This is a genomic window from Corynebacterium sp. HMSC076C10 (assembly GCF_001812455.1).
In the GTDB taxonomy this organism is placed as follows: Bacteria; Actinomycetota; Actinomycetes; order Mycobacteriales; family Mycobacteriaceae; genus Corynebacterium; species Corynebacterium jeikeium_D.
Genome location: NZ_KV809158.1, coordinates 42,702 through 83,745 on the forward strand (window position 1 = coordinate 42,702; position 41,044 = coordinate 83,745).

Sequence of the window (41,044 nt, forward strand, 5' to 3'; positions counted from 1 at the left end):
GCGGCACCTGCTCGCGCATGGCTTCATCGAGACCGGACCAGGTGGCCCAGTTCTCCAGCTTTCCCTGCTGCTCCAGCTCGTCGAGAGCGCCTTTCAGCCGCACTAGCGCCATGAGCGCCAGCTTGGGGTCGCTGGCTCCGGCAAGACCCCACAACAGATGTAGGGACTCCTCGTTGTACCACCCCAAATCTTCCAGGTCAGCGCGCGTCCGATCGTCGTTACGCAAGCCCAGCGCTGCGGGCCGCGGCACTGATTGGCGAGATGTGCGAGGTCGATTCATCACCATTGAAACTGGTCACCCAAAAAACAAATTAAAGACGAAAAAGGAAGGGGGCGGTACGGGGAAACTAGTAATCCAGAGTTGTGCGCAGCTCCCACTGCGTCACCTGACGCTGGAACTCGCGCCACTCGCGCCACTTATTGAGCAGGAAGAACTCGTAAACATGGTCACCGAGAGCATCGGCCACCAGATCGGAGCGTTCCATCTCCTGCAGCGCCACCTCCAGGGATGTCGGCAAATCGCGGTAGCCCATCGCACGTCGTTCCCGCTTGGTCAACTCGGAGATGTTGTCCTCTGCCTGCTCCGGAAGCTGGTAACCCTCCTTAATTCCCTTCAAACCGGCGGCCAAAATCACCGAGTAAGCAAGATACGGGTTACAGGCCGAGTCCAAGGAACGAATTTCCACCCGGCGCGAATGTGCCTTACCCGGTGAGTACATGGGCACACGCACGAGAGCCGAGCGGTTGGCCATGCCCCATGTCGCGGACGTCGGAGCCTCATCGCCAAATGCCGTGCGCTTGTAGGAGTTGACCCACTGATTGGTCACAGCGGAAATTTCGCTGGCGTGGGTCAGAATGCCGGCAATGAAACCCTTTGCGGTGTCCGAGAGCTGGTTTTCATCATCCGGGTCATGGAATGCATTGGTGTCCCCTTCAAAAAGGGAAATGTGCGTGTGCATGCCGTTGCCCGGCAAGTCCTGGAAAGGTTTCGGCATGAATGTCGCCTGCACACCATTTTTCATTGCAATCTGCTTAATGATGTAGCGGAAAGACATCACGTTATCCGCCATAGTCAGCGGGTCGGCGTAGCGCAGATCGATTTCCTGCTGGCCCGGCGCGTTTTCGTGATGGGAGAACTCCACAGGGATTCCCATGTCTTCCAACACCGTGATCGCTTCTTGGCGAAAGCGCGGTGCGCGGTCGTAGACCGCCTGGTCAAAGTAACCGCCATTGTCCGTTGGCACCGGCGGCTTTCCATCAGTAGCCAGGCTCTCTACTAGGAAAAACTCAATCTCCGGGTGGATGAACGCGTGGAAGCCCTCGTCGGCAAGCGCCTTAATTTGGCGGCGCAGCACCTGGCGTGGATCTGCCCACGACGGCTGACCGTCGGGCATGACGATGTCGCAGAACATGCGCGCGGACGTGATTGTGTCTTCTTTATGCAGACGCGGCATGACCTGAAACGTCGAAGGATCCGGTTGCGCGATAGTGTCAGCCTCGGAGACGCGGGAAAAGCCCTCCACCGCGGAGCCATCGAAACCAATGCCCTCTTCAAAGGAGCCCTCGAGCTCAGCCGGTGCGACGGCAACGGACTTCAGATACCCCAAAATGTCGGTAAACCACAGACGGATATAACGGATATCTTGCTCTTCGATTGCGCGGAGGACGAATTCCTGCTGACTGTTCATACTTTCCAACGTTACCCAGGTGCCCGGATTCGCGGTACACATTTTGACCATCCGGCGTGGCTAGCCAACTGCCGCACCCGTGCCATAACCGCTGCCCTCGTGGCCTCGAATTGCGGGTGACTATGGCATGCTCTATTGACATGAGCGGAAAAAAGATTCGTCTGAATAATCTGGCCGAATGGAAGGCTGAGTCTCGCCCCTGGGCAATGCTGACTTGCTACGACTACTCCACCGCGCGCGCTTTTTCCGCCGCCGGTGTCGAGCTACTGTTGGTCGGCGACTCTGCAGCAAACGTTGTCTACGGCTACGACACCACCACCGAGATCTCGCTGGAAGAAATGATCCCGCTTGCGCGCGGTGTCGTCCGGGGCGCTGGCAACGCACTTGTTGTTGCCGATCTACCCTTCGGCACTTACGAGGCCTCCGATGAGCAGGCCGTGCTGTCCGCCGCGAAGATGATGCGCGAAACCGGCGCACACATGATCAAGATCGAAGGTGGCGTTCGTATCGCTCCGCGCATCCGTGCGCTGGTCAACGCCGGCATTCCGGTCATGGCGCACATCGGTTTCACCCCGCAGTCCGTCAACGCGCTGTCCGGATTCAAGGTACAGGGGCGCGGTGCGGGGGCGGAACAGCTGCGTGCCGACGCCCATGCGGTAGCCGATGCTGGTGCCGCGGCCGTGGTCCTGGAGATGGTGCCTGCGGATCTGGCCACCGAGATTACCCGCGAGCTATCCATCCCGACCTGTGGCATTGGCGCTGGTAATCAGTGCGATGGCCAGGTTCTCGTCTGGCAGGATGCCTTTGCAGTTCCGGCCGATGGCCGCAGGCCGTCGTTTAGTTCGGTGTTCGAAGAGGTCGGTGAGATGCTGACCATGGGAGCGAAGCAGTATGTCGACCAGGTGCACTCCCGCGAGTTCCCTACTGAGGCGCAGAACTTCTCGGGTTAGCTCTTCGATTCAGGGGTAGAATTAGTGGTTATGGCATCTAAGTCTGGTTCTAAGTCCAAAACTCCAACTGCGGCGTTGGAGGTGGAATCTAAGTTCTCAGCTACCCCAGAAGTGGTAGCCCCATCGTTCGATTTCGTTCCACAGGTTGGCTCCACCACCACTGAGGTGCGAAATCTCTCCGCGATTTACCTGGACACGGCGGACCTGCGTCTGACCCGGTCCAAGCACACTCTGCGTCGCCGCACGGGCGGCCCCGATGAGGGGTGGCATCTGAAGGCGCCGGGTACCGGCGGTCGCCTCGAATATGGCGTTGGCCTGGAAGAGGGCTCTGTTAACGGTGAAGGCCGCGATGCCGACTACATCGTGCCTACCGAGTTGCTTGCCCCCGTGCGCGCAATTGTGCGCAATCACCCGCTGCAACCAATCGCGCAGGTAGACAATGAGCGCCACGTCACCACGGTGTTTGCCCTCGATGGCACGCCCATGGCGGAGTTTGCGGATGATCACGTCACGGCGACTTCCTTCCTCGATGGCGGCGAAACCACTACTTGGCGTGAGTGGGAGATTGAGCTGCTCGGGGATTGGGCAAATCACCCGGACGGTAAGGCCGTAATGGCAGCGATGTCCAAGGTCGCTGAGGTGGCTGGCGCCGTGCCGTCGGAAAGCCCTTCGAAGTTGGCGACGGCGTTGGGTGACTCCATCGACTCCGCTCCCCTGCCGCCGGTTCCAGCGAAGCTGCCGAAGGGTACTCCGGGGCGCACTGTGGTCGATGCGCTGGCCGCTAACGTGGCCAAGATGGTCGAGTACGACCCGAAGGTACGCCGCGATGAGTTTGACTCGGTGCATCAGATGCGCGTCGCTACTCGTGAGCTGCGCAGTCATATGCAGACCTTCCACGGCATTGTCGTGGGCGATAAGGTCGCTGAGTTGGAGAGCAACCTCAAGCAGCTGGCGGGTGTTCTCGGTGTGGCTCGTGACGCTGAGGTCGTCGCTATGCGCTGGGAGGAGCTGCTGGCCAATCGCGAAAGCGCCGCTTTGGGCGAGGAGCTGCGTGCGAATCTCGTCGAGGATGTCCAGAAGGACTACGAGCGCGCCCATCATCGCGTTATTCTCGCACTCAATTCCAGCGAGTACCTGCAACTTCTCGACGATCTCGATGAGTTCCTCGCCAATCCGCCAATTGCCGCAAATGCGGACGAGGCCGAGGCTGGGGAAAAGAAGTCTAAGAAGAAGGATGATTCGCTTGCCGACGGCGCGGAGAACGCAGCCGCAGAGGATTCTTCGGCAGCCGACTCCGAGGTCGCGGCTGAGCCTGATACTGCAGCAGCCGATGCAGCAGTTTCCACGACCTCAGACAAGGCCGCACCGGAGAAGGTAGCGGCACCGAAGGAACTCGACACCACTGCTGTGCTGCTCGATCACCTGCGCAGCGCGTTTTCGAAGTTCCGTCGTCGCCACAACCTGGTACTCGATGGCCGCGAGGATGCTGATCTGCCAGAGGCAGATTTGGACGAGCGTTACCACGATGTCCGCAAGGCTGCGAAGAAGCTCCGCTACAGCGCGGAAGCTGCTCAGAACGCGGACCTGCCGACCGAGAAGCTCTACGCTGCCTGCAAGAACCTGCAGTCGGTTCTCGGTGACTTCCAGGACACCTGTACTGCGCGTGACTTCGTGCTGGCTCGCGCTAAGCGTGCTTCCCGTTCGGGCAGGGACACGTTCGGATACGGCGTGCTTTACCAGATGGAGTACTACGACGGCCTAAAGGCCCTGGCTGAGTACGACGATGCCGTGGCAAAGGTTTTCAAGGCCTTCCGCAAGATGGAAAAGAAGATTAAGAAGGGCAAGAAGGCCTAAAGGCGTAGAGCCTTATTTTTCAGCTACGCCCCAGTCGTCATCTTCTTCATCCCAGTCGTCGGCCGCCTTGTTGCGCTCGGCGACTTTTTCCATGGCAGCGCGGGCTTCCTCTTCGGAATCGTAGGGGCCCATTCGGTCGTCCCAACCGGTTTTCTTCCCCTGAAACACCGTGCCCGTCGACGGCTGGTAGTACCACTTACTGCTGTTGTCGCTCACGATTTTTCTCCTCTTCCACATCGAGAACATGTCGAGTTATCAAGCGGTTCTGCCACCGCCAACTCCACACATAAGCAAACTTGCAGAGAGGCAACCATTTGCCTGCCATGTGCGCTGCGGCGACATAAAATCCCAGTATATAGGTTTGTCACTGTCCCCCGACCCGGGTATTATCGACGGAATTGTTCACCTTAGAACACAAGCGTTGAACGCGAACACTGCACACCAGCACTATGAGTCCGATCTCTGGAGAGGTTTCACCCATGCCCGCCGCACCCGCTGTCGTAAACGACGTCTTCGATGCCGTCGGTTCTAATGCTTCAGTTGCATACGCCCCGGGTTCCATCAACCTGTTGGGTGAGGACTGCGCGTCCTCCGGCGGCATGCTCCTAGCCACCGCCATTCCGGCCTATGCTGCGGTCGGTATCGAGGAAATCGACGAGCAGCAGCTCGTTGTCGTGTACAAGCGCGAAACTACCAAGATGGATTTCCCGGATAGCGTCCCCGCCGCTTTTTCTCAGGTGCCGACCGCTGTCGCGGCTGCCATCGTCGCATTGCAGCACTCGCTGCATCTCGTTCCGCGCAACAGCAACGGCCTGAAGGTCACCATTGCCTCCACTATCGCGCCAGGTCGCGGTTTTGGAGAGATTCCGGCAATTCAGTGTGCTCTCGCGCTGGCTCTCAATGCGCGTTTTGGCGACCGCGATGATGTACCCACCCGCACGCGTATTGCCACCGCTATCCACGAGACCATGGTGCAGATTAAGGGGCAATCGTGGCCGCTGTACCCCTACACCACGGCACTGCGCAGCCGCCCGGACAGCCTGCTATGCATCAACCACTCCGATGAGGCAGTCACGCAGACGGCTCTCCCTCAGTCGTTGGCACTGACCGTCGCTTACTCCCCCGATGTCACCGGCGGTTCGCCCGACGAGGAGCGCTACGAGTTCTTCCAGCAAGCCTGCGCCGCTTTTGGCGTGCCGACTCTCGCTAGCCTCCCCGACTCACAAGAGCGGGTCGCGGACTGGGTGCGTGCTCGTCACGAGGTGCATCCGGACGACGAAGACATCCCCACCATCGGCCGTGCCATTCAGTGGCTTGACGAAGCCGACGCATCCTCCGACCGCGCCCGCGCAGTCATCGGCCACATCCGTCACAGCGATATTCAAGCAGCCATCGCAGGGGTTTCGCGCGATGTCAGTGAGCGTGGCTCCGCGCCGTCGGCAAGCTCTGTGCTGGGGCAGATTTCCGAGCTGACCGACACCATCGATTGCGAGAAGATTGCCCGTTGTGCGCCGTGCCCGGGTGCATCGCTGGTGATGTGGTCCCACGTCGACGATGCCGATCGGATTGCCTCCGCGCTTAACGACGGCGGTTCCGAGACCATCCGTGTGGAGAACACTGCGGCCGGCGCGGTGGTCGAGTAATAAAGCTTGTGTGAACGAGTCGGCCTATGAGCCGGATTCTGTCCCTCGGCGCTCCTTTCGGAAAGCGCCGGGTGGCGATCATCCATCTCGGTCTGCCATTGCTGACAGCCTGAAGCAGCACACCCGCGAGTATCGGACGGGCAGCCCTCAAACACTCGCGCACGCGCACGACGAAGCATGCGCGATTTTGCCTTGCTCCTGGTGGGGTTTACCTAGCCGGTGCAATCACTTGCCCCGCTGGTGCGCTCTTACCGCACCTTTTCACCCTCACCGGATCTCCACAGCTTTACGTCAAAGACATCGGCTGTGCGCCCGGCGGTCTATTTTCTGTGGCACTATTCCCGCAGGTCACCCTGGGTTGCTGTTAGCAACCACCATGCCCAGTGGAGTCCGGACTTTCCTCGACAGCGGCCTGGACACACTCTGTAAAAGAGGCGTCCGGTTCCGTTAACTGCCGCGATCACCCGGCCGGCTCGCTCGAATGGTTAGTGTACCCGCCACAACCGCAATTCAAATAACCCGCCGTGCTCGGCTGCTAACCACGCAGGTAGCTGGTGTCGTTAATCAGCCGCACTGATGTCGGCCCATCTGCGTAGAACTCCGCGATGGAGAGGCTGGCCAGGTCCAAGTGCAGGCGAGTGAAGATTTCAAAGCCGCAGCCGAGCCCCTGGCGCAGCAGCGACTTGATTGGCGTGACATGGCTGACTACCAGCACATCCGAGGCACCGAATTGTTGAGCGATGCGCTCACGCGTGGCGCTCACTCGGCTATCGACCGTGCGGAAATCCTCCCCCTCCGGTGGCGCCACGGTCGGATCCGCAAGCCAGGAACTGTGCAGCTCAGGGGTGGCGTTGTGAGCCTCGGAGAAAGTCATGCCCTCCCACTGCCCAAAGTCGGTCTCGCGCAGATCCTCTTCAACGTGGATGTCCAGGCCGAGCGCTTTGGCTGCCGCCTCTGCGGTCTGCTGTGCACGACGCTGTGGAGAGGCCACAATCGCCGAGAAACTCATGTTGCCGCTATCGACCAACGCCGCCAGGTGACGTGCTGCCGCTTCCGCTTGCTGTCTGCCCACCTCTGTCAGGTCGGGGTTCGAACGGCTTCCCGAGTACTCCCGGCGAATCGACATTGGCGACTGCCCATGGCGCAGCAGCACCAACCGCGTGGGATCTGTAGTCGCACCCGTCCAGCCCGGCGCGCTATCGCGCTTGTCTGCAGCCTGGCTCATTTACGCGCCTTTCACCGCTCCCAGCGTTTCCGCACGCACAATCATCGCGCCACATTCAGGACAAAACGTCACTTCTTCCGGCGCAAGCGTGGTGAATTCATGCACGGTTCCTACATCGAGCTCCATGAAGCAGGAACCGCAGGTGCGTCCGTTTAAGCGGGCAACGGGGATGCCGTTAGCAAGCGCTAGACGACGGTACAGCTTGGCTGCCGAACCATCAATGAGTTTGTCAGCCTCTTCGATTCGGGTCTCAGCGATGGAAATGCGCGCAATGAGGTCAACCTCGGCGTCGTTAAGCCTTTGCTTGGCGGCGACGATGTCATCGTGCGCCTCGTCGGCGTCGTATTCGTGCTCAGCGTCGACCTGATAGGCCTCCTGCATGCGCTCGTACTGCTGGAGTTCCTGTTCAGCGCGTTCGCGGCGGCGCTTGGTGGAGCGCAGGTCGTGCTCGAGGTCACGGCGCGTGGATGCGTCTTCTGCGGCACCGAGCGACAGACGGTCAGCCTTTTCGCGGGCCTTCAGCTTGTTGATGTCCGATTCCAGCTTGGCAATATCGCGGCCGATATCGGAGGCGCTGAGCTTGGAGCGCGCTGCCTCACTGGCCTGACGGCTGTGCTTTTTGCGCAGCTCCTGCAACTCAGCACGCTCGGGCAGAACGTTCTGGCGGGCGGTGAGCCCATCCAACTGAGTTTGGTTTTCCGCCTTTTCCAACATCGCAACTTGGATTTGTGGACTAAGCCTCATGGTCTTCACTTCCTTGCCTGTGTCGACGATTTTGCCACTGTCCAGGGATCGGTGCGCACCTCAAGGACCTCGGTCGCGACCCCGAGCCTCTCGGCCAGCATGTCTGCGGCCTGGTAGCACCAGGGGAACTCGCTGGCCCAGTGAGCCGTGTCCACCACGCAGAAGTCCGCGGTCCGCAGTGTCTCATCGACAGGATGATGCCGCAGGTCAGAGGTAACGAACGCATCGACGCCCATCTTTGCCACAGTGTCCAGGAAAGAGTCACCTGAACCAGATGCGACGGCAACCGTGCGAATCATCCGCTCCGGATCGCCTGCGCCACGCACGCCCCATGCCGTTGCAGGCAGGCGCTCAGCCACACGGGCGACGAAGTCCTTAAATGGCATCGGCGTATCCAGCGTGCCCACTCGCCCAATGCCCACAGCCTGCTGTGGATCCAAGCCGGTGGCTTGATTGTCCACGATGTCGAAGGCCGGTTCCTCATACGGATGCGCTGCAACGAGAGCCTTGACAATCGCCGCGCGCACGGACCGTGGCGCGACCATCTCCAGGCGCACTTCCTCGACATACTCAATCTGCCCCTCGGCACCGATGAAGGGATTCGCCCCGCTCAGCGGGCGGAACTGGCCGCGGCCGTTAATGCGAAACGCACAGCTGTCGTAGTCGCCGATAGTGCCCGCGCCCGCCTCAAACATGGCTTGCGCGACCTTATCGACGTGATCTGCCGGAACCTTCACCGTCCAGGTATCCAAGCCGGGAGCCGGCTGCGGAGCCAGCGGCGCACCCGGTTCAACTCCGAGCACCGTGGCCAACTGGTCGTTGACACCCGGTCGGGCGCTGTCAGCGTTGGTGTGCGCTGCAAAAAGAGCTACACCTGCCCGGATCAGCTTATGAATAATCCGACCCTTCGGTGTATCCGCCGCCACGGAATTCACACCACGCAGAAGTAGCGGATGGTGCACAACGAGCATCTGAGCACCGGAGGCAATCGCGCGATCTGCAACCTCGTCAGTGCAGTCCAGCGCCAACGCGATACGACGCACCTCATCCTGCGGGTCACCGCAAATCAGGCCGACTTTATCCCAGCTCTCCGCCAGTGCCGGCGGGTAGGCCGCATCCATCGCCGCACGCACGTCGGCGACGGTCACCACCGTGTTATTACCCTCGGCACGGGTCTGCGCAGAGTCCGTCATACATCCATCCCTTCAACATGCATTTCTCTCCAGCTTCTCTTCCAGCGTAGTGAACTCTGCCCCGCCCCATCAGTTCTGCGACAGCAAATCCGCTACTTCCGCAATAAGCCGCCGCACACTCGTCTCGTCCCGCACAGCCAGCCGCCACCACGAACCGTCCAAACCGGCGAAGGTGTCGCAACGCCGCACGGCTACTCCGCGCGCAGCGAGCCGCTGTCTCAGGCGCTCGTGCTTGACGACGTCAACCTCCGCAGCGCCCGGACCATCATGCGTGCTCAGGGCAACCCCCGGGCGTGCCAGCACAAAGGGAGCCTTGGAATCCAACACCTGCCAGCCGGCGGCTACTAACAGCTGTGTCATAGCCTCGCGCTGCTGACCAATCTCAGCGCGGATTTGTGGCAACAGCTCTGCCTCGCGACGCGCGATTGCCGCCATAGAGGTAAGTTGCAGCGTGCCCAGTGGCCAGTGCGGACGCAGTCGCCCCAACTTCGCCAGGAGCTCAGGGGTTCCCAGCGCGTAACCACAGCGCAGGCCTGCGATTGCCCAGGTCTTAGTCATGCTGCGGAAAACGATGACATTATCGGGGATACTGTTCGCTTCCCCCGGCCTGCAATCAGCTAGCGAGCACCGCCGAATAATCTCACCATCGGCGACGTCCATAAATGCCTCATCCACGACCAAGATCCCACAACGGCTGGCGAGCCCCCGCAGGTCATCCGCTGAATGAGCAACACCGGTGGGGTTAGTCGGATTGCCGATGATGACCATCCGGCCGTCAAGCTGCTGGGAATGCGGGGAGGAGGCGTTCTCGTGGACGTCGGCAAGCGTAGGCGTGAGCGTGTACGGCGACGGTAGTACCAGCGAATCCACCCCGACTCCCGCGGCGCGGAACGCGGCTTCAGGTTCGGTGAACTGCGGCTGGACGATGGTGGCGGGCAAGCCCAGGTGCGGCAAGAGCGAAAAGCCCTCGGCGACGCCGTGGAGAAGCAGTACCTCGTCGGCGCTGCGATTGTGGTTGGTGGCAATGGCAGCGCGGACGTCGGCATCGAGCTGCGCAGACGGATACGCGGCAAGTTCTCCGAGGGACGTGGCCAGCGAGTCCTGCAGCCACTGCGGTGTGGTGCCGTGAACATTGACGGCAAAGTCCAGGTCAGCGCCATGGGCGGCCTGATCGCCGTGATAGCGCAGCGGGTCGTCTAACATGCCATCCAGCCTAATGACCTTTTAGGATGAACAATATGTCCACTGGCCATCGCCCCACTGTCCTTATTGATGTCGACGGCACCATCGCCGATTCTCTCCCCGCAATCGCACATGGATTCCGCCTTGCATTGAAGGCAATTGACCACCCATTTCCGCCCGAAAGCTTTATCAACACGATCCCCGGCCCGCCAATGGTGGAGACACTCGCATCCCTCGGACTTTCCGACGAACAAGTCGACCGAGCCTTCGCTGTGTACATGGAGCATCAACACGCCGGTGCTTGGCAGCGTGCCGAGATGTTCCCCGGCTGGCCGGAGCTCCTGCGCGATTGGCGGGCAGCAGGTGTCCAACTAGCCACTGCGACGTCCAAGGGCGACTACTTCGCCCGCAAGACCCTGGACAATTTCGGGCTTCTCGACGCCTTTGACTTCATCGGCGCCGCCAGCGACGACGGCTCACGACAGACAAAGACCGAGGTCATTGAGTACACGCTCAAGGAGTTGGGCATTGAAACCGATGAAGCAGTGCGCCCGCGTGGTTCGGTCGTAATGGTCGGCGATCGTATCCATGATTTTGAGGGCGCCGCACAGTTCGGTATCCCCGCCATCGCTGTTAAATGGGGCTACGGCTCAGAATCTGAGTGGGCATCGGCAGCGGCGGTGGCGTCCTCGCCTGAGGACCTGAATCGTGTTGTGCGGGAAATGTTGTATCTTTAAGACTCGTCAACGATTAGTGACAATCCTATTTTTATTTTCCGAGAAGTTTGGTTTTGCCTATTATGCTTATGAACTCGTCGCATCGTACTGAGTCCGTGTACGTCGTGTTTGTCTGCTCCGGAAATATCTGCCGCTCCCCCATGGCTGAAATCATCGTCCGTGACGCGGTTGAAGCCAATGCGCTTGCCGACGATGTCCTGCTCGCCTCCTGCGGAATCGGCGGCTGGCATGTCGGCGAACCCGCCGACGAGCGAGCACAAGCCGAGCTGGAAAATGCTGGCTACGATCCGAACCACACCGCGGCACAGCTGGGCGATGAGCACATGGATGCAACGCTTTTCATCGCCATGGATGAATCGCACATCAATGGTCTACTCCACGCTGGCGTGCCAAAAGAGAAGATTCGCCTGATGCGTTCCTTCGACCCGGCATCCCCGAAGGGGGCCGTCGTGGCCGATCCTTACTACGGAGGTCCGGAGGGATTCGTCCGCACTCGAAACGAAATTGAGGCCGCGACGCCGGGAATCATCGCATGGTTGCGTGAGACTCTGGCGCTGGCCTCTGAGCGTTAAGGTTTCAAAACAACCTTTTCTTTTGTTTTGCTGGCATTGCCCCGGTTTCGAAACGCCCAAATCTTATTCAAGATGAAGTTAGCGGGCGTACCCAAGATGACGCCGATGAGGTTTGCCCAGTAGAGGCGGTTCCTAAAGCCGGTGGAGTCGTCGAAAATATCCACCGGCAGTGCCAGTGGCGAGGTGGGGTTAGTCAGCAGCGTGATAACAACCAGGTTCACAATCAGTGCTGAGATACCTGCAAATAAAAACGGGAAGAACTGTCTAAACCAGTTCGGGCGATTGTCAGTTCGGAAAGTCCAGGACCGGTTGAGCTGGAAGTTCCAGATGTTAGCCACGACAAACGCCAGAGTTGCATAGACGTGGGAGTAACGGATATTCCACCGCGTTCCGAACAAGTTCATAAACACGTCGTGCTCATTGGTGCCCAGACTGAGGCCCAACTTGCGGGCAATAATCACGACAATCAGGTTGACAACCACACCTGTGCCGCCGACCAGACCGAACTTGATGAACTGGCGCGAGACTGTGCTGAAGCGGCGTGAAGGCGAAGATTTCGCTGTTTGCGTGCCCACCACGACACCTCTCTTTCCATCTATCCCCGGGTAGATTCCCCGTCAAATACGCTCAAATAACTTTACCCGAAGTTCACTCAATCTCCGCACCGCCAATCACCAGCCGCTCTAGTGCCATCCACACCACCGGGTAAGCTCAATGAATGTGTTTAAGAATGTGCGCCAGTTTCTGACCCCTGGATGGGTTCTCACTGCCATTGTCGCCATTGCGTTTTCCTATCTCGCATTTACTGTTCTGGCTCCGTGGCAGTTGGGTAAGAACACTGCGACGCAGCATCGCAATCAGCAGCTTGAGCACTCATTCGAGCTCGACCCCGTAGATGTCAATGAGCTAATGCCCAAGGGCAAAGGGTTCGTCGAGGGCAACGAATGGCGTCGCGTTACCGCCACCGGGTCCTTCCTGCCGGATACCCGCGTGCTATTGCGTAACCGTCCGGTCAATGGGGCCCCCGCCGTCCAGGTACTTGATGTCTTCGTCGCTAACAATGGCGAAAACTACCTGGTCAACCGCGGCTTTGTACGTCCGACAGACTCCAGCACCCCCAATGTTGAGCCAGCCCCGAAGGGCACCTTGACTATCTCGGCCTTTACCCGCCGAAACGAGATTCCCGCCGAGACCGCCCCAATCCCCGGCACCCCGCCGCAGGTCTACGGAATCAATACCAAGGAAGTGTCCGAGCTAGTCGACACCGAACTCAACCCCGATTGGCTTCAGCTCTCGGACAAATCTGATGCCGTCATCGAGGCCATTCCGCTGCCCGCTCTGGAGTCCGGCCCCTACCTCTCCTACGGCATTCAGTGGATTTTCTTCGGCGCTCTCGTGCCGCTGGCCGTCGTCTGGTTCATTCGTGCTGAAATCGTCGAGCGCAGACGAGACCGCGCGGAGCAAGAGGAGATGGCTAAGAACCTCCGCGATGCCGAAGCCGCGGAACCAGTAGATGACGCTGATGACTCTGAGGACGCAACACCCGAATCGGACGATGCCACCACTCCCACTCCTCCGCAGGCTAAGTCCGAAGAGGATCGCGCCGCCGAGCTGCACCGCCAGCGCATGGCGCAACGCTACGGCAACACTGGACACCGCGCCGCAGGTTACCGCGACAACCGATACGACGAGCGTTTCTAACTCTCAGCTCGCGCTTTCACGCGCCGGATACATCCGGCGATTACTGCTGCTCCGGCGCAGCTGAGCGCAACAATATTTTGTACTCGCTTGCTCAGCTCAGCCGCACGCCGAACATCTGCCACCGCAGGTCTCCGACCACTGCCAAGCACCGGGCGCATCTCCACTCCACTGGGATACACCGTCGCGCCGCCCAGCTGCAGCCCCAGCGCGCCTGCAGCGCTCGCCTCCACGACGCCTGCGTTCGGGCTTGGGTGGTTGCCGGCGTCTCGTCGCCACGCTGCCAATGCTTGACGACGATTCGGGCCTGCAACCACAGTTGCGACAGCTGTAAGTCTCGCGGGGAGGAACCCGGCGACGTCGTCAAGCCGTGCACTAGCCCACCCGAACTGGCGATAGCGAGCGTTGCGGTACCCCACCATCGCGTCGAGGGTATTGGCCGCTCGATGAGCGACCACACCAGGAGCGCCTGCGATGGCACCCCACATGAGCGTGCCGGTGACGGCGTCGGAGGTATTCTCGGCGAGCGATTCGACGGTGGCTCGGGCGATGCCATCAGCGTCGAGAGCTTTCGGATCACGCGAGCATAGCCACGGCACTAGCGCACGAGCGGCATCGATATCTCCGGCGGAAAGTCGGTCGGCCATACGTTCGCCCGTGCGGCGGAGGGTAGTGCCGCCGAGCGATGCCCACGTGGTGGCAGTCAGTGCGAGGGTCGGGGCGACTGTACTGACTGCGGCGGTAAGCACTACCGGTGCGGCCACTGCGATTGTGGTGAAAGCTACACCGCGCGCCTTGGAATCGGCATAAATTCGGCGCTCAAGTTTGCTGACGGCCTGCCCGTAGATTGCCACCGGATGGTGATTGGTGGGATCTGCGAAAATGCGGTCAAGCGCATATCCCGCAGCGATGGCTGCACCGCGTCGCCAGAGGCGTCGACTTCTGGCTTTTATACGCAATTTAATCGAACTGTCCCTGCAGAACGGCTACGACATCGAGCGGAGTGACATGTGCTGCCGGATGACGGTGCGAAGATGCAGCCATCAAGGTGTAATCACAGGTGTGCCGGATACCGAGTAGGTGCCCAAACTCGTGTGCAAGCGTGCTGCGAATTGCATCAGGATAGAGTGTGGAAGTAACGAAAACCGTCATTTCTTTACTAATTTCCGATGCAGAAGCCAAAACGTGCGAGTTCGGCTTAGGCACGTAGCGAACGCTCACGGTATCCGAATCAGCTTTGTCTTTGGTCACTTCCCGGAGCACGACCTTGCCACCGAGCTTTTCATTCCACTCTTGGGCAGCAGCGTCCAGCTGCGCGCGGTACGGAAAGTCTGGAGCAACAACGTAGTCCAGGGTGCCGTCGGCAAGGTAGGAAGGCATCTTGTCGGAGAGATGAAGAATCGATGGATCCTCCACCGGCTCGCCTGCATTTGCGGCTTTGACCATTGCCTTACAGGTGGCAGCGTCGATTACTGGTTTACCGTCTCCTCCAATTGCGTAGGCCTGTGGGCCCGCAAGTAGAGATCCGGCAACAATGATGGTTACTAGCGATTTGGTAAAACGCACAGACCGGGAGTTTAGCACAAACAAAAATCCGCCCGGTTTCTCCATTACGAGAATCCGGACGGATTATGACTGTGCGGCGAGAGGGTTTCGAACCCCCGACCGCTGGTGTGTAAAACCAGAGCTCTACCGCTGAGCTATCGCCGCGCTGCTGCGAAACTTTAACACACGGCAAACATAGATTGCCAATTTCGCACTACACACAGCGTTTATCCAGTTTATTTAAGCAGACTTTCTCAACGACGACAGCCCGCCTCACGGCAGCCCTACCCAGCAACAGCTCAGCTAGTGGCCAAATTTAGCTGATTAGCTAAAGCCAATCAGCTAGAACCGGCTAGCTAGAGCGCTGCACCAGGCAATTGCCCTGCCAATCCCCCAGACGAAGCGCCGAGGTGTTGGAGAAACCTGCCAGCTGTGCGGACTCGTCAATCACACCAGGATCAATGGCACCCGGCTGACCAGCACCCGGCGTGAGCAACCAAACGCGGCCTTCATCCTCCAAAGGGCGGGAAGCATCCACAAGACCATCGACCAAGTCGCCGTCTTCTTCACGCCACCACAGCAATACGACGTCGACAACCTCATCCGTGTCTTCGTCGAGCAGGTCTGCATCCAGGAAATTCTCGACCGACTCACTGATCGCTGAGTCACAGTCCGTATCCCAGCCAACCTCCTGGACTAGCTGACCTTCCTTGATGCCGAGCCTGCTCGCATATTCATGAGCAGCGCCTGTGGCGTTGACCACTTCCCTTTTCCTCCTCTAGAAAAAATATCCAGCTCGATTTTTCGAGCTATGTGGGGAAATTTTACCGCTCAAATACATTTTTCACAGCTGCAAAATAAGAATTTCCCCAAAAAGGTGCAGTTTTCGCAGTGTTCTTCGCAATGTTCGTCGTAAAGCCGACCGGATTGTTCGGTGAAAGCGTGTGCAAGAAACGGCTAGGGGCACAACAAACGATTCAGACGTAGAGTGGAGAAAAATAACCTTTGCCTTTCCTTCAGGGACTGAAAGGAGCTCACAATGTCCGATACCTCGTCGGGTACGCCACAAGCCCACTCTGATGAGTCAAACTTTGCCCTTATCCGTGATGGGGTCGCCTCCTATCTCACGGATGCAGATCCTGAAGAGACCAAGGAGTGGCTTGAGTCTCTCGACGGACTGTTAGAAGAGGCAGGTCCGGAGCGCGCACGTTTCCTCATGCTGCGCCTGCTGGAACGTGCCACGGCAAAGCGCGTGGCTCTACCGCCGCTGACCTCGACAGACCTCGTCAACACCATCCCAACTGAGATGGAGCCAGAATTCCCAGGCGATGAGGACATTGAGCGCCGCTACCGCAAGTGGATTCGCTGGAATGCGGCAATTATGGTCCATCGCGCACAGCGTCCGGGTATCGGCGTGGGCGGACATATCTCCACCTATGCGGGCGCCGCACCGCTTTACGAGGTCGGCTTTAACCACTTCTTCCGCGGCAAAAACCACCCAGGCGGCGGTGACCACGTCTTCTTCCAGGGCCACGCTTCGCCGGGTATGTACGCCCGCGCATTCCTAGAGGGGCGTCTGACCGAAGAGGACCTCGACGGTTTCCGTCAGGAAGTCTCCCTCGGCAAGAGCAAGGGCCTTCCCTCCTACCCGCACCCGCATGGCATGCCAGAATTCTGGGAGTTCCCGACGGTGTCCATGGGCCTTGGTCCGCTCAACGCCATCTACCAGGCACGCTTCAACCGCTACCTGCATGACCGCGGCATCAAGGACACCTCCCAGCAGCACGTTTGGGCCTTCCTCGGTGACGGCGAAATGGACGAGCCGGAATCTCGTGGCGCCATTCAGCATGCGGCGCTGAACAACCTGGATAACCTGACATTCGTCATTAACTGTAACCTGCAACGCCTCGACGGTCCGGTGCGCGGCAACACCAGCATCATCCAGGAGCTGGAGTCGTTCTTCCGCGGCGCTGGTTGGAATGTCATCAAGGTCGTTTGGGGCCGCGAGTGGGACGAGCTCTTCGCTAAGGACAAGGACGGCGCACTAGTCGACCTGATGAATAAGTTCTGCGATGGCGACTACCAGACGCTGAAGGCTAACAACGGCGCTTGGGTGCGCGAGCACTTCTTCGGCCGTGACCCGCGCACTGCCAAGCTGGTCGAGGACATGACCGACGAGGAGATTTGGAACCTCCGTCGCGGTGGCCACGACTACCGCAAGATTTACGCTGCCTACAAGAAAGCCTTGGAGACCAAGGATCAGCCGACCGTCATTCTGGCGCACACGGTTAAGGGTTATGGCCTCGGCCATAACTTCGAGGGCCGCAACGCGACCCACCAGATGAAGAAGCTGACGCTCGATGATCTGAAGCTTTTCCGCGATAACCAGCGCATTCCGATCTCCGACGAGGAGCTGGAGAAGGATCCCTACCTGCCGCCATACTACAACCCGGGCCCAGAGTCCGAGGAAGTGCAGTACATGCTGGAGCGCCGCAAGGAACTCGGCGGTTTCGTGCCGGAGCGTCGCACTAGCTACGAACCACTGACAACGCCAAAGCCGGAAACCCTGAAAAACCTCCTCAAGGGATCAGGTAAACAAAAGGTTGCCACCACTATGGCGACGGTGCGTGTTTTCAGGGACCTGATGCGCGATAAGGATCTCAAGGACCGCTTCGTGCCTATCATCCCTGATGAGGCCCGCACCTTCGGCATGGACTCCTGGTTCCCGACGCTGAAGATCTACAACCCGCACGGCCAGAACTACACTCCGGTCGACCATGAACTGATGCTGTCCTACAAGGAAGCGAAGGACGGTCAGATTCTGCACGAGGGCATTTCCGAGGCGGGCTCTGTGGGGTCGTTTACCGCTGTCGGCTCGGCGTACGCCACCCATGGCGTGGCCATGATTCCGCTCTACATCTTCTACTCGATGTTCGGTTTCCAGCGCACGGCTGACTCCATCTGGGCTGCCGGTGACCAAATGTCCCGCGGCTTCCTACTCGGCGCCACCGCCGGTCGCACGACGCTGACAGGTGAAGGCCTGCAGCACATGGACGGTCACTCCCAGCTGCTGGCAGCTACGAACCCGTCCGTGGTCTCCTACGACCCAGCATTCGGCTACGAGATTGCTTACATCGTCTGCGACGGTATCGACCGCATGTATGGTCCGGAGCGCGGCGAAGATGTCATCTACTACCTGACTATCTACAATGAGCCGACTTCGCAGCCGGCTGTCCCGGAAGACCTCGATGTCGAAGGGCTGCTTGGCGGTATCTACCGCTTCCGCAAGGCCGAGGGCGACAAGCACGTCAACCTGCTGGCTTCCGGCATTGGCATGCAGGAGGCGCTGCGCGCCGCGGACATCCTGGAAGACTACGGTGTGGCTTCCTCGATTTACTCGGTGACTTCGTGGAATGAGCTGGCTCGCGATGGACACGAGCGTGACACTGAGCGTCTGCACAACCCGGCTGAAGAGGTCGAGGACGCCTTCGTTACCCGCCAGCTGTCCGACACCGATGGGCCGTTCATCGCGGTGACTGATTTCCAGCGTGCGGTCCCGGAGCAGATTCGCAAGTGGGTTCCGGGGGACTACACCGTCCTCGGCACCGACGGCTACGGCTTCTCGGATACCCGTCCGGCCGCTCGCCGCTATTTCAACTCCGACGGCGAGTCAGTCGCTGTTGCGGCCCTGGCCGCACTGGCACGCGCTGGCAAGCTCGACAAGAGTGTCGCCCAGGAAGCAGCCGAAGAGCTGCAGATTACCGACCCAACCGCAACCACTCAGGACGCTGAATAATGACCTCTAGCCTTGGAGATCAGCTCAGCGCCCTACTGGGCACACAGGTCACCGGCGCCGGTGACGCTGACGATGCCTCACCCAATGCAGCGAACGCGGGCTCGAAGAAGGGTTCCGCCGACGCTGACCTGCCCGCAGGTCTTCACGGAGAGGTCGCGGCAATCGTCAAAAAGATGGCTAACGACGCGGTGGAGTCCTTAGAGCTCTCCACTCCGCTGACCGACTACGGCTTTGACCGCTTGAGCGTCGTAGAGTTGGCCGTCCGCTGTGAGGAAGAGCTGGGAGTTCGCATTGAGGACGAGGACATTTCCTCGTTTAAGACCCTTGGCGATGTAGTTGACTACATCGCCGCCCGGCGCGGGTAGAGCTGCAGCACGTTAGCTGCCTCTACCCCACCGAGGTCTGCGTTGCCAGCGGTCGAGTTGCCGCTGGCACTGTCGGGTCCGGCAGGGGTAGACGTCGTAAAGCACTCTTCGGGGGCGTAGCCTGCCGTCATCATGCGCATCGGCTCTAACACGCGATCCCACGGCCCGCCGATGGCCGCGTCGAGGGCGCCTGCGATGTCGCCGCCGCGTGCCATGATGGAACGCAGCGCATCCTCGTTGACCACGATGTTTCCGGCGGCATCGGTCTGTCCGGCGAAAGTCCCCAGCTGCGGGGTATGGCAGTAGCGCATGCCATCGATGGCGTAGCCGTCATCATCCACGGCTGGGTCTTGCGCCAGCTCGAAATAGAGGCGGGGCCACCTAGCCAGGTTGTCCACCAGTGTGGCGATGGTGTCAGCACTTGCAGTGAAAGGCACCTCGGCGCACAAAGTGGCATCCTGGTCGGTCGCACGCCAAATATCCCGGCCTGGCTTAGTGCCATCGGGCATGCTGAGTCGGGCCAGCGCCCACGTGATGTGTGGTTGCAGCGGCCCTGGCATGCTGTGAATCCACAGGACGCCTGAAAGTTGGGTGCGCATAGACGAAGGTCCTCGGAAAAGTTGCGGTCAATTGGTGTAAGACGAGATTCGTCTTCCCCTACGAACTCATCCAACGACACTTGCCACACTGCAGAAAAAGCACTGCGGTAAAACAACACTTCTGAGGTTTGCGTTGCACGTGTTTATGATTGTTATTTCCGAGACGGCTGCTGGCAACCCTCAAGTTGTCCTTAATCCCCCAGATGTGATTTAGCGCTGAGACGAAAAATCGGCGCCGCAAGCGACGCCGACTTAGCTCATATCCCCTTAATCTTTAGCGTGTTCTTCCAGTTCACGCCATAGTTCATCGTTGAAGTCAGTCCACAGCGGCTTAGCCCATTCGCCGAAGGCTCGATCGGTTAAAGCGATCGCCGCCCGCCCGGTTGGACGATGCAACCACAGGAATGTGCCCGCCTGCCCGAAGTGGCCTGCGACATCCTTGGGCATCGAAGCACCAAACCACAGCCCCTGCTTGGAATCGGGGTGTCCGAAAATCTCAAAGCCCAGACCCCAATCGGCCGGACGTTGCATACCATAGCCCGGCACGACACCATTCAGGCCCGGGAACTGCACGGTCAACGCTTCGGTCACGGTATCGGGATGCAGCAGAGTAGGGGCGAGAACCTCATCGACGAAGGCCATGAGATTAGCGACACTGCTGCGCGCGCCATGCCCTGCCGAGCCATCCAGCACGGAATCTGACATCCCCAGCGGCTCAAACACGGCCTGGCGCAGGTATTCACTAAACGGCATCTCTGCCTCCGCAGCGATGGCATCGGCGATGATGTCAAAGCCCGCGGAGGAGTAAATGCGCCGCTCCCCTGGTTCTTTTTCCAGCTCGCGGCTGGCAAAGCCCACCCCGCCGGCGTGTGCCAGAAGGTGACGCACAGTCGCGCCGTGACCGGGTGGCGTGAGCTCTTGGTCGAGCTCCACCGCGCCCTCTTCGACGGCCACAAGCATGCCCACAGCGGCCAGTAACTTGGTCACGCTAGCGAGCTCAAAAACGCGACCGCTATCACCGTGGGTGTGCCAACTGCCATCATCGGCACGCACGGCAGCCGCGACCGTGTCAACTGGCCACTGATCAACTTGCGCAAGAACAGAGGGCTTCCAAGAAGTCATGGCCTCAAGACTACGCAAGCGTGGCGGACTCGGACTTTTCGGCGGACTCGGACTTCTCAGCAGGCGCGTCTGCAGACTCGTCGTCCGACTCGTCGGCTGGCGACAGGTCGGCGTTGGCGCTGGCGTCCCACTCGTCCTTGTCCCAGATTCCCGCACGCTTTGCGACGACCAACGGGACCACAGCCTGACCGGTGACGTTCACCGCAGTGCGGCCCATATCCACGATCGGCTCGACAGCCAGCAGGAGGCCGACACCGGCGAGTGGCAGGCCAAGGGTCGACAGGGTCAGGGTCAGCATGACGGTAGCGCCGGTGGTGCCAGCAGTTGCAGCCGAACCGATGACGGAGACGAAAATGATGAGCAGGTAGTCCGTGAAGTCCAACGGCACACCGTAGAACTGCGAGACGAAGATAGCCGCGATAGCCGGGTAAATGGCGGCGCAACCATCCATCTTCGTGGTGGCGCCCAGCGGTACGGCGAAGGAGGCGTACTCATCCGGCACTGCCAGACGACGGGAGACAACGCGCTCAGTGACTGGCATGACGCCCATAGACGAACGGGTGAAGAAGCCGAGCGAGGTCACTGGCCAGACGCGACGGAAGAAGTCGATTGGGCTAATGCCATGAATCTTCAGCACGACTGGGTACACGACTGCAATGACCAGGAACAGGCCAACGTAAATAGCAATGGCGAACTTGCCCAGGCTGCCGAGCGCTTCCCAGCCATACTCAGCGACGGCGTGGCCGATGAGGGCTGCGGTACCAATCGGTGCCAGACGGATGACCCACCACAGGACCTTCTGCACGATGGTCAAAAGAGAGCCGGAAAACTCGATGAATGGCTCAGCCTTCGGGCCAACCTTCACTGCGGCGACACCGAAGACAATCGCGATGACCAGCAGCTGCAGGACGTTGAAGTTCAGCGATCCAGATACAGCACCGTCAGATTCGCTGATCTTCACGCCAAGGCCGAGGAAGTTCTGCGGGACAATGCTCTGCAGGAATCCCCACCAGGAGCCCACGGAACTCGGCTCTTGCGCTGCCGAGGCATCCACACCAGAGTTAACGCCCGGTTTGATGACCAAGCCCAGCACGATGGCGATGACCACCGATACAAAGGACGTAATGGCAAACCAAATCAGTGTCGAAACAGCCAGCTTGGCTGCACCTGCGACCTGACGCAGGTTGGCAATCGACACTACGACTGCGGTGACAACTAGTGGCGGGATGAGCAGCTTCAACAGCGTGACGTAGGTACTGCCGACCTCGTCGAGCGCTGTGCGCAGCGAGGAGTCATCGCCAGTACTGCGGGCCATGAAGCCCAAAATGAGACCAATAATCAGGCCATAGACAACTTGGGCACCGAAGCCGGTCGCCCATTTAAATTTATTCACTTTTCCTCCTGGAGTTTTATTTCTCTGAAAACACTTGTGCCGCGCCTTATGCCGTCTGACAAATGCGCGCGACGGGATCCGAGGCCGCTGAGCTCAGCCTCGAAGAGACAGGCGCAGCGAGGCGGAAGCCCCGAAGTGTTTAGCGACAGGAGGAAGTGGAGATTCGGCCGTAATCGAGCCAACGCCGCTTTGTGAGCATTTTCATGTTGGTCATTTCTATCTAGCAAGTCCGGTTAAGAGACAAACGATAAGACTGCCACGATTGATGTTGTGACACCAATTTCCAACACGGCCCCTCACCCGAATATTCCACATCGCTAATTCGATTTCTCAGCCTGCCTGCGCAACTGCAGTACCTTCAGCGAGCAGAGGAAGCCAATAGTCAACGCGCCGACAGCGGAATACAGCGCAAACTGCGTGGCATGTGCAAACGCATTTGTCAGCGGCACCAACACACCGTCGGGAGCACCCTGCGCACGCAGACCAATCAGCATCGAGCCAGCGGAATCCTTCAGCCCCTGCCCCATCTGCTCCAGGCCCGGCGACAGCTTCGCGATCTCACGATCCAGCCCAATCGTCAGCGCCATACCACCGAGCGCAGCACCGAGCGCCGAACCAATCTGCCGAATTGTCGACTGCGTTGCCGATGCCTGCCCCGACAGACGCACCGGAATATCGCCAAGCACCAACGAGGTCAGCTGCGCCGATGCCAGACCAAGACCCAGACCGTAGACAATCAATGCAAACACAACCAGCCACAGCGGCAGGTCAACGCGCTCTTCGGCCGCCAACTGCAGCGAACCAAAGACCTCGAGACCAAGGCCCACAATCACCACACCTGCCGGGGTAATCCGAGCTGCCAGATGACGCGCCATGGCACCTGCGAAGAACGCACCGAGAGCCATTGCTGCCAGGACCAGGCCGGTTGCGATCGTCGATAAGCCAATCGCCGACACCAAGTAGAGCGGCAGCACGAAGACCAGCGCGAACTCCCCCACAGCGACGAGCATCGCCGTCGTATTCCCCCAGCTGAATGTGGCGTAGGAGAACATCGACACATCCAACAGCGCGGGATCCGCGTTCCTCCGACGACGGTTTTCCCACAGCACGAAGGCGACAAGCACCACCGCACCAACTAAGAGCGTGACGACGGGTGCGGAGGGAAAAGCGAACCCTATCTTGGCGCCCTGGATGATGCCGAATACCACGGCACCAAAGCCGATTCCAGACAGCACCAGGCCAAGGACATCGAAGCCACCCGCGCCATTGGCATCACCCGCGGTGTTCGGCACCCAGCGCAGCGCAAGGACGAAAAGCACCACTGCGATGGGCACATTGACCCAGAAGATGGCTTCCCAACCAGCGAATTGAGTGAGCACGCCGCCTAGGAGCGGGCCGACTGCTGCCGCACCTGACATGACCGCGCCCCAAATGCCGAATGCGGTGGCACGATCTTTGTCACGGAACAGCGCGTTCACGCTGGACAGTGTTGACGGCAGGATGCAGGCGCCACCAATGCCCTGGATAACTCGGGCTATGACCAGTGGAGCCAAGGCGGTGGAAAGTGCCGCAACGATGGAACCGACCGTGAAGATGACCAAGCCGACGAGGAAAAGCGTTCGACGGCCGAAGCGGTCACCAGCACGGCCAGAGGTTAGCAGCAGCGCGGCAAAGACGACAGAGTAGATTGTGGTGATCCACTGCGCGCCGACGATGTCGAGGCCCAACTCCGAAATGATGGTCGGCAATGAAACACCAACGATGGTGCCGTCCAGGACAATCATGCCGAGGCCAACCGCGAGCACGAGCAAACCCCACCAGCGCTGTGGTGACACCGCAAACTCGGCGATTTGCTCCTCGCTGGCGATCGCCGTGGCGGTGGTGCCCTTCACTTTCGCTGTGACACCGGGTTGTGCGTCGGCTGAGACGTCGGCGCTGCTCAAGGAAGGTTTTGTACTCATATGATTAATGCTAGAAGCGTCCTAGGACTGATTCATCAACCGAAAGTCGTAACTTTGCGGAAGGTTCAGCTCCGTTGAGTACAGGGATTACCTTCGTCGGCACGGAAACACTTAGCTTCATTGACCCCACGCAATGGCAGCAGGACCCGCTGTCTATAGGGCTTTTATCACCGCACGGTGGCAGATTGCTATGATGCTATGAGGTTTTGGGCACTGGTTCATAGTGCTTAATTGTCACTTCACAGTGCCCAATCCTTGCCCCTATAGCTCAGTCGGTTAGAGCAGAGGACTCATAATCCTTTTGTCGCAGGTTCGAGCCCTGCTGGGGGCACTAAAAACTCCGGGCTCTACTCACGCCCACTTCCCCGACATCCGGTTGTAACAGCTGGCGCACAGGGAGATGTACTTCGGCGCTTCGAGTGCCTCAATTTCCACGGTTTCGCCGTCGAGGATAATGCTGCCGTCCGGATTCAACCGTGCAGTAAAGATGGCCTTCTGCCCACAAGTGCAGATTGTCTTAATTTCCTCAATGGTGTGGGCAACTTCGAGCAATCGCTGGGAGCCTGGAAAGGCATGGGTGCGAGAGTCGGTACGCAGGCCGTAGCAGAGCACCGGGGTACCGCGAAGGGTAATGCCCAGCAACTGATCGACCTGGTCAGGGGTAAGAAACTGTGCCTCATCGATGATAAGGCAATCGTGGCCGTCGGCAAGCGAGGAGAGGTCATCGCCGTCGTGGACGAGGTGCGCGCGTTCCGCGATTCCGATGCGGGAGTGCACGTCACCATCAGCCAAAGTATCCACGGCTGGCTTGGCGATCAACGGTCGCATATCGCGCTCGCGGTAGTTGTGGGCGACGCGGAGGACCTCGATGGATTTTCCGCTGTTCATGGTTCCGTAGCGGAAGTACAGTTTTGCCATAGCCATCGATTGTAGGGCATCGATTCGCGGGCTCTGACGGCTGTAAACTCGGGCCGCCAACACGGATTTGAATTCCCGACTATCCTATTTTTTATGCAGCCGATTCCTGACCTGAATGAGAATCCAACAGTTGTTGTATGTGGATCTATCCACCTAGATACCCTGGTACAGGTCGATAGCGTACCCGCAGAAGGTGGCACGCTCATCGTTGATGACGGCACTAATATGCTGGGCGGCAAGGGCGCCAACCAGGCCGTTGCTATCGCTTATAACGGTGTCCGTGCGATCATGGCCGGAACTGTTGGCGAGGACCGCGCAGCGGATTTCGTGGTCGAGGAACTCAACGCACACGGCGTAGATGTCCACTCCATTCAGACTTCCTGGGATTTGCCGACCGGCAGCGCTTTCGTCGCAACGAACCGCAAGGGTCGCCCGGTGATTTTTGTCCAGCGCGGTGCCGATGCGCTAACCGACCCCACCGATTTCGTCGACGAGTTCGCATCAGCGGATGTAGTGCTCGCGCAAGGCGAGCTACTACCGGAAGCAACTGAGGCCATCGCGTCCGTCGCATCCATGTACAGCGCGCGTCTAGTGCTGAACCTCAATCCGGTCGTAACCGTTACACCTGCGCTGATTGACCATGCAGATCCGCTGATCGTCAACATGAAGGGCGCCTGGGAAACAATCCGTCGCCTGGACATCGCCGAGGGCATCCGCGCTACCGACTACCGCGCACAGCTCGAGGCACTTCTGCAGTACTGCCCCAGTGTCGTCATGCTCCGGGGCGACCACGGCTGTCTCTTCGCACAGCACTCCGACGGTCTCGACGACGAGCCGACAATCTATGAGCACCCCGCGCTTAAGCTGCCAGAGGAGAAGATTGTCGACGGCACTGGCTCCGGTGATGCGTTCGTCGGCACGCTTACCGCGGAACTGGCTAAGGGCACCTCGCTTTACGACGCCGTCCCCCTGGCCACCGCAGCAGGTGCGGCAGCCGTACAGGCCGTCGGCGCATGCTCCGCTTTTGTGCGCCGCGAAAAACTGCTGGAGATGGTCGAGGCGGAGGATTTTCCCTCTGTGAAAGAGTACGAGGGTTAAGGGTCGTCAGCGGCCGGGTGTGCGAGCTGGCACCGATTAAGTCAGTGCCAGTCGGGACAGTGGAGCCAGTGGGAGAACCTACCCAGCATTGTCTAGCAGAACGGGCTCAAGCGCCAGCATCACCAAGTACCAACTCAACGCGTACCCGATGAGGAAGACATAGGTAGCAATCGCGTAGATTTTCGCCGGGAAAAAGAATATGGCCGCGGGCACGATGAGAAGCGCCAAAACTGCGAGCGCAGTCCGCGGCAGGTTTTTGACGGTCATGCTGGTGGCCGTTGCCAGGGTTCGGCGTAGCGACGACTGACCGTCGGAAAGCGAGCACAGCGAGTAGACCCAGGCGGTAATTCCCAGCAGTATTAGCGCCCCGGAGGTAACTCCTGCGGCGAAGATTAGGCCGACAGTGCCGAGGTCCGCGCGGGAAATAACGTAAAACTCATAGCCAATGGCTCCGGCGAGAACCACGGTGAATAGCCACCACACGGTTGGTGTGCGCCAATTGTCCAGCAGTGCGCGCAAGAAGCGCCGTACGGGCCTTGAGCCTTCGTCACGGACCATATCGCGAGCGACCACTACCCCAGCGCGAGTTGCGGCGCCTGCAGTGACTATCGGGATGGATGCGACGATCATCAGCAGGTTGATGATTACAAGGTCTGCTAACAGCGACCAGGCTGCGTAGAACTTTGTATCGGTGCTGAAAAATCTATCCACGGGTTCATATCCTAATAAAGGCTGATTAACAGACGAAAGCCTCAACCTACGCGGTTGAGGCTTTCGCTTTCGTAAAACACGGTGCTTGGCGCCCTATGCGCTAACGCTTAGGCGACTATCCCTTAACGGCACCCGCAGCAACACCCTCGATAATGTGCTTCTGGGTGGCGACGTAGAAGATCACAATCGGAATGATTGCGAGCACCAGCATTGCCATCATCGCGCCAAGGTCACGGTTACCGTTGGAACCAACGAAGCTCTGCACGACAACCGGGATGGTCTTGTACTTAGTGGACAGGCCGATGACCAGGTACGGCAGCAGGTAGTCGTTCCAAACCCACATTGCGTTCAGAATGGCGACTGTCACTGCAGTCGGCTTGAGCATGGGCAAAACGATGCGGAAGTAGTTCTGCATCGGAGATGCGCCATCAATCATCGCGGCTTCCTCGATGTCAATCGGGATGGACTTGATGAAGCCGGCAAACATGAATACCGACAGGCCGGAGCCAAAGCCCAAGTAGAGAACCACAATGCCGATTGGGTTGTTCAAATGCAGCATGTCGGCGATCTTGACGGTCGGGAACATCACCATCTGGAACGGGATGACCATCGAGAACACAAACAGGTAATACAGCAGCGAGGTCCACCACGTCTTCACTCGCGTGATGTAGTAAGCCGTCATCGCAGAGAAGAACACAATCGCAATAACCGAGAGGATCGTGATGACAAAGGACCACACGATCGCCCAGCCGAAGCCCTCCTTCATCAGGCCGACGGCGTAGTTTTCGAACCCGACCCACATGTCACCTAGTGGCAGCTGGAAGGGGTTATCTGAAATTGCGAACTTGGACTTGAACGAGTTGAAGATAATGAACGCGATTGGCCCCAAGAACACGACGGTCAAAAACACCAGAATCGCGTAGATGATGACCTTAGATACGCCTCCCACCTTGGCCTCGTCCTGCTTAGCGGGCTTGGCCTTGGGGAGCTTGGTGGCCGTTTCAGTGGTCATTGCAGCGTCGACAGACATTTATGCCTCCACTTCCTTGCTGCGAGTAGCACGCAGCTGCAGCATCGCGATCGCTACGACCACGACGACGAAAATTACTGCCTTGGCTTGACCAACGCCCTCCACACCAATTCGGTTGAACATGGTGTTGACGATGTTCAGAGCAACCATTTCTGTCTCTGAACCCGGCGCACCATTGGTCAGGGCCAAGTTTTGGTCGAAGAGTTTGAAAGTGTTCGACAGGGTCAAGAAGAGGCAAATGGTAATCGATGGCATGACCATCGGGATAGTAACGTGCCGCAGGATCTCCCAGCGTCCAGCGCCATCAATCTCCGCAGCTTCGATGAGCTCCGGCGGGACATTCTGCAGACCGGCAATATAGATAATCATCATGTAACCGACCAGCTGCCAGTTGATGAGGATGATCAGACCGGCGTAACCGAACTTCCAGTCGGACACAATCGTCGTACCGTACGATGCCAGCACGGCGTTAATCATCGACTGCCAGGTGTAACCGAGCACAATGCCACCGATAAGGTTCGGCATGAAGAAGACTGTGCGGAAGAAGTTCGTGCCCTTCAGCTTGCGCGTCAGAATCCATGCGATCCAGAACGCGAACAAGTTCACAGTAATGATGGAAACAACAACCACCATGAGAGTGAACCCGAAGGAAGCGACGAAGCCCTCGCGCTCACTAAAGGCCTTCTGGTAGTTCTCGATACCAACCCACTGCGCATTAGTGATGGTTGTGAAGTCAGTAAATGATAGGAAGAAACCGATAACGAACGGCACCAGGAACGCGATTGCAAAGGCAATCAGCGTGGGTAGCACGAAAATTGGGAAATACTTTTTCAATGTTGCTTGCATCTACAACACCGCTCCTAAAGCTAAAGGCGGAGCCCGGTGCCTCGAGACCGGTTTAACAGGTCACCGAGCCCCGAGCTCCGCCTTGCCATTGGATGAACTCATTCCGTCGGTTGTTCATGCGCGAGAAGCTTTCGCTTCACACTCACCGATGGAATGAATCACCATTGATTTGCTGGTATTTAATTGTTCGGAGATTCCGCATTCCAGCTGTCGGCGAAAGTCTCGACAACCTTGTCCCACGGCATCTTTCCGGAAGCGTACTGCGCCAGCGCTGCGCCAAAATCATCCTTGAACTGCTGAGACGGGAAGTACTGGAAGTCCCACGGGATGGTGGTCAGGTCCTCGTTCTCAATTGCTGCGGCCACCTCCTTGGCCAGCGGGTCATTCGGAGTGTCGGCTTCAGTGAAGTTCTGGAACGGAGCGATGAATCCGAGATCCTCGACGACGTACTTCTTGCCCTCATCGGTGTTGAACAGCCAATTGACGAAGTCCTTCGTTGCCTTTTGGGAAGCCTCCGAAGCCTTAGAGTTGACCGTCAGGTAGTTCTCAGTACCAACCGAGATGCCGGTCTTATCCTCGTCCTTCAGGCCCATGTACATAGGCATGAACTTAATCTTGTCCTGCTTGACCACGTTGCCGGAGACATCGTTGATCTGGGACCATGCCCAGTTGCCATTCTGAACCATAGCGGCCTTGCCCTGAGCGAATTCAGCCATCGAGTCGGACACAGCCTTCGACGGGGCCAGAGTTTTTTCGACAGTGGAGTTATTCAGGTACAGATCAAAGAGGTTCTTGAACTCCTTGTTGTACTTGAACTTCACATCAGCGGTTTCCTTGGTGCCGAGGTCCTCGAATTCATAATGAACCGGTCCGTTGGCCAAGTGTGTCTGCCAGCGCCAATCCTCACCGGATGCGAGCGAGGTGGAAGCGAAGGTGCCGGAAATCCCCAGCTTGTCCTTCTTGGCCTGCATGTCCTCAGCGACTTCCTTCAGCTTTCCGAAGGCCTTAATCTCGTCGATGCTCTTGGCCTTGGCATCGGGCAGCGCGAAGTACTTGTCCATGATCTCTTCGTTATAAATCAGGCCAAACCCCTCGACTGCAAACGGGACGCCGTATACCTTGCCGTCCTCGCCCTTCAGCGGCTCGATGCCCTCGTTGAGGTTTTGTGCGATCTCAGTGTCAGACATGTCAGCCATGTATTCCTGCCAAGTACGCAGGCCCGCCGGACCATTGACCTGGAACAGTGTTGGCGCGTCCTTTTTACCAATCTCGGCCTTCAGAGTTTGCTCATAGGAATTCGAAGCAGCGGTAACGACCTTGACCTGGACACCAGTCTTGTCAGTGTATGCCTTCGCAATCTTCTGATATGCGGCATCCTGCTCCGGCTTGAAGTTAAGGAAGTAGACACCACCATCTGCAACCGCATCATCACTCGAGCACGCAACCAAACCAGCGGTTGCCATCAGGCCTGCTGCACACAGAGCTGAAAGGCGCTTGAAGTTCTTCACTATATTTTCTCCCTTGAGAAGAAAGGCCACTTCAATGGCATCCTCCGAGTAATTCGGACGAATATTTGCCAGCAGCCGTGGCCTAATTGGATTATCCCGCCCTGCGGCTAGAAGTAGCCTTTCATGCGAACTTCGACGCCACCCACGCGGGTATTCGGTCTCACCAAAATCTTACTTGACCAAAACCAATTTAGGTTGACCTTCAGCCAGCTGTGAACAAATGCAAAGGAGAAAAATAGCAAAAGCTCTCGAAAGCACACCTAGACTTTGAGCTGTTTTCGAGCTGTTTTCGCTGAACAGAGCCGCCTACCGGCACCAAAGTAAGCACCTGGCCGCGACAATCACACGCAGACCCGACAACCACCCGACCACCAAAAGCACCCCTGTTTGGCCTGAATGTATATTTTTATAATATTCTGGCGGATCGTTTACTTGTCACTTTTGAAATAATCGTACGCTCGACAGTCTGCTTCTAGAGAGCTACTCGACCTCATCGCTCGCCGGAAGATATACGGACTCGTCGCGATGCCCGGGCAACACTCGGTCCACGTAGCTCTGCACCGCTTCTTGAAGCGGCACATCCGCACGGCGTTTTTCTGCCATGTACCAGCGATGCTCCAAGACCTCGTGGAAAACCTGCGCATCCTGCAGCCTTCCACGCAGCCCCTCGGGCACAGCCAGGATTGTGGCCTCGAAAACTTCACGCAGCCATCGGTGCGCAACCTGCTCTAGCGGAACCCCTTCAAGACCTTCCGCCAACCGAAAGGTCTGCATACTATTGAGCATCCGCCTCGCTTGCCGTTCTTGAACATCCAACCCCGTCAGTCGCATTAACTGCCGATGGTGATGCCCTGCGTCAACCACTCGTGGTCGGAACACAACGCGGCCACCATCACTGGTGACTTTCAGCTCGCCAACATCGAAACCGAGGTCGTTGAGCCTGCGAATCCGCTCATCGACAAGCCAAGGCTCCTCAACACCAATAGATTCTTCCCCCGTCAGCTCTTGCCACAGGTCCTCATAACGCTCAATAATGCGCCTACCCACCGCAATTACGTCCAACTCAGGATCGAGAAATCCGCCGGCCTGCAGATCCATGAGCTCTCCGATGATGTTGGTATGGGCAACGTCAACGTCGTAAAGCCTGCGGGAATCTGAGAGTGTGCCTTGCAAATCTCCCGTTTCCGCGTCGACAAGGTAGGCGGAGAAAGCGTCTGCGTCACGACGAAACAACGTGTTCGACAGTGACACGTCGCCCCAGTAAAAACCAAGGAGATGTAACCGAACTAGCAGGACTACCAGCGAGTCAATCAGGCGGACCACAGTTTCGCGGGTGACCTGTTGAGAAAAAACTGCACGATACGGCAGCGAATACTCGAGATGTTCTGTGACGAGTGCGGCAGTTAACGGTTCGCCATCTGGATCCTTCCGGCCGGTGATTACCGCGAGCGGGCGAACCGATGGAGCACCGAGCCTGACCAGGTCACGCAGCATTCGATACTCATGATGAGCAGTGAACTCACCAATTTCTTTCACTGCAATGACGCGGTCATCTAAGTTGACGAATCGAACAATGTGTCGCGAAATTCCCTGAGGCAAGGCGGCTAACAAATCATCTGGCCACTGTTCCAGAGGTATATGCCAAGGAAGGCGCAAAAGCTTTGAAGCCACCGTTGTCGCGGCTATTTTCATAGTTTCCGACACGGTGGCTCCTAAAACTGTCTTACTGTCCCACTGCCCTACCAGCTACTCATTTCATCTAAACGAAAGAGTTTAGGCCGGAAGGCGCATACCAGTCGACTTCGAGAACAGGTGCAGCATGCCCGGACGAATCTTGCCGTAAACTACCGAGCCCAACTTCGGCGCGGTGCGCGGGGCGGTACGAATAACCACCTGACCGTGTTCCTCTTCGTCCGGGTTAGAGGAAGATCCGGAGCTCAGTGCTCCGCCACCGACGAGGTCGCCATACATGAATGCATCGGAGCCCAACTCCTCGACCAAGTTAACCTGCACCGGAATGACGTCATCGCCCGGACCCTCGACCAGGTCGAATGCCTCCGGACGGAAGCCCACGATAATCTGGTTCTGATCCTCCGGCGTGATTGCAGCAAGTGTGGCTTCCGGCAGCTTAATCTTGGCCTCACCCAACGTGGCGTAACCATTAGAGACGTTGAACGTGCCCAAGTTCATCGCAGGCGAACCAATGAAGCCTGCGACGAATTCGTTTGCCGGGGTTTCGTAGAGTTCCCGCGGAGTACCGACCTGCTGCAGAACACCGAAGTTAATGACCGCGATGCGGTCGCCCATGGTCAGCGCCTCAGTCTGGTCGTGGGTGACATACATAGTGGTCACACCCATCCGACGCTGCATGGCCGCAATCTGAGTACGGGTTTGAACACGCAGCTTCGCGTCCAGGTTCGACAACGGCTCGTCCATCAGGAACACCTGCGGCTTGCGCACAATCGCACGCCCCATTGCCACACGCTGACGCTGACCACCGGACAGAGCCTTAGGCTTACGGTCCAGGAACTGAGTTAGATCCAGGGTCTTCGCAGCTTCTTCGACACGACGGTCAATCTCGTCCTTGTCCACACCAGCAATCTTGAGCGCGAAGCCCATGTTCTCGCGCACCGTCATATGCGGGTACAGGGCGTAGTTCTGGAAGACCATCGCAATATCGCGATCCTTAGGCGAGACATTGGTCACATCACGATCTCCAATGAAAATCTTGCCCTCATTGACCTCTTCCAGACCGGCAAGCATGCGCAGTGTTGTGGACTTACCACAACCGGAGGGGCCCACCAGAACCAGGAACTCGCCATCGGCAATTTCCAAGTTGAACTTGTCCACAGAAGGCTTCGTCGCACCAGGGTAAATGCGAGTGGCATCAGCAAAAGTCACAGTAGCCATGTGAATACAAACCTTTCATCGGCAGGTACGTGCCGAACGATCCGAGTGAAAGTAATCGCAGGAACAGCTCCTACGTATCTGCCTCACAAGCTTACTCTTAATCGAGCAGCCCCGTCACGAGCTCCGCAATCTTCGAGCGCTCCGAGCGCTTCAGCGTGATGTGTGCAAAAAGCTCGTTGCCCTTGAGTTTTTCAATCACCGCCTGCACGCCGTCATGGCGGCCGACGCGCAGGTTGTCACGCTGCGCCACATCGTGCGTAAGGATGACCCGGGAATTGCTACCAAGACGCGACAGCACCGTCAGCAGTACGTTGCGCTCCAGCGACTGTGCCTCATCGACAATCACGAAGCTGTCATGCAGGCTACGACCGCGAATGTGTGTCAGTGGCAGTACCTCCAGCATGTCGCGCGAGGCAATCTCATCCATCACGTTGTCTGAAACCAATCCCTCCAGGGTGTCGTAAACAGCCTGCGCCCACGGGTTCATCTTTTCGTCCTCACTACCTGGCAAGTAGCCAAGGTTCTGACCACCTACCGCGTAGAGCGGACGGAACACCACAATCCGGCGATGCAGTCCGCGCTCCAGCACCGACTCCAGTCCCGCGCACAGCGCAAGCGCCGACTTACCCGTACCGGCTCGGCCGCCGAGGGACACAATCCCTACCGAGTCATCCAACAGCAGGTCAAGCGCCACACGCTGCTCCGCCGACCGCCCCTTCAGGCCAAACGCCTCCGTATCGCCCCGCACAAGCTTGACGACGCCCGGGGCGCTCACCCGTGCCAGCGCAGACTGGCTACCAGCGCTGAGCTGCACGCCGCAGTGCAGCGGCTGATCCTGGATCTGCTCGAGCTCAAGGAACCCATTGGCGAAGAGACGATCAATTTCCTCCGGGTCGACGTCCACTTCCACCATTCCCGAGTACCCAGTCAGAACGACGTCCTGGGCGCGGTAATCGTCGGCAGGCAAGCCGACCGCACCAGCCTTGACGCGAAGCGGAATGTCTTTGGTGACCAGCACGACATCATGGCCATCGTGCTGAAGATTGAGGGCGCAAGCGAGAATGCGGTGATCGTTTTCGGCGGTGCGGAAGCCTGCGGGAAGGATGGAGGGATCGGAGTGGTTGAGCTCAATATGCATAAACCCGCCAAGATCATTGGCGGGCACAGGCCGGTCCAGGTGGCCGTAGCGGTAACGCAGCTCTTCGAGGAAACGGAGCGCTTCTCGGGCGAACCACCCCAGCTCTGGGTGGTGGCGCTTGGCCTCCAACTCACTCACCACGACCAGCGGAAGCACAACTTGGTGCTCATCGAACTTCTTGGTGGCGTGGGGATCGGACAGCAGGACCGAGGTATCAAGCACGTAGGTACGCATGCCCTCAGGCTAAAAGTCAGAGGTAGAAATTACGTGGTTGTGAGATGAATGCTTGGTTATCAGATGAACCACAGTTGGTTACAGGCTCTAATCCTCAAGTTGAACCCTAAGGAACTGGCCGAGCACCGAGCACCACTGCCCGGCCACTCCACTGCCCTTTTAATGGCGACTAGTCGTTATGGCGAATCTGTCGACCCAGCAACTTGTGGCGAAGCGGATCAACCGCCAAGGTCACAGCGCCAACTGATACAACTCCCACGAGGTACGCCAGCGCAACAACAAGTGATCGTTGACCAAACGTGATTTCGTTCGCAATCGGGCCGAACATGGTGGCTCCCAACAGCGCACCCATAACAAAGCCGAAGATGCTGGTCGCAAGCATGGGAAAGAATGTCTGCTTGAAAGTGACCGTGCGGTGGAAGCTGATTGGCGTCCCGATGAAGTCCAGCGCCTTTGTCAGCGATGCCTCTTCATAGACGGCTGAGGCCTGAGTCAAAAGCGTTGACACCAGCAACAGAATGAAACCGATTACGAAAGTGATAGTCACACCGGTTGCAATATCGTGCGCGAATGTGACATCTGCAACCTCTTCAATCTTGTCTTCGCCAGGCACCATCATTGTGTAGCCAAGCAGCAGAGACAGGAAGGCCATGGAACTTACTCGACGCCACGATTCCTTAGCGTTAGTCGCGACTCGTCGCGTCGCCACAAAATCACTTGAAGTACCGAAGAAGCTGGAGATGCGGGCAACAAGCTGGATAAAGAAAGGCGCCACCAGGCCAATTGCCCAGACCATCAGGTACATCATCGCTGCGACACCAAGCGTGGCAGTGACGGTTCCACCCGCGATATTGGAGTTGGCAATCACGTATAGGACGATCGCACCGATAACAACGGCCACAATCATGCGCCAAGCCTTCATCGACTTGGGCACTTCCTTGCGGCTAACGCCGAGTGGTGAAATCATCACCCTTCGCAAACCGACCACAGCGGCAAAGAGTGCGAGGAGCACCACGGCAACCCAGACCAGCGGGTAGCCCCACCAGGGCAGCAACATGTCCCAGGTATCCAGGTAGTCATTGTCGAACTTGATTATCGCCCAGAATGGCGCAGTGGCCACCGACAACAACGTGCCCACGACAAGCCCTACAGCTGCCAATACGAGGGTTTCGATAATCACCATGCGCGTAACTGCCCCGTTAGACAGACCAATCAAGCGCAGAGTTGCCAATCGCTGCTCACGTCCTGCAGCGCCAAGCACCGCCGACTGTGCCACGAGCGAAACCATTGCCGGAATCACAAAAACACAGGCCACGAGTGCCAGCTGCAGGTACATCTCGCCCTGACCTTGATTCATGTAATCCTCGGGTGTTGGGTTCGGCGGCAGCTTTGGCTCAGCCTGCCAACGGCGGTAAAACATCGCCGTGCCACCGACGACGACCAACGCCAACCAGGTACTCACGGTCATGGCCACCACGGACAATGCGGACAGCCAGCCGTTTCCCGAATGGGATTCACGCCCGGCGCGCTGCAGCCGCGTGCTCAAGTCCGCTAGTGCGCCGGTAGGAATTCTCTGGGGTTTTGTTGCTTCAGTTACGGTGCTCACTTTGTAACCTCCGCTCCTGCCAGCATGCGGTCGTCGTGAATCAGGCCATCGCGGATCTCCACACGTCGACGACACCAGTCGGCCACCTTCACATCGTGCGTGACCATCACCAATGTCGTGCCAGTCTGCTCCACCAACGCGGTGAGCTGCTGCATGACCTCATGGCCTGTGGACTGGTCCAGCGCGCCAGTCGGCTCATCGGCGAAGATGACACCTGGCTCGCCGGCCATCGCGCGGGCAATTGCCACACGTTGTGCTTGACCGCCGGACATCTGTCCTGGGCGACGGCGCGTGAGGTCCTTGAGCCCCAGGCGGTTGAGGACATCGTCGGCAAGCGCGAGTGACTTCGAGCGCTTCTTGCCCTGCAGAATCATTGGCAGAGCAACGTTTTCCCTGGCAGTCAGCTCGGGAAGGAGCTGGCCATCTTGAAAAACGAAGCCGAAGTCGTGCAGGCGGAGGGCGGAGCGGTCGGCGTCGGAAAGCGAACTGATCTTTGTGTCACCGAAGATGACGTCGCCGTCGTCCGGTAGCAAAACGCCGGACATGCAGTGCAGCAGCGTGGACTTACCAGAACCTGACGGTCCCATGACTGCAACCGTTTCGCCGGGCTCAATGGTCAGCGAAATGCCGGTGAGAACGGGAGCGGAATTGTAGGACTTAGTGATGTCACGAATACAAAGTCGTGCGTTTCTTGGGCTGTTGTTGTCTGTCATGGCACTCATTTCACTCGCACGGAGGCGATTTCAACACCGTGCCCACTTTCCTTTTGCGGTAGTGCTAGGTCTACTATGCCGGAAATTAATTCCTCCGTAGACAGAGCTTTCGTACCATAGGAAACTATGGAGCTGAAGGATTATTTCCGCAAATATATCGGCGCGAACCGCCGCGAAAAAGCGCATAAACGCAGCTACGAGGAATCCGCCGCCGCTCGCATCGCCGAACTTACCGCTTCACGACGAACAATTGCCGAAGCCTTCGAGATTGAACGTCGCCGCATTGAAAATGACCTCCACGACGGAGCTCAGCAATACATTGTTGCGGCTTCAATGAAATTGGGACTTGCAGAATTGGAGGCATCCAATACTGGCAATGAGGAATTAATGCAGCTCCTCGCGGAAACTCGCGGCCATTTGGAGGATGGATTACGCGCTTTGCGGCGGACAGTCCACGGAATTCACCCGCAGGTGTTGCGCGATCGCGGTCTGCAAGCGGCTGTTGAAGAGATTGCTGAAGGATACGGCCCTCACGTTGTTGTGCACACTCCCTATCCCCTGCCTGAATTGGAAGAAAGTGTGCTCGCCGCGGCGTATTTTTTCTGTGCAGAAGTGCTGACTAATGCGGCGAAATATGCACCGAACGCTCCTGTTTCTGTGCTGCTCACCTCGGATCAAACACTGAATATTTCAATTACGGACCAAGGCCCTGGCGGCGCAAAATTGGGGCGCGGTTTGCGGGGTATGAAAGAGCGTCTAGCCACTTTCGACGGTGCGATGACCATGCACTCTCCCGAAGGTGGGCCAACGCAGGTAATAGCCAGAATTCCTTTGATGTTGAACCGCTGGGAATCAGGTATTGGAGAAATGGAAAACGTGGAAATGAAAGGTGCGGAGAAGAAATGAAAATTGTCATTGCGGATGACTCGGCACTCCTGCGGGAGGGGGTCGCGGGGCTCGTCGAAAAGCGTGGACATGAAGTGATTGCGATGGTCGACACTGCCCACGGCCTGGTGGCGGACATCGATGACCGTTTTGATGACACGGGCGAGCTGCCAGATTTAGTGATAACCGATGTGCGCATGCCTCCAAAGATGAGCGATGACGGCCTGCGGGCGGCGGTCGAGTTGCGCGAGCGTTATCCGCAGCTGAATGTGATGGTGCTGTCGCAGTATGTGGCGCCGGCGTATGCGCGCGAGTTGTTCTCGTCGAGCGGTGCTGGAGGTAGTGCTGGGGTTGGTACTGGGGTTGGCTCGAGTGGCAGCAGCTCGAGTGGCGGGACCGGGTATCTGCTCAAAGACCGCGTTGGCCAGGTGTTGGACTTCTTGGGCTCGCTCGAAGTCGTCGCCGGTGGTGGCGTGGTGATTGACCCTGATGTGGCGACGGCATTGATGCAGTCCGGCAAATCGGGACTAGCCAGTTTAACGGCGCGCGAACGCGAAGTGCTCGAGCTGATGGCACGCGGCAAGTCCAATAAGCAGATTGCCGATGACCTCGTGCTTTCCGGGGCGGCAGTGGCGAAACACGTGTCCAACATTTTTATGAAGCTGCATCTGGAGCCCGGTGAGGAAAACCGCCGCGTGCGGGCAATTTTGGAATTTCTCACGGCGACGTCGGGGCAAATTTAGGGTCGGCAGCAATCGTATCTCTCGCAAAAGCGATGAAAAAATAAGTGTTGATTGTGGCACGAGTCACAACTTAATGTTGGCTCATACGTTTGTTGTTTCCCTATCGAAAGGAAGTGTCTACATGACTGTTTACGCCAACCCCGGCACCCCCGATGCGATCTTCACGTACAAGGAGCAGTACGAGAATTTCATCGGCGGTAAGTGGACACCTCCAGTAGACGGGCAATACATGGACAACTCCACCCCGGTTACGGGCGAGGTTTTCTGCCGGGTTCCGCGGTCTAACGAGAAAGACATTGAGCTCGCCCTCGACGCCGCACACAAAGCGAAGGACTCCTGGGCCTCGGTTCCTGCGGCCGAGCGGGCGCTGATCCTCCACCGCATCGCGGACCGTATAGAGGAAAACCTTGAGAAGATTGCCGTCGCCGAGACCTGGGAGAACGGCAAGGCCATCCGCGAGACCCTCGCCGCTGACATCCCGCTCGCAATCGACCACTTCCGCTACTTCGCCGGCGCCACCCGCACGCAGGAGGGGCGCATCTCGCAGATCGACGACAACACGGTCGCCTACCACTTCCACGAGCCACTCGGCGTCGTCGGCCAGATCATCCCGTGGAACTTCCCCCTCCTGATGGCCGCTTGGAAGATCGCCCCGGCCCTCGCTGCCGGCAACTGCATCGTGCTCAAGCCCGCAGAGCAGACCCCCGCGTCGATCCTCATGCTCACCGAGATCATCGCCGATCTGCTTCCGGAAGGCGTCCTCAACATCGTCAATGGCCTCGGCACCGAGGCCGGTGCTGCGCTGACCGCAAGCGACCGGATCTCCAAGATTGCGTTCACCGGATCGACTGCCGTTGGCCAGGTGATCAATAAGGCAGTGTCCGACAAGATTATTCCAATCACGCTGGAGCTCGGCGGCAAGTCCCCATCCATCTTCTTCCCCGACATCATGGACGCCGACGACGCATTCCGCGAGAAGTGCATCGAGGGCCTGGCCATGTTCGCGTTGAACCAGGGCGAGGTCTGCACCTGCCCGTCGCGAGCCCTGGTCCACGAAGACATCGCTGATGAGTTCCTGAAACTCGCGGTCGAGCGCGTCAAGCAGATTAAGACCGGCAACCCGCTAGATACGTCAGTACAGATGGGCGCCCAGGCCTCCCAGGAGCAGCTGGACAAAATCTCCGGCTACTTGGAGTCCGGGCCGAAGGAGGGCGCGGAGGTTCTCACCGGCGGCAACGTCGCCAAACTCGAAGGATTGGAGGGAGGCTACTACGTCGAGCCGACGATCTTTAAGGGCAACAACTCGATGCGTTTCTTCCGCGAGGAAATCTTCGGCCCGGTGCTGGCCGTGACAACCTTCAAGACTCTGGACGAGGCGCTCGAGATTGCCAACGACACTATCTACGGTCTTGGCGCCGGCGTGTGGAGCCGCAACCAGAACAACGCCTACCGCGCTGCCCGCGGTATCCAGGCTGGCCGCGTGTGGGTGAATAACTACCACAGCTACCCTGCTCACGCAGCCTTCGGCGGTTACAAGCAGTCCGGTATCGGCCGCGAGAATCACTTGATGATGCTCGAGCACTACCAGGAGACCAAGTGCATGCTCGTCTCTTACGACGAGAACCCGACTGGCCTGTTCTAAAGAATCCATCCCCTTGGGGCTAGGCGATTTGTCGATTCCGATTCACGTCCGATGAAGGTGTCGACAATCGCCTCTGCCCCCTATAAAACGCCCTCCGCGCCTGGCAGGTTACGATGGTCGGCCTTAACCTGACACACCAAGCGCTGGCGACTCCAAAGGTAGAGGCCTAACTCACGGCCGACGGCTAGGCCTCTCTTCCTTTCTTCACTTGCCGGTACCACCTACGCATCCGATTAATCGCAGCACTGGCGGCCCATCCGCCTAGAAATAGTAGCGGGACGTAGAAGAACACGACATATGCGACGACCAGGCCGTCCTGACCATCGGGCGGCGTGGTGAGAAATAGGAATGCCAGATCGCCAAGCGCGGCAATTCCTGCGCCGGTAGCTGCTGCGACAATGCTCCGCGCGCTGGTCATCCCCCGAGCCAACGACCCATCACCGGCGAAAACGGCTATTGCTCCGACCAGCATTACTGAGACCAGCATGGACACAATCCACGACGCAATTCCTTCGTCGTAGGCGAGGTTGGGCTCCGGCAAGATTAGCCCACCCAAAACACTCCACGCGACCGCGGCAAAAAAGGACGCCAGCAAGGGGCGGGTTATATTGTCGAGCCTCATGCGTCCCAGGTTACGTGAGATGACCTCCAAAAATGCTGAATCTCCCCTCCTCAGTGGAGAATCGAGTCACGCCCGCAAGAGCAAAAATCCCCCCGACCATAGAGTGGGTTAAGTAGCAAAACTGACAACCCCGAAAAATCATGGGCTGCAAATGTGAAACTGTGTGAGTTTAT

The 41,044-nt window shown here is 58.4% G+C and carries 37 protein-coding genes, 2 tRNA genes, 1 other RNA gene and 1 pseudogene; 13 read left to right on the top strand and 28 right to left on the bottom strand.

Features of this window, described 5'->3' with window-relative positions; translation table 11 throughout:
* Together HMPREF2857_RS11350 and HMPREF2857_RS10025 are read right to left on the bottom strand one after the other, a co-directional pair.
* On the bottom strand, positions 1 to 286 hold a 286-nt coding region (locus HMPREF2857_RS11350; RefSeq protein WP_371441573.1), incomplete at its 3' end, for a hypothetical protein.
* Positions 287 to 347: 61 nt separating this feature from the next.
* The gene (locus HMPREF2857_RS10025) at positions 348 to 1,688 is read right to left on the bottom strand and encodes a glutamine synthetase family protein (RefSeq protein WP_005511085.1); all 1,341 of its coding nucleotides are present in this window, start codon (positions 1,686 to 1,688) and stop codon (positions 348 to 350) included.
* Positions 1,689 to 1,828: 140 nt separating this feature from the next.
* On the opposite strand from HMPREF2857_RS10025, the gene panB reads away from it, so the two are divergent.
* The gene (gene panB, locus HMPREF2857_RS10030) at positions 1,829 to 2,638 is read left to right on the top strand and encodes a 3-methyl-2-oxobutanoate hydroxymethyltransferase (protein WP_246819696.1); all 810 of its coding nucleotides are present in this window, start codon (positions 1,829 to 1,831) and stop codon (positions 2,636 to 2,638) included.
* A gap of 30 nt (positions 2,639 to 2,668) precedes the next feature.
* On the top strand, positions 2,669 to 4,492 hold the full coding sequence (locus HMPREF2857_RS10035; RefSeq protein WP_070644097.1) for a CYTH and CHAD domain-containing protein: 1,824 nt from the start codon (positions 2,669 to 2,671) through the stop codon (positions 4,490 to 4,492).
* Positions 4,493 to 4,504: 12 nt separating this feature from the next.
* Here the strand turns inward: HMPREF2857_RS10035 and HMPREF2857_RS10040 are convergent, their stop codons facing one another.
* The gene (locus HMPREF2857_RS10040; RefSeq protein ID WP_016423068.1) at positions 4,505 to 4,708 is read right to left on the bottom strand and encodes an SPOR domain-containing protein; all 204 of its coding nucleotides are present in this window, start codon (positions 4,706 to 4,708) and stop codon (positions 4,505 to 4,507) included.
* Positions 4,709 to 4,971: 263 nt separating this feature from the next.
* On the opposite strand from HMPREF2857_RS10040, the gene HMPREF2857_RS10045 reads away from it, so the two are divergent.
* Positions 4,972 to 6,135, top strand: a complete 1,164-nt coding sequence (locus HMPREF2857_RS10045) for a galactokinase family protein (protein ID WP_070644100.1) — start codon at positions 4,972 to 4,974, stop codon at positions 6,133 to 6,135.
* Between the two features lie 11 nt (positions 6,136 to 6,146).
* Here HMPREF2857_RS10045 and rnpB read toward each other — a convergent pair.
* The 5 genes and pseudogenes from rnpB to cobC form a co-directional block, all read right to left on the bottom strand.
* An RNA gene (gene rnpB / locus HMPREF2857_RS10050) (RNase P RNA component class A) lies at positions 6,147 to 6,611 on the bottom strand.
* Positions 6,612 to 6,670: 59 nt separating this feature from the next.
* A pseudogene (locus tag HMPREF2857_RS10055) lies at positions 6,671 to 7,336 on the bottom strand (histidine phosphatase family protein); the annotation flags it as partial.
* A gap of 24 nt (positions 7,337 to 7,360) precedes the next feature.
* The gene (locus tag HMPREF2857_RS10060; protein WP_070644142.1) at positions 7,361 to 8,104 is read right to left on the bottom strand and encodes a zinc ribbon domain-containing protein; all 744 of its coding nucleotides are present in this window, start codon (positions 8,102 to 8,104) and stop codon (positions 7,361 to 7,363) included.
* 5 nt (positions 8,105 to 8,109) lie between these two features.
* On the bottom strand, positions 8,110 to 9,297 hold the full coding sequence (locus HMPREF2857_RS10065) for a Nif3-like dinuclear metal center hexameric protein (RefSeq protein WP_070644107.1): 1,188 nt from the start codon (positions 9,295 to 9,297) through the stop codon (positions 8,110 to 8,112).
* Positions 9,298 to 9,366: 69 nt separating this feature from the next.
* On the bottom strand, positions 9,367 to 10,500 hold the full coding sequence (gene cobC / locus HMPREF2857_RS10070) for an aminotransferase class I/II-fold pyridoxal phosphate-dependent enzyme (RefSeq protein WP_070644110.1): 1,134 nt from the start codon (positions 10,498 to 10,500) through the stop codon (positions 9,367 to 9,369).
* A 35-nt stretch (positions 10,501 to 10,535) separates the two neighbouring features.
* On the opposite strand from cobC, the gene HMPREF2857_RS10075 reads away from it, so the two are divergent.
* Both HMPREF2857_RS10075 and HMPREF2857_RS10080 read left to right on the top strand, forming a co-directional pair.
* On the top strand, positions 10,536 to 11,216 hold the full coding sequence (locus HMPREF2857_RS10075) for an HAD hydrolase-like protein (protein ID WP_070644112.1): 681 nt from the start codon (positions 10,536 to 10,538) through the stop codon (positions 11,214 to 11,216).
* Between the two features lie 68 nt (positions 11,217 to 11,284).
* Positions 11,285 to 11,788: a low molecular weight protein-tyrosine-phosphatase gene (locus tag HMPREF2857_RS10080; protein ID WP_369707166.1), complete on the top strand. Its 504-nt coding sequence runs from the start codon at positions 11,285 to 11,287 to the stop codon at positions 11,786 to 11,788.
* Here HMPREF2857_RS10080 and HMPREF2857_RS10085 read toward each other — a convergent pair.
* Positions 11,785 to 12,366 (bottom strand): GtrA family protein, encoded by a 582-nt coding sequence (locus tag HMPREF2857_RS10085; RefSeq protein WP_042388795.1) that lies wholly within the window; start codon positions 12,364 to 12,366, stop codon positions 11,785 to 11,787. The genes HMPREF2857_RS10080 and HMPREF2857_RS10085 overlap by 4 nt on opposite strands.
* Before the next feature lie 136 nt (positions 12,367 to 12,502).
* Between HMPREF2857_RS10085 and HMPREF2857_RS10090 the strand changes: the two genes are divergently transcribed.
* Positions 12,503 to 13,489 (top strand): SURF1 family cytochrome oxidase biogenesis protein, encoded by a 987-nt coding sequence (locus tag HMPREF2857_RS10090; RefSeq protein ID WP_070644115.1) that lies wholly within the window; start codon positions 12,503 to 12,505, stop codon positions 13,487 to 13,489.
* Here the strand turns inward: HMPREF2857_RS10090 and HMPREF2857_RS10095 are convergent.
* The 4 genes from HMPREF2857_RS10095 to HMPREF2857_RS10110 form a co-directional block, all read right to left on the bottom strand.
* Positions 13,486 to 14,445 (bottom strand): cobalamin biosynthesis protein, encoded by a 960-nt coding sequence (locus tag HMPREF2857_RS10095; RefSeq protein ID WP_246819697.1) that lies wholly within the window; start codon positions 14,443 to 14,445, stop codon positions 13,486 to 13,488. The genes HMPREF2857_RS10090 and HMPREF2857_RS10095 overlap by 4 nt on opposite strands.
* Before the next feature lies 1 nt (position 14,446).
* Entirely contained in the window at positions 14,447 to 15,052 is a 606-nt protein-coding gene (locus HMPREF2857_RS10100) for a zinc metalloprotease (protein ID WP_141698021.1), read from the bottom strand.
* A gap of 72 nt (positions 15,053 to 15,124) precedes the next feature.
* A tRNA-Val gene (locus tag HMPREF2857_RS10105) sits at positions 15,125 to 15,196 on the bottom strand.
* Between the two features lie 187 nt (positions 15,197 to 15,383).
* Positions 15,384 to 15,794, bottom strand: a complete 411-nt coding sequence (locus HMPREF2857_RS10110) for a DUF3052 domain-containing protein (protein ID WP_005511050.1) — start codon at positions 15,792 to 15,794, stop codon at positions 15,384 to 15,386.
* A gap of 276 nt (positions 15,795 to 16,070) precedes the next feature.
* On the opposite strand from HMPREF2857_RS10110, the gene aceE reads away from it, so the two are divergent.
* Together aceE and HMPREF2857_RS11000 are read left to right on the top strand one after the other, a co-directional pair.
* Complete coding sequence (gene aceE / locus HMPREF2857_RS10115; protein ID WP_070644118.1) at positions 16,071 to 18,827, top strand: pyruvate dehydrogenase (acetyl-transferring), homodimeric type; 2,757 nt, start codon at positions 16,071 to 16,073, stop codon at positions 18,825 to 18,827.
* A complete protein-coding gene (locus tag HMPREF2857_RS11000) occupies positions 18,827 to 19,192 on the top strand; it encodes an acyl carrier protein (RefSeq protein WP_083229221.1) in 366 nt (121 codons plus the stop codon). The genes aceE and HMPREF2857_RS11000 overlap by 1 nt, the downstream gene beginning before the upstream one ends.
* Here the strand turns inward: HMPREF2857_RS11000 and HMPREF2857_RS10125 are convergent.
* The 4 genes from HMPREF2857_RS10125 to HMPREF2857_RS10140 form a co-directional block, all read right to left on the bottom strand.
* Positions 19,168 to 19,791 (bottom strand): DUF3145 family protein, encoded by a 624-nt coding sequence (locus tag HMPREF2857_RS10125; protein WP_069359222.1) that lies wholly within the window; start codon positions 19,789 to 19,791, stop codon positions 19,168 to 19,170. The genes HMPREF2857_RS11000 and HMPREF2857_RS10125 overlap by 25 nt on opposite strands.
* Before the next feature lie 267 nt (positions 19,792 to 20,058).
* Positions 20,059 to 20,913, bottom strand: a complete 855-nt coding sequence (locus HMPREF2857_RS10130; protein WP_070644124.1) for a serine hydrolase domain-containing protein — start codon at positions 20,911 to 20,913, stop codon at positions 20,059 to 20,061.
* Between the two features lie 10 nt (positions 20,914 to 20,923).
* Positions 20,924 to 22,306: a dicarboxylate/amino acid:cation symporter gene (locus HMPREF2857_RS10135; protein ID WP_070644125.1), complete on the bottom strand. Its 1,383-nt coding sequence runs from the start codon at positions 22,304 to 22,306 to the stop codon at positions 20,924 to 20,926.
* A gap of 317 nt (positions 22,307 to 22,623) precedes the next feature.
* On the bottom strand, positions 22,624 to 24,267 hold the full coding sequence (locus HMPREF2857_RS10140; protein WP_083310557.1) for a DHA2 family efflux MFS transporter permease subunit: 1,644 nt from the start codon (positions 24,265 to 24,267) through the stop codon (positions 22,624 to 22,626).
* A gap of 257 nt (positions 24,268 to 24,524) precedes the next feature.
* Between HMPREF2857_RS10140 and HMPREF2857_RS10145 the strand changes: the two genes are divergently transcribed.
* Positions 24,525 to 24,598, top strand: a tRNA-Ile gene (locus tag HMPREF2857_RS10145).
* Between the two features lie 20 nt (positions 24,599 to 24,618).
* Here the strand turns inward: HMPREF2857_RS10145 and HMPREF2857_RS10150 are convergent.
* Complete coding sequence (locus tag HMPREF2857_RS10150; RefSeq protein ID WP_070644150.1) at positions 24,619 to 25,185, bottom strand: thymidine kinase; 567 nt, start codon at positions 25,183 to 25,185, stop codon at positions 24,619 to 24,621.
* Between the two features lie 93 nt (positions 25,186 to 25,278).
* Between HMPREF2857_RS10150 and HMPREF2857_RS10155 the strand changes: the two genes are divergently transcribed.
* Positions 25,279 to 26,283 carry a PfkB family carbohydrate kinase gene (locus HMPREF2857_RS10155; protein ID WP_016423087.1) on the top strand — a complete coding sequence of 335 codons (1,005 nt, stop codon included), beginning with the start codon at positions 25,279 to 25,281 and terminating at the stop codon, positions 26,281 to 26,283.
* 78 nt (positions 26,284 to 26,361) lie between these two features.
* Here the strand turns inward: HMPREF2857_RS10155 and HMPREF2857_RS10160 are convergent, their stop codons facing one another.
* From HMPREF2857_RS10160 to HMPREF2857_RS10200, 9 genes are all read right to left on the bottom strand, one after another.
* Complete coding sequence (locus tag HMPREF2857_RS10160; protein ID WP_070644128.1) at positions 26,362 to 26,994, bottom strand: MusI family membrane protein; 633 nt, start codon at positions 26,992 to 26,994, stop codon at positions 26,362 to 26,364.
* Positions 26,995 to 27,109: 115 nt separating this feature from the next.
* On the bottom strand, positions 27,110 to 28,006 hold the full coding sequence (locus HMPREF2857_RS10165) for a carbohydrate ABC transporter permease (RefSeq protein ID WP_042389412.1): 897 nt from the start codon (positions 28,004 to 28,006) through the stop codon (positions 27,110 to 27,112).
* An 18-nt stretch (positions 28,007 to 28,024) separates the two neighbouring features.
* On the bottom strand, positions 28,025 to 28,870 hold the full coding sequence (locus HMPREF2857_RS10170; RefSeq protein WP_016423090.1) for a carbohydrate ABC transporter permease: 846 nt from the start codon (positions 28,868 to 28,870) through the stop codon (positions 28,025 to 28,027).
* A gap of 179 nt (positions 28,871 to 29,049) precedes the next feature.
* The gene (locus tag HMPREF2857_RS10175; RefSeq protein WP_088611979.1) at positions 29,050 to 30,333 is read right to left on the bottom strand and encodes an ABC transporter substrate-binding protein; all 1,284 of its coding nucleotides are present in this window, start codon (positions 30,331 to 30,333) and stop codon (positions 29,050 to 29,052) included.
* Between the two features lie 525 nt (positions 30,334 to 30,858).
* Complete coding sequence (locus tag HMPREF2857_RS10180) at positions 30,859 to 32,070, bottom strand: DUF4032 domain-containing protein (protein ID WP_172620277.1); 1,212 nt, start codon at positions 32,068 to 32,070, stop codon at positions 30,859 to 30,861.
* A gap of 81 nt (positions 32,071 to 32,151) precedes the next feature.
* A complete protein-coding gene (locus tag HMPREF2857_RS10185) occupies positions 32,152 to 33,288 on the bottom strand; it encodes an ABC transporter ATP-binding protein (RefSeq protein WP_016423093.1) in 1,137 nt (378 codons plus the stop codon).
* A 97-nt stretch (positions 33,289 to 33,385) separates the two neighbouring features.
* Complete coding sequence (locus HMPREF2857_RS10190) at positions 33,386 to 34,660, bottom strand: PhoH family protein (RefSeq protein WP_042388806.1); 1,275 nt, start codon at positions 34,658 to 34,660, stop codon at positions 33,386 to 33,388.
* A 169-nt stretch (positions 34,661 to 34,829) separates the two neighbouring features.
* Positions 34,830 to 36,266, bottom strand: a complete 1,437-nt coding sequence (locus HMPREF2857_RS10195) for an FtsX-like permease family protein (protein WP_070566909.1) — start codon at positions 36,264 to 36,266, stop codon at positions 34,830 to 34,832.
* Complete coding sequence (locus HMPREF2857_RS10200; RefSeq protein ID WP_083310559.1) at positions 36,263 to 36,979, bottom strand: ABC transporter ATP-binding protein; 717 nt, start codon at positions 36,977 to 36,979, stop codon at positions 36,263 to 36,265. Before HMPREF2857_RS10200 ends, HMPREF2857_RS10195 begins: the two co-directional genes overlap by 4 nt.
* Positions 36,980 to 37,105: 126 nt before the next feature.
* Between HMPREF2857_RS10200 and HMPREF2857_RS10205 the strand changes: the two genes are divergently transcribed.
* The 3 genes from HMPREF2857_RS10205 (at position 37,106) to HMPREF2857_RS10215 (ending at position 40,249) form a co-directional block, all read left to right on the top strand.
* Complete coding sequence (locus tag HMPREF2857_RS10205) at positions 37,106 to 37,885, top strand: sensor histidine kinase (protein WP_083310560.1); 780 nt, start codon at positions 37,106 to 37,108, stop codon at positions 37,883 to 37,885.
* Positions 37,882 to 38,607 (top strand): LuxR C-terminal-related transcriptional regulator, encoded by a 726-nt coding sequence (locus HMPREF2857_RS10210; protein WP_005511017.1) that lies wholly within the window; start codon positions 37,882 to 37,884, stop codon positions 38,605 to 38,607. The genes HMPREF2857_RS10205 and HMPREF2857_RS10210 overlap by 4 nt, the downstream gene beginning before the upstream one ends.
* Before the next feature lie 121 nt (positions 38,608 to 38,728).
* Positions 38,729 to 40,249 (top strand): acetaldehyde dehydrogenase ExaC, encoded by a 1,521-nt coding sequence (locus HMPREF2857_RS10215; protein WP_070644133.1) that lies wholly within the window; start codon positions 38,729 to 38,731, stop codon positions 40,247 to 40,249.
* A gap of 184 nt (positions 40,250 to 40,433) precedes the next feature.
* Here the strand turns inward: HMPREF2857_RS10215 and HMPREF2857_RS10220 are convergent, their stop codons facing one another.
* On the bottom strand, positions 40,434 to 40,871 hold the full coding sequence (locus tag HMPREF2857_RS10220; protein WP_070644135.1) for a hypothetical protein: 438 nt from the start codon (positions 40,869 to 40,871) through the stop codon (positions 40,434 to 40,436).
* Positions 40,872 to 41,044 lie beyond the last annotated feature (173 nt).

What these genes read in the sequence shown, in the direction of transcription:
- HMPREF2857_RS10220 (WP_070644135.1), bottom strand. Translation starts at nt 40,871, where the DNA reads ATGAGGCTCGACAATATAACCCGCCCCTTGCTGGCGTCCTTTTTTGCC.
- HMPREF2857_RS10200 (WP_083310559.1), bottom strand. Translation starts at nt 36,979, where the DNA reads ATGACAGACAACAACAGCCCAAGAAACGCACGACTTTGTATTCGTGAC.
- HMPREF2857_RS10125 (WP_069359222.1), bottom strand. Translation starts at nt 19,791, where the DNA reads ATGCGCACCCAACTTTCAGGCGTCCTGTGGATTCACAGCATGCCAGGG.
- HMPREF2857_RS10185 (WP_016423093.1), bottom strand. Translation starts at nt 33,288, where the DNA reads ATGGCTACTGTGACTTTTGCTGATGCCACTCGCATTTACCCTGGTGCG.
- HMPREF2857_RS10150 (WP_070644150.1), bottom strand. Translation starts at nt 25,185, where the DNA reads ATGGCAAAACTGTACTTCCGCTACGGAACCATGAACAGCGGAAAATCC.
- HMPREF2857_RS10065 (WP_070644107.1), bottom strand. Translation starts at nt 9,297, where the DNA reads ATGACGGACTCTGCGCAGACCCGTGCCGAGGGTAATAACACGGTGGTG.
- HMPREF2857_RS10175 (WP_088611979.1), bottom strand. Translation starts at nt 30,333, where the DNA reads ATGGCAACCGCTGGTTTGGTTGCGTGCTCGAGTGATGATGCGGTTGCA.
- HMPREF2857_RS10025 (WP_005511085.1), bottom strand. Translation starts at nt 1,688, where the DNA reads ATGAACAGTCAGCAGGAATTCGTCCTCCGCGCAATCGAAGAGCAAGAT.
- HMPREF2857_RS10035 (WP_070644097.1), top strand. Translation starts at nt 2,669, where the DNA reads ATGGCATCTAAGTCTGGTTCTAAGTCCAAAACTCCAACTGCGGCGTTG.
- HMPREF2857_RS10130 (WP_070644124.1), bottom strand. Translation starts at nt 20,913, where the DNA reads ATGACTTCTTGGAAGCCCTCTGTTCTTGCGCAAGTTGATCAGTGGCCA.
- HMPREF2857_RS10215 (WP_070644133.1), top strand. Translation starts at nt 38,729, where the DNA reads ATGACTGTTTACGCCAACCCCGGCACCCCCGATGCGATCTTCACGTAC.
- HMPREF2857_RS10060 (WP_070644142.1), bottom strand. Translation starts at nt 8,104, where the DNA reads ATGAGGCTTAGTCCACAAATCCAAGTTGCGATGTTGGAAAAGGCGGAA.
- HMPREF2857_RS10205 (WP_083310560.1), top strand. Translation starts at nt 37,106, where the DNA reads ATGGAGCTGAAGGATTATTTCCGCAAATATATCGGCGCGAACCGCCGC.
- HMPREF2857_RS10075 (WP_070644112.1), top strand. Translation starts at nt 10,536, where the DNA reads ATGTCCACTGGCCATCGCCCCACTGTCCTTATTGATGTCGACGGCACC.
- HMPREF2857_RS10155 (WP_016423087.1), top strand. Translation starts at nt 25,279, where the DNA reads ATGCAGCCGATTCCTGACCTGAATGAGAATCCAACAGTTGTTGTATGT.
- HMPREF2857_RS11000 (WP_083229221.1), top strand. Translation starts at nt 18,827, where the DNA reads ATGACCTCTAGCCTTGGAGATCAGCTCAGCGCCCTACTGGGCACACAG.
- cobC (WP_070644110.1), bottom strand. Translation starts at nt 10,500, where the DNA reads ATGTTAGACGACCCGCTGCGCTATCACGGCGATCAGGCCGCCCATGGC.
- HMPREF2857_RS10180 (WP_172620277.1), bottom strand. Translation starts at nt 32,070, where the DNA reads ATGAAAATAGCCGCGACAACGGTGGCTTCAAAGCTTTTGCGCCTTCCT.
- HMPREF2857_RS10190 (WP_042388806.1), bottom strand. Translation starts at nt 34,660, where the DNA reads ATGCGTACCTACGTGCTTGATACCTCGGTCCTGCTGTCCGATCCCCAC.
- HMPREF2857_RS10165 (WP_042389412.1), bottom strand. Translation starts at nt 28,006, where the DNA reads ATGACCACTGAAACGGCCACCAAGCTCCCCAAGGCCAAGCCCGCTAAG.
- HMPREF2857_RS10140 (WP_083310557.1), bottom strand. Translation starts at nt 24,267, where the DNA reads ATGAGTACAAAACCTTCCTTGAGCAGCGCCGACGTCTCAGCCGACGCA.
- HMPREF2857_RS10170 (WP_016423090.1), bottom strand. Translation starts at nt 28,870, where the DNA reads ATGCAAGCAACATTGAAAAAGTATTTCCCAATTTTCGTGCTACCCACG.
- HMPREF2857_RS10210 (WP_005511017.1), top strand. Translation starts at nt 37,882, where the DNA reads ATGAAAATTGTCATTGCGGATGACTCGGCACTCCTGCGGGAGGGGGTC.
- HMPREF2857_RS10090 (WP_070644115.1), top strand. Translation starts at nt 12,503, where the DNA reads ATGAATGTGTTTAAGAATGTGCGCCAGTTTCTGACCCCTGGATGGGTT.
- aceE (WP_070644118.1), top strand. Translation starts at nt 16,071, where the DNA reads ATGTCCGATACCTCGTCGGGTACGCCACAAGCCCACTCTGATGAGTCA.
- HMPREF2857_RS10045 (WP_070644100.1), top strand. Translation starts at nt 4,972, where the DNA reads ATGCCCGCCGCACCCGCTGTCGTAAACGACGTCTTCGATGCCGTCGGT.
- panB (WP_246819696.1), top strand. Translation starts at nt 1,829, where the DNA reads ATGAGCGGAAAAAAGATTCGTCTGAATAATCTGGCCGAATGGAAGGCT.
- HMPREF2857_RS10080 (WP_369707166.1), top strand. Translation starts at nt 11,285, where the DNA reads ATGAACTCGTCGCATCGTACTGAGTCCGTGTACGTCGTGTTTGTCTGC.